The sequence below is a fragment of the Subtercola boreus genome (genome assembly GCF_003399625.1).
Lineage (GTDB): Bacteria > Actinomycetota > Actinomycetes > Actinomycetales > Microbacteriaceae > Subtercola > Subtercola boreus_C.
Genome location: NZ_NBXA01000007.1, coordinates 115,343 through 173,013 on the forward strand (window position 1 = coordinate 115,343; position 57,671 = coordinate 173,013).

50 protein-coding genes (2 of these 50 running past the window's edge) are annotated in these 57,671 nt (G+C 69.0%); 25 read left to right on the forward strand and 25 right to left on the reverse strand.

Going from position 1 to position 57,671, the window contains the following annotated elements:
- The 4 genes from B7R21_RS04155 to B7R21_RS04170 all read left to right on the forward strand — a co-directional run.
- On the forward strand, positions 1-928 hold the 3' portion of the coding sequence (locus B7R21_RS04155) for a class I SAM-dependent RNA methyltransferase (protein WP_116281991.1). Its footprint begins 338 nt before the window's first position; the window shows 928 of its 1,266 coding nt (coding positions 339-1,266); its start codon lies off the left edge, out of view; the stop codon is at positions 926-928.
- 91 nt (positions 929-1,019) lie between these two features.
- Positions 1,020-1,691, forward strand: a complete 672-nt coding sequence (locus tag B7R21_RS04160) for a response regulator (RefSeq protein WP_116281992.1) — start codon at positions 1,020-1,022, stop codon at positions 1,689-1,691.
- Positions 1,678-2,916 carry a sensor histidine kinase gene (locus tag B7R21_RS04165; RefSeq protein WP_116281993.1) on the forward strand — a complete coding sequence of 413 codons (1,239 nt, stop codon included), beginning with the start codon at positions 1,678-1,680 and terminating at the stop codon, positions 2,914-2,916. The genes B7R21_RS04160 and B7R21_RS04165 overlap by 14 nt, the downstream gene beginning before the upstream one ends.
- The gene (locus tag B7R21_RS04170; protein WP_253259624.1) at positions 2,898-3,941 is read left to right on the forward strand and encodes a hypothetical protein; all 1,044 of its coding nucleotides are present in this window, start codon (positions 2,898-2,900) and stop codon (positions 3,939-3,941) included. Before B7R21_RS04165 ends, B7R21_RS04170 begins: the two co-directional genes overlap by 19 nt.
- A gap of 310 nt (positions 3,942-4,251) precedes the next feature.
- Here B7R21_RS04170 and B7R21_RS04175 read toward each other — a convergent pair whose 3' ends face one another.
- On the reverse strand, positions 4,252-4,512 hold the full coding sequence (locus B7R21_RS04175; protein ID WP_253259625.1) for an acyl-CoA carboxylase subunit epsilon: 261 nt from the start codon (positions 4,510-4,512) through the stop codon (positions 4,252-4,254).
- Positions 4,509-5,669: a 5-(carboxyamino)imidazole ribonucleotide synthase gene (locus B7R21_RS04180; protein WP_253259626.1), complete on the reverse strand. Its 1,161-nt coding sequence runs from the start codon at positions 5,667-5,669 to the stop codon at positions 4,509-4,511. Before B7R21_RS04180 ends, B7R21_RS04175 begins: the two co-directional genes overlap by 4 nt.
- A 164-nt stretch (positions 5,670-5,833) precedes the next feature.
- On the opposite strand from B7R21_RS04180, the gene B7R21_RS04185 reads away from it, so the two are divergent.
- The gene (locus B7R21_RS04185) at positions 5,834-6,361 is read left to right on the forward strand and encodes a GtrA family protein (RefSeq protein WP_172592046.1); all 528 of its coding nucleotides are present in this window, start codon (positions 5,834-5,836) and stop codon (positions 6,359-6,361) included.
- A 32-nt stretch (positions 6,362-6,393) separates the two neighbouring features.
- Here the strand turns inward: B7R21_RS04185 and B7R21_RS04190 are convergent, their stop codons facing one another.
- Both B7R21_RS04190 and B7R21_RS04195 read right to left on the reverse strand, forming a co-directional pair.
- Positions 6,394-6,894: a PH domain-containing protein gene (locus tag B7R21_RS04190; protein WP_116281995.1), complete on the reverse strand. Its 501-nt coding sequence runs from the start codon at positions 6,892-6,894 to the stop codon at positions 6,394-6,396.
- A 127-nt stretch (positions 6,895-7,021) separates the two neighbouring features.
- A complete protein-coding gene (locus tag B7R21_RS04195) occupies positions 7,022-7,885 on the reverse strand; it encodes a biotin--[acetyl-CoA-carboxylase] ligase (RefSeq protein ID WP_116281996.1) in 864 nt (287 codons plus the stop codon).
- A gap of 139 nt (positions 7,886-8,024) precedes the next feature.
- Here B7R21_RS04195 and B7R21_RS04200 point away from each other — a divergent pair, with 139 nt between their 5' ends.
- The gene (locus B7R21_RS04200) at positions 8,025-9,596 is read left to right on the forward strand and encodes an acyl-CoA carboxylase subunit beta (RefSeq protein WP_116281997.1); all 1,572 of its coding nucleotides are present in this window, start codon (positions 8,025-8,027) and stop codon (positions 9,594-9,596) included.
- A gap of 244 nt (positions 9,597-9,840) precedes the next feature.
- A complete protein-coding gene (gene purE, locus B7R21_RS04205; RefSeq protein WP_116281998.1) occupies positions 9,841-10,362 on the forward strand; it encodes a 5-(carboxyamino)imidazole ribonucleotide mutase in 522 nt (173 codons plus the stop codon).
- Positions 10,363-10,557: 195 nt separating this feature from the next.
- Here the strand turns inward: purE and B7R21_RS04210 are convergent, their stop codons facing one another.
- Genes B7R21_RS04210 through rfbB form a run of 3 tightly spaced genes read right to left on the reverse strand, consistent with a single transcriptional unit; the run spans position 10,558 to position 13,609 of the window.
- Complete coding sequence (locus tag B7R21_RS04210; protein ID WP_116281999.1) at positions 10,558-11,697, reverse strand: glycosyltransferase family 4 protein; 1,140 nt, start codon at positions 11,695-11,697, stop codon at positions 10,558-10,560.
- Complete coding sequence (gene rfbD / locus B7R21_RS04215; RefSeq protein WP_116282000.1) at positions 11,661-12,623, reverse strand: dTDP-4-dehydrorhamnose reductase; 963 nt, start codon at positions 12,621-12,623, stop codon at positions 11,661-11,663. The genes B7R21_RS04210 and rfbD overlap by 37 nt, the downstream gene beginning before the upstream one ends.
- Entirely contained in the window at positions 12,620-13,609 is a 990-nt protein-coding gene (rfbB, locus tag B7R21_RS04220; protein WP_116282001.1) for a dTDP-glucose 4,6-dehydratase, read from the reverse strand. Before rfbB ends, rfbD begins: the two co-directional genes overlap by 4 nt.
- 41 nt (positions 13,610-13,650) lie before the next feature.
- Here rfbB and B7R21_RS04225 point away from each other — a divergent pair, with 41 nt between their 5' ends.
- On the forward strand, positions 13,651-14,262 hold the full coding sequence (locus B7R21_RS04225; RefSeq protein WP_116282002.1) for a dTDP-4-dehydrorhamnose 3,5-epimerase family protein: 612 nt from the start codon (positions 13,651-13,653) through the stop codon (positions 14,260-14,262).
- A complete protein-coding gene (rfbA, locus tag B7R21_RS04230; protein WP_116282003.1) occupies positions 14,262-15,125 on the forward strand; it encodes a glucose-1-phosphate thymidylyltransferase RfbA in 864 nt (287 codons plus the stop codon). The genes B7R21_RS04225 and rfbA overlap by 1 nt, the downstream gene beginning before the upstream one ends.
- 62 nt (positions 15,126-15,187) lie before the next feature.
- Here rfbA and B7R21_RS04235 read toward each other — a convergent pair whose 3' ends face one another.
- The gene (locus tag B7R21_RS04235) at positions 15,188-15,892 is read right to left on the reverse strand and encodes a glycosyltransferase family 2 protein (protein WP_216364102.1); all 705 of its coding nucleotides are present in this window, start codon (positions 15,890-15,892) and stop codon (positions 15,188-15,190) included.
- A 14-nt stretch (positions 15,893-15,906) separates the two neighbouring features.
- The gene (locus B7R21_RS04240; protein ID WP_116282005.1) at positions 15,907-16,851 is read right to left on the reverse strand and encodes an NAD-dependent epimerase/dehydratase family protein; all 945 of its coding nucleotides are present in this window, start codon (positions 16,849-16,851) and stop codon (positions 15,907-15,909) included.
- Positions 16,852-16,926: 75 nt separating this feature from the next.
- Here B7R21_RS04240 and B7R21_RS04245 point away from each other — a divergent pair, with 75 nt between their 5' ends.
- Entirely contained in the window at positions 16,927-18,225 is a 1,299-nt protein-coding gene (locus B7R21_RS04245; RefSeq protein WP_116282006.1) for a hypothetical protein, read from the forward strand.
- Positions 18,226-18,291: 66 nt separating this feature from the next.
- Here B7R21_RS04245 and B7R21_RS04250 read toward each other — a convergent pair whose 3' ends face one another.
- Genes B7R21_RS04250 through B7R21_RS04265 form a run of 4 tightly spaced genes read right to left on the reverse strand, consistent with a single transcriptional unit; the run spans position 18,292 to position 23,434 of the window.
- Positions 18,292-19,254, reverse strand: a complete 963-nt coding sequence (locus tag B7R21_RS04250) for an NAD-dependent epimerase/dehydratase family protein (protein ID WP_116282007.1) — start codon at positions 19,252-19,254, stop codon at positions 18,292-18,294.
- The gene (locus B7R21_RS04255; protein ID WP_253259627.1) at positions 19,251-20,300 is read right to left on the reverse strand and encodes a glycosyltransferase; all 1,050 of its coding nucleotides are present in this window, start codon (positions 20,298-20,300) and stop codon (positions 19,251-19,253) included. Before B7R21_RS04255 ends, B7R21_RS04250 begins: the two co-directional genes overlap by 4 nt.
- Before the next feature lie 28 nt (positions 20,301-20,328).
- The gene (locus B7R21_RS04260) at positions 20,329-22,599 is read right to left on the reverse strand and encodes a hypothetical protein (protein WP_116282008.1); all 2,271 of its coding nucleotides are present in this window, start codon (positions 22,597-22,599) and stop codon (positions 20,329-20,331) included.
- A complete protein-coding gene (locus B7R21_RS04265) occupies positions 22,592-23,434 on the reverse strand; it encodes a glycosyltransferase family 2 protein (protein WP_116282009.1) in 843 nt (280 codons plus the stop codon). Before B7R21_RS04265 ends, B7R21_RS04260 begins: the two co-directional genes overlap by 8 nt.
- 122 nt (positions 23,435-23,556) lie before the next feature.
- Here B7R21_RS04265 and B7R21_RS19965 point away from each other — a divergent pair, with 122 nt between their 5' ends.
- Genes B7R21_RS19965 through B7R21_RS04285 form a run of 3 tightly spaced genes read left to right on the forward strand, consistent with a single transcriptional unit; the run spans position 23,557 to position 28,210 of the window.
- Entirely contained in the window at positions 23,557-24,186 is a 630-nt protein-coding gene (locus B7R21_RS19965) for a hypothetical protein (RefSeq protein WP_172592039.1), read from the forward strand.
- On the forward strand, positions 24,183-26,351 hold the full coding sequence (locus B7R21_RS04280; protein ID WP_116282012.1) for a carbohydrate binding domain-containing protein: 2,169 nt from the start codon (positions 24,183-24,185) through the stop codon (positions 26,349-26,351). The genes B7R21_RS19965 and B7R21_RS04280 overlap by 4 nt, the downstream gene beginning before the upstream one ends.
- 2 nt (positions 26,352-26,353) lie before the next feature.
- Positions 26,354-28,210: a DUF3488 domain-containing protein gene (locus tag B7R21_RS04285; RefSeq protein ID WP_116282013.1), complete on the forward strand. Its 1,857-nt coding sequence runs from the start codon at positions 26,354-26,356 to the stop codon at positions 28,208-28,210.
- A 16-nt stretch (positions 28,211-28,226) separates the two neighbouring features.
- Here B7R21_RS04285 and B7R21_RS04290 read toward each other — a convergent pair whose 3' ends face one another.
- Genes B7R21_RS04290 through B7R21_RS04320 form a run of 7 tightly spaced genes read right to left on the reverse strand, consistent with a single transcriptional unit; the run spans position 28,227 to position 37,066 of the window.
- Positions 28,227-29,687 carry a glycosyltransferase family 4 protein gene (locus tag B7R21_RS04290; RefSeq protein ID WP_116282014.1) on the reverse strand — a complete coding sequence of 487 codons (1,461 nt, stop codon included), beginning with the start codon at positions 29,685-29,687 and terminating at the stop codon, positions 28,227-28,229.
- On the reverse strand, positions 29,684-31,474 hold the full coding sequence (locus B7R21_RS04295; RefSeq protein ID WP_116282015.1) for a glycosyltransferase: 1,791 nt from the start codon (positions 31,472-31,474) through the stop codon (positions 29,684-29,686). The genes B7R21_RS04290 and B7R21_RS04295 overlap by 4 nt, the downstream gene beginning before the upstream one ends.
- A gap of 60 nt (positions 31,475-31,534) precedes the next feature.
- Entirely contained in the window at positions 31,535-33,049 is a 1,515-nt protein-coding gene (locus B7R21_RS04300; RefSeq protein ID WP_116282016.1) for an ArnT family glycosyltransferase, read from the reverse strand.
- Positions 33,046-33,942: a glycosyltransferase family 2 protein gene (locus B7R21_RS04305; protein WP_116282017.1), complete on the reverse strand. Its 897-nt coding sequence runs from the start codon at positions 33,940-33,942 to the stop codon at positions 33,046-33,048. Before B7R21_RS04305 ends, B7R21_RS04300 begins: the two co-directional genes overlap by 4 nt.
- Positions 33,939-35,108, reverse strand: a complete 1,170-nt coding sequence (locus B7R21_RS04310) for a glycosyltransferase family 4 protein (protein ID WP_253259628.1) — start codon at positions 35,106-35,108, stop codon at positions 33,939-33,941. The genes B7R21_RS04305 and B7R21_RS04310 overlap by 4 nt, the downstream gene beginning before the upstream one ends.
- The gene (locus B7R21_RS04315) at positions 35,105-36,073 is read right to left on the reverse strand and encodes a GDP-mannose 4,6-dehydratase (protein ID WP_116282018.1); all 969 of its coding nucleotides are present in this window, start codon (positions 36,071-36,073) and stop codon (positions 35,105-35,107) included. Before B7R21_RS04315 ends, B7R21_RS04310 begins: the two co-directional genes overlap by 4 nt.
- Before the next feature lie 6 nt (positions 36,074-36,079).
- The gene (locus B7R21_RS04320; RefSeq protein WP_116282019.1) at positions 36,080-37,066 is read right to left on the reverse strand and encodes a GDP-mannose 4,6-dehydratase; all 987 of its coding nucleotides are present in this window, start codon (positions 37,064-37,066) and stop codon (positions 36,080-36,082) included.
- Between the two features lie 74 nt (positions 37,067-37,140).
- Here B7R21_RS04320 and B7R21_RS04325 point away from each other — a divergent pair, with 74 nt between their 5' ends.
- From B7R21_RS04325 to B7R21_RS04350, 6 genes are all read left to right on the forward strand, one after another.
- Positions 37,141-39,069, forward strand: coding sequence for a glycosyltransferase (locus B7R21_RS04325; RefSeq protein WP_147305798.1), 1,929 nt, complete (start codon positions 37,141-37,143; stop codon positions 39,067-39,069).
- 197 nt (positions 39,070-39,266) lie between these two features.
- Entirely contained in the window at positions 39,267-41,030 is a 1,764-nt protein-coding gene (locus B7R21_RS04330; protein ID WP_172592047.1) for a DUF4012 domain-containing protein, read from the forward strand.
- A 9-nt stretch (positions 41,031-41,039) separates the two neighbouring features.
- Positions 41,040-41,633, forward strand: coding sequence for a GtrA family protein (locus B7R21_RS04335; protein WP_253259629.1), 594 nt, complete (start codon positions 41,040-41,042; stop codon positions 41,631-41,633).
- Entirely contained in the window at positions 41,630-43,075 is a 1,446-nt protein-coding gene (locus B7R21_RS04340; protein WP_116282022.1) for a glycosyltransferase, read from the forward strand. The genes B7R21_RS04335 and B7R21_RS04340 overlap by 4 nt, the downstream gene beginning before the upstream one ends.
- Positions 43,076-43,169: 94 nt before the next feature.
- Positions 43,170-44,114 (forward strand): ABC transporter permease, encoded by a 945-nt coding sequence (locus tag B7R21_RS04345; protein ID WP_116282023.1) that lies wholly within the window; start codon positions 43,170-43,172, stop codon positions 44,112-44,114.
- The gene (locus B7R21_RS04350) at positions 44,114-44,881 is read left to right on the forward strand and encodes an ABC transporter ATP-binding protein (RefSeq protein ID WP_116282024.1); all 768 of its coding nucleotides are present in this window, start codon (positions 44,114-44,116) and stop codon (positions 44,879-44,881) included. The genes B7R21_RS04345 and B7R21_RS04350 overlap by 1 nt, the downstream gene beginning before the upstream one ends.
- A 48-nt stretch (positions 44,882-44,929) precedes the next feature.
- On the opposite strand, the gene B7R21_RS19970 is transcribed toward B7R21_RS04350, so the two are convergent.
- The 3 genes from B7R21_RS19970 to B7R21_RS04360 form a co-directional block, all read right to left on the reverse strand.
- Positions 44,930-45,877: an FkbM family methyltransferase gene (locus B7R21_RS19970; protein ID WP_172592048.1), complete on the reverse strand. Its 948-nt coding sequence runs from the start codon at positions 45,875-45,877 to the stop codon at positions 44,930-44,932.
- 68 nt (positions 45,878-45,945) lie between these two features.
- Complete coding sequence (locus B7R21_RS19975; RefSeq protein WP_172592049.1) at positions 45,946-47,331, reverse strand: O-antigen ligase family protein; 1,386 nt, start codon at positions 47,329-47,331, stop codon at positions 45,946-45,948.
- Positions 47,332-47,426: 95 nt separating this feature from the next.
- Positions 47,427-48,611, reverse strand: coding sequence for an acyl-CoA dehydrogenase family protein (locus tag B7R21_RS04360; RefSeq protein ID WP_116282227.1), 1,185 nt, complete (start codon positions 48,609-48,611; stop codon positions 47,427-47,429).
- 134 nt (positions 48,612-48,745) lie between these two features.
- On the opposite strand from B7R21_RS04360, the gene manA reads away from it, so the two are divergent.
- Positions 48,746-50,017, forward strand: a complete 1,272-nt coding sequence (gene manA, locus B7R21_RS04365; protein ID WP_116282025.1) for a mannose-6-phosphate isomerase, class I — start codon at positions 48,746-48,748, stop codon at positions 50,015-50,017.
- A gap of 70 nt (positions 50,018-50,087) precedes the next feature.
- Here the strand turns inward: manA and B7R21_RS04370 are convergent, their stop codons facing one another.
- Positions 50,088-51,050, reverse strand: coding sequence for a GlxA family transcriptional regulator (locus tag B7R21_RS04370; RefSeq protein ID WP_116282026.1), 963 nt, complete (start codon positions 51,048-51,050; stop codon positions 50,088-50,090).
- Between the two features lie 226 nt (positions 51,051-51,276).
- Here B7R21_RS04370 and B7R21_RS19980 point away from each other — a divergent pair, with 226 nt between their 5' ends.
- The 3 genes from B7R21_RS19980 (at position 51,277) to B7R21_RS04385 (ending at position 56,366) form a co-directional block, all read left to right on the forward strand.
- Positions 51,277-51,693 (forward strand): WhiB family transcriptional regulator, encoded by a 417-nt coding sequence (locus B7R21_RS19980; protein WP_116282027.1) that lies wholly within the window; start codon positions 51,277-51,279, stop codon positions 51,691-51,693.
- 133 nt (positions 51,694-51,826) lie between these two features.
- Positions 51,827-54,943 carry a glycosyltransferase family 2 protein gene (locus B7R21_RS04380; RefSeq protein ID WP_116282028.1) on the forward strand — a complete coding sequence of 1,039 codons (3,117 nt, stop codon included), beginning with the start codon at positions 51,827-51,829 and terminating at the stop codon, positions 54,941-54,943.
- Positions 54,933-56,366: a DUF5719 family protein gene (locus B7R21_RS04385; RefSeq protein WP_116282029.1), complete on the forward strand. Its 1,434-nt coding sequence runs from the start codon at positions 54,933-54,935 to the stop codon at positions 56,364-56,366. The genes B7R21_RS04380 and B7R21_RS04385 overlap by 11 nt, the downstream gene beginning before the upstream one ends.
- Before the next feature lie 29 nt (positions 56,367-56,395).
- Here B7R21_RS04385 and B7R21_RS04390 read toward each other — a convergent pair whose 3' ends face one another.
- Positions 56,396-56,836, reverse strand: a complete 441-nt coding sequence (locus B7R21_RS04390; RefSeq protein ID WP_116282030.1) for a metallopeptidase family protein — start codon at positions 56,834-56,836, stop codon at positions 56,396-56,398.
- Positions 56,837-56,897: 61 nt separating this feature from the next.
- On the opposite strand from B7R21_RS04390, the gene B7R21_RS04395 reads away from it, so the two are divergent.
- Positions 56,898-57,110, forward strand: coding sequence for a DUF3499 family protein (locus B7R21_RS04395; protein ID WP_116282031.1), 213 nt, complete (start codon positions 56,898-56,900; stop codon positions 57,108-57,110).
- A gap of 62 nt (positions 57,111-57,172) precedes the next feature.
- A protein-coding gene (gene ahcY / locus B7R21_RS04400; RefSeq protein WP_116282032.1) for an adenosylhomocysteinase crosses the window boundary here: on the forward strand, positions 57,173-57,671 show its 5' portion. It continues 1,019 nt past the right edge of the window; only the first 499 of its 1,518 coding nucleotides appear in the window; it begins with the start codon at positions 57,173-57,175; its stop codon lies off the right edge, out of view.

The window sequence follows — 57,671 nt, forward strand, 5'->3', positions numbered from 1 at the left end:
TCGCTTCGGCAAGCTCGCCGACGACCACCCGGCGCGCGGCGTCGACGTGGAAGCGGTCGACGGCGACGACGCGGCGAACGGCCTCGGCTGGCGCACCCGCGTGAGCCTGCACGTCGATGAAGACGGCATCGTCGGTCCCTATGCCGCGCGCTCCCACCGGGTCGTCGCGGTCGACACCCTGCCCCTGGCCACCGCTGCCGTGGAGTACGCCTCGCCACTGGATGAGCGGCTGCTCGGTGCCGAGCGCGTCGACGTGATCAGCGACGGGCGCCGCGGCGCGCGGGTCGTCGTGCGGGCGGAGGGCCGCACCGCGGGGGAGGGAACCCCGATCACCGAGCGGGTCGGCGACCGGGAGTTCCGGCTGGAGGAGCTCGGCTTCTGGCAGGTGCACCATGGGGCTGCCCAGACGCTCAGCGCGGGAGTCCGCGCCCAGCTGTTCGAGGAGCTCTTCGATGCCGACGCCCCGAACCTCGACCTCTACGGCGGGGTGGGGCTGTTGGCGGCCGCTCTGGCACACCGGTCGGGAACCTCCACCCGGGTGGAGACGGTCGAGAGCGACCGCCGTGCCACCGCGAACGCCGAATTCAACCTGCGGGACCTGCCGAAGGCGACGGCTGTCACCGCGCGCGTCGAGCGTTACCTCACGGATCGGCTGAAGAATGCCTCCTCTGCCGACCGGGCGGGCTTCAGCCGGGCCTCCGTGGTGCTCGACCCCCCACGGGCCGGCGCCGGCAAGGCGGTCGTGCAGAGCCTGCTGCAGCTACGGCCGGCCCAGCTGGTCTACGTGGCCTGCGACCCTGTCGCCTTCTCTCGGGATCTCGCGCAGCTCACGACGGGCGGGTACGAGCTCCGCAGTCTTCGGGCGTTCGACCTGTTCCCGCACACGCACCACGTCGAGGCGCTCGCCGTGCTGACGCCAGCGTCATGAGCGGTGGGGCGGGGGGCGCCACCGATACCGGGTTCCCCTACGATGGCAGGAAACACGGGCAGCAGACGATGGCGACGAGGGGTGGCACACGGTGAGTGATCCGACGGCGCCCGTTCTGGTCGGGATCGTCGACGATCACGAGTCGGTGCTGCTCGGCATCCGGGCCGCCTGCCTCGACGAGGGTTACGAGGTCGTGGGCTCCGGCGCGACGATGGATGCCCTCCTCGGCAGCCTCGCCGGAACACGGGTGAACGTGGTCGTGATGGACCTGAGCCTCGGCGACGGCTCCAGCGTCACCGACAATGTACTGCGCGCACGGGCCGCCGGGGCCGCCGTGCTGGTGCACAGCATCGCCGACCGCACGGGGAGCATCCGTGAAGCGCTCGCCGCCGGTGCGGCAGGCGTGATCCCGAAGACCAGCGCGACCAGGATCGTGATGGCCGCCATCGCGAGCGTCGCGCGGGGCGAGGTTCTGAACAACCTGGAGTGGGCGAGCGCCATCGATGCCGATCGCGAGTTCGCCAAGGCGCAGCTCGGCCCGAGGGAGCAGCACGTGCTGCACCTCTACGCGTCGGGGCTGCCGCTCAAGGCCGTTGCCGCGCAACTCGGCATCGCCCCGTCGACCGCCCGGGAGTACCTCGACAGGGTGCGGGCGAAGTACGTCGAGGTCGGGCGTCCGGCACCGACGAAGGTCGACCTCCTGAGGCGGGCGGTCGAAGACGGGATCCTCGCCATCGACGATGTGAGCAATGTCGGTCGTTAGGCAGGCGCCCGCCGCGCCGAAGGCCCCGGTTCTCCTTCGCGGTGCGATCAGCCGCGCGCGGGTCGAGTCCATCCTGGCCCGGGCGGCAGCGGTCTTCGCGCTGCTGTTCGCGGTGCAGACGCTTCCCGCCGTCGGCGTGTCGTCGCAGTACCTGAGCCTGCCCTTCGCGATCAGCATCGCCGTCGTGCTCTTCGGCCTTCTTCTCGTCATCCTCGTCACCGCAGCGGTGAATGGGGCGAAGACGAAGCCGACCCACATCGCCATGGGCATCTTCACGGTCGTCTACACGATCGTGCTCGCCCTATGGCCGGTCGGCCTGCTGCGGGGAGGCTCCGAGCTCGCCGACCAGCCCTGGCTCTGGTACCTGATCACGATCGCGATGATCTTCGCCGACATCGTCTTCGCACCGCGCTGGGCCGCCCTCTTCATGGTGGATGTCACTGCGGTGTACGTCTTCATCCGCACCCAGCCGGCCGGCGGATCGGCTCCCGTCGCCCTGGCGCTGCTCGACGGTTTCTACGTCGTTCTGATCGGCGCGTTCGCGCTGGCGACGATCACGGCGATCCGCGCTGCGGCCGACCGGGTCGATGCCGCCCAGGGGACCGCGATGGAGCAGTACACCCGCGCCGCCCGCAACCATGCGGCCGAGCTCGAACGGGCGAAGGTGGATGCACTGGTGCACGACACGGTGCTGAGCACCCTCATCGAGGCGGCGCGCGCGGAGACCCCCGACCAGCGGCGTGCGGCCGTGCAGATGAGCCAGGCCGCCCTGAAGACTCTGCAGTCCGCGCCCGTCGCGTTCGATGTGAGCGTCGACGTGCCGGTTGCCCAGCTCGCCGACCGGCTTGCCGACGCGGCGCGACTGCTGAGCCCACGGATCGACTTCCAGGTCATGCGCGTCGATGACGCCCGCGTGCCGGGTGCGGTGGCCGAAGCGGTCTTCACCGCAGCCCAGCAGGCCCTGATCAACAGCCTCCAGCATGCCGGAGACGACGCAGACGACGTCATCCGCACGGTCGTTCTCGACAGCGACGTCTCGTCGGGCCTGACCGTGCAGATCTCGGACACCGGCCGCGGTTTCGACGGCTCCCTGGTGCCGGCCGCCCGCCTCGGGCTCCGCGTCTCCATCCGCGAGAGGATGCACGCCGTGGGGGGACGGGTGCGCGTTGTCTCGGTGCCGGGCGGGGGAACCTCCATCGTGATCGAGTGGGAGCCGTCGACGTGATCCCTCCCGCCCGTATCATCGTGCTCTGGCTGGCCGCCCTCTTCTCCGCGTACCACCTGGTGCTGGCCGCGTACTCGATCGGCACGCCCGCGTCACCGTGGCCTGTCGTGGCTGCGATGGTGCTCTACGCCGGCGTCACCGCGCTCAGTCTCTGGCCGACGGGCGCAGCTGTGATGCCGAGGTGGATGGCGGTGCTCTGCCTGGTCGCCGGCATCCTGATCACGGTGCTGGTGCTCTCCCAGCTCGACGGCCAGGTCACCAACGGCTATGCGACCTGGTCCGTCGCGGCCGTGGGAACTCTGATGACCATCGTCACCGTCCGCGGCCGTGCCCTGTTCGGCTGGATCGGGATCGTGGTGCTCGGCGTCTCGATCCTCGCGTGGTCGGATCCCCTGCGGCTGACGACCACCGGGTGGATCGGGAGCGCTGTCTGGGTCGGTGTCGCCCATGCTCTCACGCACGCGCTGAGCCGGGCATCCCGTGACACGACCCTGTTCGCCCGGGCCGAACTCGACGCTGCTGCCTGGCACGCGACACAGGAGGCCCAACTGACGGAAGGCCGCCACCGCCTCGACAACATGAACCGCGTGGCGGGCCCCATGCTCCACCACATCGTCGACCTCGACGGCGTCATCAGTGCCGAAGACCGCCGGGAGTGCCTCCACCTCGAGGGTGCGATCCGTGACGAGATCCGGGGTCGGCACCTGCTGAACGAGGATGTGCGAACGGAGGTGCTCGCGGCGAGGCGACGCGGCATCGAGGTGACGCTGCTCGACGACGGGGGGCTCGAAGATCTCTCGGCGCGGGCGAGGGAACGCATCCACTCCCGCCTCGCCAGCCAGATCTCCCGTTCGCGGGCAGACCGGCTCATTGTGCGAACCGGTGTCGACAGCACAACGGCGGCAGTGACGATCGTGGGGCTCCGGGTGGGCGACGATCCGGTTGCCGCAGTGCTCGGCAGCGAGGGTGACGGCGATGAGGTGGCGGAGTGGCTGGAGATCCCCAAGGACGGGCGAGAGAGGTGATGGGAAGGGACGCTCCGACGTCCCGCCATCCAACCATGCGCCCCCCGGCGCCGGACAGGAATACTGGGGGCCGGCGAAACGCCAACCCCCAGCAGATTCCGAACCGCTGTCGTAACCCGAATACAACACCGGCTCGCCCCCAGACACTCGCCTACTTACCCTGAACAGCGAGCGCTGGCGGTGAAACTCGTAAGAGAAACACCAAGCACTTGTAATAGTGCCGCGGCGGCGTCCTCCTGCCTAGTCGGCACTTTGGGGGACAAGCATGGGGGACAACGGGTGGACGGCCGGTGAACGACCGGGGAGCGGCTCAGCCGTTCCAGCGACCGGGCCCCGGTTGCAACGGGCTGCGGAGCGCACGCTGGCTCCGCTGCCAGGCCGTCGTGCCGGCGGGTTCCGACTCGCGGCGTGCCTCACCCTCCTCGGCGAGGAGCCCGCTCACCACGGCCGAAACGGCCGCGATCTCGGCTGGGGTGGCGTTGCCGGTCGTCACGACGACGGGTGGGTTGCCGGCGGACTCCGGGTTGATTCCGGAGCCGTAGACCTCGCCAGTCGGCTGCGGGTCGCTCACGAGTGGATCCCGTCGCCGAGGTCGGCACCCAGCAGAGCCGCTGCCGCCCTGGCCTGGAACACGGCCGTGTCGAGGTCGTCGCCCGTCACGGTGACATGGCCGACCTTCCGGCCGGGCCTCGGCTCCTTGCCGTAGTTGTGGATCTTCGCCGACGGCTGGTCGGCGAGGGCGTGCGGGTACGCGTCTTCGAGCGTGCCGGTGACCGGTCCGCCGAGCACGTTCACCATGACGGTGACAGGTGCCCGGGTGCTCGTGTCGCCGAGTGGCAGGTCGAGCACCGCGCGGAGGTGCTGCTCGAACTGGCTGGTGACGCTTCCGTCGATCGACCAGTGCCCGCTGTTGTGGGGGCGCATCGCGAGTTCGTTCACCAGCAGCCGGTCATCCGTTGTCTCGAACAGTTCGACGGCGAGCACGCCGGTCACTCCGAGCTCGGTGGCGATGAGGGTGGCGATGGATGCGGCAAGCTCTGCCACACGCGCACTCGCAGCCGGTGCCGGGGCGAACACTTCGCTGCAGACACCGCGGCGCTGCACCGTCTCGACGACGGGCCAGAGGGCGGTCTGGCCCGACGGGCGGCGGGCGACGAGCTGGGCGAGTTCGCGGCGGAAGTCGACGCGTTCCTCGGCGAGGAGCGCCCCGCCGCGACCGTCTTCGCTCAGCGCGGTGAACCAGTCGGCGGCCTCGGCTGCATCAGTGACGAGGCGCACGCCCTTGCCGTCGTATCCGCCGCGCGCCGTCTTGATGACGGCCTCGCCACCGTGGTCGGCGATGAACTGGGCGAGTTCCTCCTCGTTCTGCACCTCTGCCCAGTCGGGCATGGGCACGCCGAGTTCACCGAGTCGCCTGCGCATCTGGAGTTTGTCCTGCGCGAAGCGCAGTGCATCCGGGCCGGGCTGCACGGAATGGCCCGCAGCGACGAGTTGTCTGAGAATCTGCTCAGGAACGTGCTCATGGTCGAACGTGACCACGTCGACCGTCTCTGCGAACCGCAGAACGGTCGCCGCATCGCGGTAGTCGCCCACCTCCGTGGCCGCCAACCGGGCCGACGAGCCCTCTGTTTCCGCGAGAACGTCGAGTTCGAGGCCGAGGTTCACCGCCGCCGGGATCATCATTCTGGCCAGCTGGCCCCCACCGATCACTCCTACGCGCACAGTCACCCGTCCACTGTACTGAAGCTGTGCACGTGGCGGGAGGTGCCACAGAGTACCGGGTTTGGGAGAGGGCATCACCTATAGTCGTTAGCCAGAGACAATCATCGAAAAACAGCGGGCCATTCGCATTCCTGACAGGGCGCCGCGGGAGAGCACACGGTTTGAACGGGTTGAAAAGACTGGCTGAGCGCGCCTGGAGCGGCTTCCTCACCTACGCCGTCAAGTTCGGCGTCGTCGGTTTCGCCGGCTTCCTCATCGACGTCGGGCTCTTCAACCTGCTGTTCCTCGGGGCGTTCGGCACCGGCCACTTCTTCGCGACCGCAATCGGTGCGAAGCTCATCAGCACCTCTGTGGCCATCGTCTTCAACTGGATCGGCAACCGCTACTGGACCTTCCGCGAGAACCGTCGTAAGAACGTCGGACTCGAGCTCGTCGAGTACGCCCTCGTCTCGATCGGCGGCCTGATCATCGCCGAAGCGTGCATCTGGTTCACCCACCATGTGCTCGGCCAGACGAGCGTGCTGGCCACCAACATCGCGGCGAACGTCGTGGGCCTGGCCCTCGGCACCGCCTTCCGCTTCGTGCTGTACCGCTACTGGGTGTACGGCGAGAAGCGCAGCGACGGCATGCAGAACCTCGCGGCTGCGGCCGCCGCTGCCGCTGCTGCCGAGCAGGAGAAGACCCTCGTCAACAGCTGAGCTGTCGTAGCCCGGCCGTCGCAGCCCCGCCGTCAGAGCCCGGCCTCGACCGTTCGGCCTTGCCCGTGGGCGTCGTCGCCGAGTTCTGTGAGCGCTCGGGCGACCAGGGCGGCGTCGGGCAGGTCGAGTGCGACCAGCGGATGTTCGGACCCGGAGTGGATCGTCACATCCCCCGACCGGAACAGAACCTGCAGGCCGTGCCGACGCACCGTGACGTCGTGCCCACGGAGCAGCGAGACCTCCTGCCGTTCGCGCGCCAGGAGCCCGTGCACGCTGATCACCCGCCGGGTGGTGACGATCGTGCGCCCGGTCAGCCAGCGAAGGGTCGGTAGCAGCCAGAGGAGCAGCGCCAACAGGATCGCGGCTCCGAGCGCTCCGAGGTTCTGCCACTCCTCGGGGAAACGGCCGAGGAAGTAGCCGCACGCCCCCGCGAGGGCGAGGAGGGCCAGCGACGGCCAGAACAGCGCCCTGCCGTGCCTGCGATACCTCGCCACGACCCGTTCGGGCGGGAGTTCAGGGCGGAGCACCGCCATGAAGTCGGCCGGGGGTGCCGCCGTGAAGTCGGCCGGGGGCGCCGCCGGCCATGGGTTTTCCGGCCAGGACGGCTGTGGGGGTTCCTGCCCTGCTGAGCCCGGCGGTTCCTTCCGGCGGCGCACGGGGTCAGTACCTCAGGTGGGTCACGTCGCCGGCTGAGACGACGAGGTCGCCGGATCCGCCGTCGCGCTTCACGATGAGGCGTCCGTCGGTGTCGAGGCCGGTGGCGAGACCGGTCACGAAGACGTCGCCCGGGAGCTCGACACGCACGGGCTGGCCGAGGGTGCCGCAGCGCGAGGCGACCACTGCGGCGACACCGCTGCCCGCAGCATCCCCGTCGGCCGCTGTGAGGGAACGGTACAGACGGATCAGCTCCGCGAGATAGGCCGACAGCAGGTCGTCGCCCGTGAAGGCCGTCGTCGGGGTCCCGGCACCGGCTCCCGCAGCGAGAGCGATCGAGGTCGCGGTGGGCACGGGCAGTTGCTCTTCAGTGAGAAAGAGGTTGACCCCCGCGCCGACCACCACGCCCGCGGCCCCCGGCAGCAGCTCCGACAGCACACCGCACACCTTGAGGCCGTCGATGAGCACGTCGTTCGGCCACTTGACGACCGCGCGCGGGCCGTCCACCACCGCGGCTCCCGCGCCGGCGCTCACAGCCGCGCGCGCCAGCACGAGGTTCACGGCCCGGGCCATGGCGGCGCCGCCGAGCAGCGGGATCCAGCCGAGCGATGACGGAGGCAGTGCACCCCCGGAGGCCAGCTCGGGGCGGAGCAGCACCGAGATCGCGAGTGAGGTGCCGGGCGGGGCCGTCCAGACGCGGCCGAGCCGCCCGCGACCCTCGGTCTGGTTGTCGGTGACGACCACCGAGAGGTCGGGCCAGGATGCGGCATCCGCACCGCCCGCAGCGGCGACCAGCACCGAATTGGTCGAACCGGCCTCGGCCAGCCAGTCGAGGCGGGGGACCAGCGCGCGGCTGAGGGGAGCATCCATACTCCGACCCTAGGGCGCTCGGGGCAGGGAAACCTCTGGCAACACCGGGAGAATATGGAGGAATTCGTCAACGGCTCGCCCAAAGCGTTGGCCGGTAGAGTGAACTCCTGTGAGCGATGAAACAACTTCAGGGCCCGACATGTACACCACTGCCGGCAAACTGGTCGACCTCAAGAACCGCTACCACGAGGCCGTGACGCAGTCCGGCGAGGCCGCCATTGCGAAGCAGCACGCCAAGGGCAAGAAGACGGCGCGCGAGCGGATCGAACAGCTGCTCGACCACGGTTCGTTCGTCGAGCTCGACGAGTTCGTGCGCCACCGCACGCACGCCTTCGGCATGGAGAAGAAGCGCCCCTACGGTGATGCGGTCGTCACCGGCACCGGCACGATCCACGGCCGGCAGGTCGCCGTCTACGCGCAGGACTTCACCATCTTCGGCGGCTCGCTCGGCGAGGTCGCCGGCGAGAAGATCATCAAGGTGATGGATCTTGCGCTGAAGACCGGTGTGCCGATCATCGGGATGCTCGACTCGGGTGGTGCGCGCATCCAGGAGGGTGTCGTGGCGCTCGGCAAGTACGGCGAGATCTTCCGTCGCAACACCCAGGCCTCGGGCGTCATCCCGCAGATCTCGATCATCATGGGCCCGGCCGCGGGCGGCGCCGTGTACTCGCCCGCTCTCACCGACTTCGTGATCATGGTCGACAAGACCAGCCAGATGTTCGTCACCGGCCCCGACGTGATCAAGACCGTCACCGGCGAGGATGTCGGCATGGAGGAGCTCGGCGGCGCCCTGACCCACAACACCGTCTCGGGCGTCTCGCACTACCTCGCAAGCGACGAGGACGACGCGCTCGACTACGTGCGCACGCTGCTCGGCTTCCTGCCCGACAACAACCTGGCCGAGCTGCCGGTGTACGAGCACCTGGCAGAGCTCGAGATCACGGATGCCGACCACAAGCTGAACACGATCATCCCCGACAGCCCGAACCAGCCCTACGACATGCACACGATCATCGAGCACATCGTCGACAACGCGGACTTCCTCGAGGTGCAGCCGCTGTATGCCCCGAACATCCTGATCGGGTTCGCCCGGGTCGAGGGGCGCTCGGTCGGCATCATCGCGAACCAGCCGAACGCGATGGCGGGCACGCTGAACATCGAGGCGGGGGAGAAGGCGGCCCGGTTCGTGCGCTTCTGCGATGCGTTCTCGATCCCGATCGTGACGCTGGTGGATGTTCCCGGGTACCTCCCCGGAACCGACCAGGAATGGACGGGCGTCATCCGCCGCGGCGCGAAGCTGCTCTACGCCTACGCCGAGGCCACCGTTCCGCTGATCACCGTGATCGTGCGGAAGGCCTACGGCGGGGCCTACATCGTGATGGGCTCGAAGCAGCTCGGCGCCGACCTCAACCTCGCCTGGCCCACGGCCGAGATCGCGGTGATGGGCGGGCAGGGTGCGGTGAACATCCTGTACCGCGGCGAGATCAAACGGGCCGAGGATGCGGGCGAGGATGTCGCGGCGGTGCGCACCAAGCTCGCGAACGAGTACACCTACAACGTGGCGTCGCCGTTCCTGGCGGCGGAGCGCGGCGAACTCGACGGCGTGATCGAGCCGGCGGCCACCAGGGTCGCGATCGTGAAGGGGCTGCGGGCCCTCCGCACGAAGCGGGCGTCGCTGCCGGCGAAGAAGCACGGCAACATCCCGCTGTGATCGTGCGGTGATCGTGCTGTGATCTCCGGCGGCGTTCCACGCGGCGTGCATCTCCCGCCCGGGAGGAGCTGAGCGGAACCGAGGTCGTATGCGCCGAGGATCGCCTGGGCTCCTCCCGGGTGGGAGGGTTCGCGCTGGTCACCGCTGCGGGCGGGGCTCGGCGCGGGGCATCGGGGCGCTGGAGCGCTGGGGCGCTGGAGCGGTGGGGCGTTGCCGACGCGGCGGGGCTCGGTAGGCTGGGCGCATGAGCAGTGAACAGCCCGTCATTGGCGTCGTCATGGGGTCGGACTCCGACTTCTCGGTCATGGAAGGCGCCGTCGCCGTGCTGAAGGAGTTCGGCATCGCGCACGAGGTGCAGGTCGTGTCGGCCCATCGCACGCCGGAGAAGATGATCGACTACGGCCGCACAGCGCGTGCGCGCGGGCTGCAGGTGATCATCGCGGGCGCCGGAGGTGCGGCGCACCTGCCCGGCATGCTGGCCGCTGTCACGACGCTGCCCGTGATCGGCGTGCCGGTTCCGCTCGCCCGACTCGACGGCATGGACTCGCTGCTCTCCATCGTGCAGATGCCTGCCGGCATCCCCGTCGCCACGGTGTCGATCGGCGGGGCCACGAACGCCGGCCTGCTGGCCGTGCAGATCCTCGCGGCAGTGCCGGCGAGCGCGTCCGGCGGAGCCGCCGCCCTCGCCGAGCGTCTCGACGCCTACCGCGCCACCCTCACGGCCACCGTCGAGCAGAAGAACGCCGCCCTCCAGTCCCGCCTGTAGCAGCGCCGGTCGCCTCCGCAGCGCCTCCGCCCTCCCTCCGCAGCGCCTCCGCTCACATTTGTCGCTTCCGCGCGTGCGCGCGCAGGCGCGGAAGCGACAATCGTCAGCGGAAGCGACAGCCCCACCACGGAACCGCTGCCCCCCGGTCGATGACGTGAACGGGACCGGGCGGAGCCGGGCGCGAGGAGGAGCCGGTCAGAGGTCGGCGTGCAGCTGCCAGACCTTCTCGGCGGAGTCGCGCCAGCTGTAGGCGCGGGCGCGGTCGAGTCCGACGATCCGGAGCCGCCGGGCGAGGGCGTCGTCGGTCACCACGCGGCTGATTGCCTCGGCGAGGCGCGCAGGGAGACCCGCCGCGTCGTCCCGCGGCACGACGATGCTCGCGTCATCGGCAACCTCGAGCAGGGCGGGCACGTCGGTGTGGATGACCGGGGTGCCGAAGTGCAGCGCCTCGATGATCGGCAGGCCGAAGCCCTCTGCCATGCTCGGATACACGAAGACCGTGGCGCGCGAGATCACGAGCGCCAGGTCTTCGTCGCTCACGAAGCCGAGGATGTGCAGTCGGTTCGCGGCCAGCCCCACCGAGGCGGCGACGGCTTCGACATCGAGGTCGCCCCAGCCCTTCGGCCCCGCGATCACGAGCGGGAGATCCGGGGCGTCGTCCCTGGCGAGGGCGGCGATGAGTGAGGCGAGGCCCTTGCGGGGCTCGAGGGTGCCGACCGCCAGCACGTACGAGTCGGGCAGTCCGAGGGCTGCAGCGTGGGCATCCGCGTCGGCCGGCAGGCGCAGGGACGAGCTCACGGCCCCGCCGATGACCCGCACGCGCTCGCCGAAGTTCACGTAGCGGGCGAGCTCCTGGGCGACAGCGTGGGTGGGCACCACGACAGCGTCAGCGTACTTCCGCGCACGCTTCGCCATGGCCTTATGCCAGGCCACGCCGTGGGAGGTGAGGGTCTGCGGATGCGTCCACGGAACCACATCGTGGATCGTGACGGCGATCTGGTCGCCGGGCTGGTGAAGCTGATCGTGCTTGGTGAGGGGGGCGAGCAGGGAGGTTGCATGAACCATGCCGCGACTCTGGCCGGTGAGCATGCCGTGCTGCCAGGCCGCGGAGAGCTCGCGACGGCCGAGAGGGGTGCGCGTGACACCGGTGAGGCCGGGCAGGCGGGCCTTCAGATCGGCGATCGAGGCGGGCGGATGCGCGGCCACAATGGCCTCGACGAAGCAGTCCCTCGGTGCCGTCGTGATGAGTTCCCGGGTGAGCTCTTCGGTGTAGCGACCGATGCCGCCGGGAACGGGGCTCAGGATCTGGTCGACGACGACCCGAAGCGTTGCCATGTATCTCCAAAAGTTCCCGAAACCGCTGCAGCGTGCAGCGCCTCACCCCAACGTCGCATGGGCTCGATCCCCGCTCGGGACCACGCGTCATGCCCGAGTACGGAATACGCGGGCCGCGGGGCGGGGCGAACAAACTGCGAACTGTCTGTCGGCTGCACCTTATCAGGGTCAATTCCGAGTTCCCCGAACAGTGCCTGTGTGAAGGCGAACCACGAGGTGTCGCCGGAGTTCGTGGCGTGGTAGATGCCCGGTTCGGCATGCGAGTCCGCGAGGCGAAGCAGCTGGGCTGCGACATCCACCGTCCAGGTCGGCTGGCCGAACTGGTCTGTCACCACACTCACTGTGTCGCGCCCGGCGATCAACTTCAGCATCGTCTTCGGGAAGTTCGAGCCATTGCTGCCGTAGAGCCACGCCGTGCGCACGACGAAGGCGCCCGACGGATGCTCGTGGAGCACCCTCCGCTCACCTTCGGCCTTGGTGCGCCCGTACGCCGACAGCGGGCTGTAGGGCGCGTCTTCGGGGTAGGGCGAGGTGGCCGAGCCGTCGAACACGTAGTCGGTCGACACGTGGATGATCGTGGCTCCGCTCTCGCGGGCCGCTGACGCGACGTTGCCGGCGCCGATCGCGTTGACATCGAACGCCTCGTGCTCGAATTCCTCCGCGTCGTCGACCCTGGTGTACGCAGCGAGGTTGAAGACGACATCGTGGCCGGCCACCGCGCGAAGCACGGCGTCTGCGTCGGTCACGTCGAGATCGCTGCGGCCGAGAGCGGTCACGTCGGCCCCGCGAGCGGCGAGCGCGGCCTGCAGGTCGAGGCCCAGCATCCCGCTCGCCCCGGTGATGAGGTAGCGCGGCCCAGCGGCTGCCGGTGAGGGTGCCTGTGCCGGTTGGGTCGCGGGTGCGGCTTCGGCCGCGGTTCCGCTCATCGTGCGAGCGCGGCGCGGGCCTTCAGCGATTCCCACCAGGCGCGGTTGTTGCGGTACCAGGCGACGACATCGCCGAGCCCCTGCTCGAAGGGGATCAGGGGCTCGTAACCGAGCTCCCGCGAGATCTTGGAGCAGTCCACCGAGTAGCGGAGGTCGTGGCCCTTGCGGTCCTCGACATGGTCGACATACGACCAGTCGGTGCCGGTCGCCTCGAGCAGCAGGTTCGTCAGCTCGACATTCGAGAGCTCCGTGCCGCCGCCGATGTTGTAGATCTCACCGGGACGCCCGCCGACGAGAACGAGGGCGATGGCGCGGGTGTGGTCGTCGACGTGCAGCCAGTCCCTGATGTTCTCACCGGTGCCGTAGAGCGGAACGTGGTTGCCGTCGATGAGGTTCGTGACGAAGAGCGGGATGACCTTCTCGGGAAAGTGGAAGGGCCCGTAGTTGTTGGAGCAGCGTGTGATCGACACGTTCATGCCGTGCGTGCGGTAGTACGACCGCACGAGCAGGTCGCTGCCGGCCTTCGAGGCCGAGTACGGGGAGTTCGGTTCGAGGATGTTCGTCTCGGGCCAGGAGCCCTCGGGGATGGTGCCGTAGACCTCGTCGGTGGAGACGTGCACGAAACGCGCCAGGCCGCTGCGGAGCCCGGCATCCAGGAGCTGCTGCGTGCCGAGCACGTTGGTCTCCACGAAGATCGAGGCGTCGTCGACGGAGCGGTCGACGTGCGACTCCGCAGCGAAGTGCACCACGGCGTCGATGCCCGGGAACAGCCGGTCGAGGAGAGCGCCGTCGCGGATGTCGCCCTCGACGAACGTGTAGCGCGGCGAGTCGCTCACCGACGCCAGGTTCTCGAGGTTGCCCGAGTACGTCAGGGCGTCGAGAACGACGACCTCCGCACCCTCCAACCCCGGATAGCTGTCTTGGAGGACGCGTCGAACGAAGTTCGAGCCGATGAATCCAGCACCGCCGGTTACGAGTATCTTCACGTCGGCATTCTATGGCAGCTGCCCGCCGATAGAATTCCAAGGTGCAGATTCGAGAGCTCAGCATCCCCGATTCCTACGAGATCACCCCCGTGCAACACGCCGACGACCGCGGGCTGTTCTTCGAGTGGTACCGCTTCGACCGCCTGGAGGAGACCATCGGGCACCCGCTCACCCTCCGGCAGGCGAATGTGTCCGTCTCACGGAAGGGCGTGGTGCGCGGCATCCACTTCGCCGACGTGCCGCTCGGCCAGGCCAAGTTCGTCACGGCGACCCACGGCGCGGTGCTCGACTACGTGATCGACCTGCGGGTGGGTTCGCCGACGTTCGGGCGCTGGGATGCGGTGCTGCTCGATTCCGAGCACCACCGTTCGGTCTACATCGCCGAAGGGCTCGGGCATGCCTTCGTCGCGCTGACGGATGACGCCACGGTGAGCTACCTCGTGACCGACACGTTCGACGCCCTGAAGGAGCACGCGATCAACCCCCTCGACCCCGAGATCGCCCTGGCGTTCCCGCCTGAGGCCGGAGCGCCGGTGCTGTCGCCGAAAGACCTGGAGGCGCCGTCGCTGGCCGAGGCGCTGGCCGCGGGACTCCTGACGACCCACGACGATGCGAAGGCGCACTATGCGTCGCTCGCGGTGAAGGGCGCCTGATGCGCGGCATCATCCTGGCGGGCGGATCGGGTACCCGGCTGTGGCCCATCACCCGCGGCATCAGCAAGCAGCTGATGCCGATCTACGACAAGCCGATGATCTACTACCCCCTCTCGACGCTGATGCTGGCTGGCATCCGCGAGATCCTGATCATCACGACGCCGGAGTACTCCGACCAGTTCCGGTCGCTGCTCGGCGACGGGTCAGAGCTCGGTATCCGCCTCGAATACGCCGTGCAGGAATCGCCCGACGGGCTCGCGCAGGCGTTCCTCATCGGTGAGGAGTTCATCGGCGACGAGAGCGTGGCGCTCGTGCTCGGCGACAACATCTTCCACGGGCAGGGGTTCGGCGAGTCGATGCGCGAGCACACCGACGTCGACGGTGCCCTCGTCTTCGCGGCCCACGTGTCGAACCCCCGGGCGTACGGTGTGGTCGAGTTCGACGACGACAACGTCGCGGTGTCGATCGAGGAGAAGCCCGAGCATCCGAAGTCCGACTTCGCTGTTCCCGGGCTGTACTTCTACGACAACACCATCGTGGAGGTCGCGCGCTCGATTCGTCCGAGCGCCCGCGGCGAGCTCGAGATCACGGCTGTCAACGCCCACTACCTCGACGCGGGGACCCTCCGCGTGCAGGTGCTCGACCGCGGAACGGCGTGGCTCGACACCGGCACGTTCGAGTCGATGCTGCAGGCCACCGAGTTCGTGCGGGTCGTCGAGGACCGGCAGGGCTACAAGATCGGTTGTATCGAGGAGGTCGCCTGGAATTCGGGCTGGATCACCGACGACGACCTGGCGCGCCTCGCCCAGCCGCTGGTGAAGAGCGGGTACGGCGTGTACCTGCAGAACCTTCTGAAGCCGTAGGCCCGTCCGGCGGGAAGCCGGGCAGCAGCCGGACGGGTGGCGGGGCCGATGCCCCGCCACCCTCAGGGCAGGGTCACCGGCGGCTGCCGGCGAGAGCCTTCCCTCAGGCGGATCTTCAGCAGGATCCAGAGCGCTTCGACGCCGTCCCAGGCGGTGATCTTCTTGCCCTCGGCGCGGGTGCGGGCCTTGTACGAGATCGGCACCTCGTAGGGGCGGTAGCCGCGCGCCAGGAGCTTGCCGGTGATCTCGGCCTCCATGCCGAAACCGTTCGACGTGATCTTCAGCGACCGGTAGAGCTCGGTCGGCATGAGCTTGTAGCAGGTCTCCACGTCGCTGACGTAGGCGTTGAAGATCACGTTCGTGAACAGGTTCACGCCGCGGTTGCCGATGACGTACCAGTACGAGTAGGAGGTGTGGCTGCCGAAGGTGCGGGTGCCGTAGACGATCTTCGCGTCACCGTCGAGGATGGGCTGGAGGAGCCCGGGGATCTCGGAGGGCCTGTACTCTTCGTCGGCATCGCAGATGATGAGGTGATCACCGGTCGCGAGCGAGGCGGCTTTCCGGATCGCCGCGCCCTTGCCCTGGTTCCGCGGCTGGTGGAAGACCGTCACGCGCTTGTCGTCGATGGCGTCGAGGATCGTCGCGGTCAGGTCGACGCTGCCGTCGTTCACGATGACGAACTCGACCTCGACCTCGGCCTGCCATTCGATGGCGAGCACCTTGTCGAGCACCTTCTGGAGGGTCGCCTGCTCGTTGTAGACAGGCATGAGCACAGAGAGTTTCACTTGGTGTTCCCGTGGGTTCTGAACCAGTCGATGGTTCGGGTGAGGCCCTCCACGACATCGACCCGCGGGTTCCAGGACAGGAGTTCCTGGGCCTTGGTGATGTCGGGTTGCCGACGCTCCGGGTCGTCGACAGGGCGTGGGTGGAATTCGATGGTGGAGGAGCTGCCGGTGAGCTGGATGACCAGCTCGGCGATCTCGAGCAGGCTCTGCTCGTGCGGGTTGCCGATGTTGATCGGCCCCGTCTCGTGGCTCGCAGCCAGGGCCAGGATGCCGTCGACCTGGTCGTCGATGAAGCAGAGCGAGCGCGTCTGGAGGCCGTCTCCGTGCAGCGGAATGGGAGCATCGGCGAGCGCGGCCTTCACGAAGGCGGGAACGGCGCGGCCGTCATCGGGATCCATGCGCGGGCCGTAGGTGTTGAACAGCCGCACCACGCCGATGTCGACGCCGTGCGTGCGGTGGAAGGCGAAGGAGATCGCCTCGGCGTAGCGCTTCGCCTCGTCGTAGACGCTCCGGGGCCCTGTCGAGGAGACGTTTCCCCAGTACTCCTCGGTCTGCGGGTGCACCGACGGGTCGCCGTACACCTCGGAGGTGGAGGAGAGGATGAAACGGGCTCCGTCGCGCTCCGCGATGCGGAGCAGCGCCTCTGTGACGATCGACCCGGCGTGCATGGTCTCGATCGGATGCGCGAGGTAGCGCGGCGGCGAGGCGGGAGAGGCGAAGTGCAGCACGAGGTCGAACGTCTCGTCGATGGATCCGGCGTCTTCGGCGTTCATGTGCAGGAAGGTCAGGCGGGGGTGCTCCGCCAGGTGCGCGAGGTTGCTGTCGAAACCGGTGATGAGGTTGTCGACGACGGTCACTTCCCAGCCCTCGTCGAGCAACCTGTCGGTCAGGTGGGAGCCGACGAATCCGGCTCCGCCCGCTATCAGGGCTTTGGAAAGCATGGGGCAGGGCCCTTTCTCGAAGACAAATGACGGTAACGTGTCTACGGTTCCGCCAACCACCTAGAGGACTCTACCGTGCCGCCTGCCCCCTCGCGCGCTGCGCTGACGCGTACGGCGATCGTGGGCCTCGCCGCGGTGATGTCCGGAATCGGCAGCTATGTGCTGCTGGTGCTGCTCCGCGACGCGAGTGACGCCGAGTATGCGAACTTCGCAGTCTTCTGGTCGATGACCGTCACGATCGGCCTGGGATTCTTCTATCCGGTGGAGCAGGAGACCTCCCGTTCGATCGCGGGGGCCACGCACGGCACGCGCGGCGGGATGGTGCGGCTGGTCTTCCTGGTGGGCGGCGGAGTCGCAGTGTTCACCTCCCTGGCCGCCCTCGCCCTCTTCAGCCCGGCGGGCCTGGCGTACATCGGCAGCCCATGGCTCGTACTGGCCCTTGTCGCGTCGTTCCTCGCCTACGCCGTGCAGTTCCCCGCGCGCGGCCTCCTCTCCGGCAGCCATCTCACGACGCGGTACTCGGCGATCATCGCCGTCGAGGGTGTGCTTCGGGTCGGCCTGCCCGTTCTCATCGTCTGGCTCGGGATGGCCGGGGCGGTCTCCTTCGCCTTCGTCGTACCCATTGCCACCCTCGTCTCGGTGCTGCCCGCCTTCGTGCGTCGGCGCCACTCGTGGAAGGGCCTTGACCGGCTTCCGGTCGGCCAGTTCCTCGGCCGGCTGGCGCGGCTGATCGGCGCGGCCCTGTCGATCCAGCTGATCCTGAACAGCGGGCCGCTGATCGCGAAGCTGGTCGGCGGCACCGACGCGATCGCCCTGACCGGCGAGATACTCGTCTGCCTGTCGATCGCGCGCATCCCGGTCTTCGCCTACCAGGTGCTGCAGATCCTCTATCTGCCGCGGGTCGCCAGCGCCTGGCGGAACGGTGACACCCGGCAGGCCAGCCGCACGGTGCTGGTCGCGGTGGGTGCTGCTGTGGCGGCGGCGGTCGTGCTGGTGCTCGGGATGCTGCTGCTCGGCCCGTTCATCCTGAACCTGTTCTTCGCGGGCAAGGTGCTCTCCTCGTTCGGCATCATCCTCGTCTCGGGTGGAGTGGGGATCTTCCTGATCGCGCTCGTCGTGTCCGACGGGTCGCTCGCGCTCGGCCGGCACACGCTCGTCATCCGCTCGTGGGTGATCGGTGCGGTCGCTGCCGTGGTTCCGGTGCTCCTCCTCAGCGATCCGCTCCTCCGCGTGACGAGCCCGCTCATCGTGGGGTCGTTCGTGGCCGCGGTGCAGCTCGGGATCGGCCTGGCCCGCACTGTGCGCCCGAGCAGGACCGATGGCCCACCGGCCGTCCCGGCTGCGGCAGACGACCCGGTCGAACGCGTCGTCTGAGGCGTCAGCCCCCGCCGGATGCTCCTGTTCTGGGGCTCAGCCCCGCCGGATGCTCCTGTCTGGGGCTCAGCCCCTCTGGATGCTCCCCAGGATGTCGAGCATCGTCGCGTGGATTCCCGCCGGAAGCGGGGTGAGCTCCCGCTCGTCGAGGTCGGACCACACCACGGAGCGGAGCCGCAGGTCGAGGGCCTGCATCGAGACGGTGGGGGAGCTGCCCAGCATGATGTGGGGCTTTCGCCGGGTGAGCGACTGGAAGTGACCGATCAGGGCGCCCACGGTGACCGCCTCACCGCTGGCGAGGATCTTGGTGATGTTCGGCTCGCCCAGTGAGACGAGCCGTTCGAGGGCATCGAGGATCAGCTCGGCGCAGTCGTCGACGTAGATGTAGTCGCGCACGGTGTCGAGGGGGACGAAGATCGACGCGGGGGTGGGCGAGAACTGCGCCTTGGCGAGAACGGAGATCAGTCCCTGCATCTTGCTGAGCTTCTGGCCCGGGCCGTAGAGGTTGGCGATCCGGCCCTTCAGCACGGCCGTGCCGGTGCGCTCGTGGAAGGCGTCGAGGGAGCGTTCCATGGCCAGCTTGGTCTCGCCATAGGGCGACAACGGCACGGGCAGCGTTTGTTCGGTGTAGGGAGGCGTTGCCGAGCCACCGTACAGACCGCCGGCGGACGATGCGAGGAACACCGACCCGCGGGACGCGACGCCGTGCACGGCCGCCGCTGAGGAGACCAGGTCGAGTACCGCGTCGAACTGGGCCAGTTCCGCTCCGAACTGCTCGCGCGAGGTTCCGATGACGCCGGCGCCGGCCGCCCAGATGAGGCACCAGCCGTCCGTGTTGCCGCGGTCGTCGGCCAGAGCGCCGAACCACGAGTCCAGCAGCGCGGCGCTGGTCTCGCTCACGCCCTGCCGATCCGACCAGTCGAGCGGCGGCGACGGCACGATCTGCCAGTCGGCGCGCGCCCCGGCAGCAGCGGTGAGGGCCCGGCCGAGGAGGCCCCCCGAGCCGACGATCCAGGTGGTGAGGGTCATTCCGTGAGACGCACGCGGCCCAGCGGCTCCGAGGCGGGTGCCCGGTGGGCCCGGCCCAGCGGGCCGAGCGCGGGATCCGTCGTGATGAGGTACGGCGGCTTTCCCATGGCCATGTTCACGTTGATGCCGATGTACTCCGCGATCACCCCGAGCGAGAACAGGATCGCCCCGGTGCCGAGGAGCACGACGACGATCGTCGAGGCCCAGCCATCGGGAACCGTGGACGTCGTCAGCCGGGCGAGCAGGATGTAGACGGCCACGAAGATGCCGACGACCGCGAACAGCACCCCGAGGAAGCTCACGATCCGAAGACCACGGGTGCCGCTGGTCAGCACCATGCGCCAGAAGTGGCCGAAGAGCCGGCGTGCGGAGTAGCCGGAGGGGCGGTCGCCCTCGGCCCGCAGGGTGACCGGGGCTGTGCTGACCTTGCCGGCGATCCAGCTCATGGCGATGTCGAGGTAGACGCCCGAGCCCGAGTAGGCCGCAACGCTCCGCGCGACACTGCCGAGGATGAGCCGGTAGCTCTGGAAGCTGCTGGCGTTGCCGCCCCCGGCGAGCCGGCTGAGCACGATCTTCGCCCCCACGGAGGCCGTGTTCCGAAGCCAGCCGTGAGGCGGCGGGTTGACCGGCTTGGCGTAGACGACCGACGCCTGCTCGGTGAGGGCGGTGTCGAGCAGCACGGGGATGTCGGCGGGGTCGTGCTGCCCGTCTTCGTCGAGGGTCACGATCCACTCACTGCCGGCCGACGCCATTCCTGCGAGGGTGGCGGCGTGCTGGCCGGAGTTCTTGCTGAGCCAGACGGCGCGGACGAACGGATGCTCGACGGTGAGGTCGCGGATGACCGCGGCCGAGTCATCCGGACCGTTGTCGAAGACGAGGAGGGTCTCCCGCACGACCCACGGGTAGCCGGCGGGGGAGACCTGCACGCGCGTGAGCGGGGCGATCTCGGCCATCAGCGCGGCGAGCGTGCGCTCACCCTGGTAGACGGGGACGACGATCGAGATCTCGTGTGGCTTCTGGTCGCCTGAATCCGTCTCGTGTCTCACGGTGGATGACTTTATCACCGTTGCGCTCTCAGTCGCCGAGCAACGCCCCGACCGCCGTCTCCCGGACGCGGAGCTCCGAGAGGCGCACGACGGGAGGCGCTGCCGCCGAGCCGGCGGCGACCGTCACCTCCACGGGCTGGTCTCCGGGCTGCACGGTGAGCGACTGCGTGACGTCGACGGCGCCGTCCGGCCCCGCGACGACCGACTGCGAGCTTCCGTCGGGGAAGGTGACGACGGCGGTCGCGCCGGGCGCTGTGGGCAGTGTCAGCATGAACGAGACGGTCACTGCCCGGGCATCCGGCCGATCGTTCAGCAGCGTGAAGCGCGGGGACACCGTGTCGGCCTCGCCCGCGGTCAGGTCGGAGTTCGACGTGGGGCGGAAGCCCGGCAGCAGGCTGAGGTCGACGGGGTCGGTCACGCGGGCTTCGATCTCGGCCAGCTGGTCGGGTGTGTACTGGGCGGCCAGCGCCTCGCGTTCGGCACGCAGGTCGAAGAACTGCCAGTGGCCGTCGGAACTGGTCGACTCGGGGGCTCCCAGGGTCGCCGACAGCTCGGCCGACAGTGCGGCGCCCTTGTCGTCGAAGGCCCAGGTGTCGATGAGGATGCCCGACATGCCGGAGGCGGCGGCGAGCTTCACCAGCTGGGGCCCGGGCTGCTCGGAGACGGCGTACGGCCAGTCCGACTGAGGCCGGCCCTTGATGCCGCCTGCGCTCCAGTTGAGCGTCGTCGTGTGCAAAAACGGGATGATCTCGTCGCTGGTGACCAGCCCGTTGCTCGCGAGGTTCTCGGGGAACGGGATGTAGGGCAGCTGGAACACGTCCGAACCGGCCGGCAGCTCCTGCTGGAGGGCGGAGAAGAAGGCCTCGTCCGCGGTGTAGCTCGCTGTGATGCCGGGGTAGTCGGAGGCCACGGCAGGCGTCTGGTCGTAGTAGCCGACGCCGAGAACCCCGACGGAGACGACCCCGACGGTGACGAATGCGACGATCTTCGGGAACTTCAGTTTTCGGAAGGCCCAGGTGAGCAGGAGCTGGAGCGCCAACCCGAAGGCCACGAGGCACAGGGCGGCGATGACGATCGACATCCGGTTCCAGCCGCGGAGCGCGGTGGTGAAGAACGAGATCAGTGTCGACAGGCCGCCGATGGTCGAGAAGAGGAACGCGACCAGGGTGAGAAGTGAGACGTAGCGGATGGTCTCGACGTGGCCGGCGGCGATCGCGGCAGGCCCGGTGGGCTCGTCGGCGGTGCGGCGGCGGTGTGCGACGACCATATAGGCCACGACGAGCAGCGCGATGACGAGACCGAGAGCCCCGATGAGCCCCAGTGCGGGCTGTTCGGACGGCAGCGGGAACGTGCGGTCGTAGAACGCCCGCAGGTCGCTGAGCGCGGTGATGCGGTTGCCGGCCCAGGGCAGCAGCAGCTGGGAGAGCTTCAGGGCGTAGACCTCGGAGTCGTCGGCGTTCCGGAAGAAACCGCCGGGGTTCGGGCCGTTGACCCAGCCGAAGATCACATCGGGGGCCATGTTGATGAGCATGACGACCACGGTCACCACGCCGATGCCGGCCGCGCCCGCGAACCGGCGCCAGTTGCGGTCCCGCACGAGCACGAAGGCGGCGGTGAAGACGAGCAGGATGATGAAGAAGACGCCGTAGTAGGTCGACGAGGTGGCCAGCAGCGCGACGGCCACCACCGCGAAGGCCCCCCGGCCGGTGAGGATGCCGAGGATGCGGTACCGGGAGGGCCGGGCCGTCCAGAGCGATTCGCCGCGGAGGAGGAAGACCAGCAGTCCGAGCCCCAGCGGCACGCAGTAGTACGACGCCAGGAACAGGTGCGATTCGCCGCGGATGAAGTGGTACGGGGCGAGCGCGTACAGCACCGACAGCGCCACGGAGAGCGGTGGCCAGATGCGGCAGACGCGGAAGAACCAGTAGGCGGCGAGGGCGGCGAGGATGAAGCCGAGGAAGTAGTACATGTTCAGCACGACGGGCCAGTGGCCGGAGAACAGGCCGAGAACCTTCGCAGCGATCATATGCAGGTTGTCGGCCACCGGGAAGTCGTTGTAGTTCTGGCCCCACGGAGCCCCGAGGTTCGGGTTGTGCTCGTACCAGCCCTGCTCGAGCGTGGTCTTGAAGTGGTCGGCGGTGGCCAGGGCGTCACCGGTGTAGAGCCACGGCACCCCGAGCTTCGCGCGGTTGAGGTCGAGCGCGAAATAGGTGAAGAAGGCCGTGACGCCGGCGGTCAGCAGGTACCACGGCACAGCCGACTTCGAGAGCCACGCCCGCACGGTGTTCTGTCTACTCATCGGTCGTGTTCATCCTTCGGCGTAGCCACAGGTAGGCGAAGCGCCGGATGCGCGCCATCAGCCAGGCGCGGGCGTTGCCCACCGTGACGTCGAAGGCGGAGACGACCGACGGATGCTCCGCCCGGAGCCAGCGGTGGAATCCCGCCGCCTGCGCGGACTGCTCCTGCACGAGTCGAACGCTCCACTGCGAGTCGCTGATGCGGAACGCCGCCAGTGGCTCGATCACGGCGCGGAAGTCGCCCTCGAGCAGCACACGGGCGTAGGTGGTCTCGTCGATCAGGTAGGGGAACTGCGAATCCCAGAGCCCGACCTTCACGAGTGTCTCGCGGCGGAGCAGCACGCAGGCCGGCTCGCCGAAGATGTTGCTTCCCACGACCACGGTGCGACGCACGGCCTTCGCCCCGGGAACGGTTCCGGTGATGCCCGCGAGGCCGCGGCGCGGAACCACGACGACGCCCCGGGCATCCACGATGTCCCTCGTCGACGCGACGAGGGTGACCTCCGGGTGCTCCTCGATGGCAGCGACCTGCACCTCGAGAGAGCGCGGGTAGAGGATGTCGTCACCGCAGACGAGCTTCAGGTATTCCCCGCTCGCCGCCTCGGTGACGCGGTTCCAGTTGCGGAGGGCCCCGCCGCCCGCCTCGGTGTCGAGCACCGTGATGCGGGAATCGGAGCTGTACTTCTCGATGATGGCCTTGGTGCCGTCTGTCGACGAGTGATCGGCGATGATCAGTTCGAAGTCGGTGAACGTCTGGGCGAGGATCGATTCGATCGTCGCCGCGATGTAGTCCTCGTTGTTGTAGGCCGGCACGACCACGGATACTTTTGGTGACATTGGCTTCCACTATACGAGTGATCGTCGAGTCAGCCTGTGAACTCCAAGCGGCGCGGTGAGTCGGCCCGGCCGAACCCCCCGAGTGGGGCTACTCTCGACCCTGACCTGCAGGGCCGGGGGCGATGTTCGCTGCCCGGCGTGAGACGAGGGGACCGATCGGTATCGCTAACGGTGAACGTCGTTCGACGTGGTGGATCTGGGTCGTCGTGGCGATCGTCGTTCTGGCGGCCCTCGGCGGAACGGCCTGGCTGCTCGTCGCCCGGGGCGGAACGGATGTAGCGGGCCCGACCACCTCGGCAACCCCGACGGTGACGCCCACGCCCACAGCCGCTCCCACCCGCACCGCGCTCCCCACGCCGACGCCGACTCCCACGTCGACGCCCAGCGCGACGCCGAGCCCCACCCCGACCCCCACTCCCACGGTCACGACGCCTCCCGCGCCGCCGGCGCCGCCCGCGGCCACCCCGTTCATCTCCTTCGCCGCCTGGGACGTGCAGCAGAACGGGATCTCGGTGAGTGCCACCGTGCCGGGCCTCGTGGAAACGGGCGGAACGTGCACCATCACCGCCACGTTCCAGTCGAAGAGCGTCTCGCAGAGTTTCCCCGCCAGTGCGTCGGCCGATTCGACCGAGTGCGGGTCGAACATCCTGACCTCTCCGCAGTTCAGCACCGGCGCCTGGACCGTCGTCGTCGTGTACACGTCAGCGGAATCGGGCGGCACCTCACCCGGCCAGGAGGTCGACGTTCCGTGAGTGACTTCCCGCGCATCCACCGCCGCAACCACCTCAGCCGGGCGATCGGCGCCCTCGCCACGGTGGTCGTGCTCGCCGCGGGCCTGACCGCCGTGGGGCAGACCCTGCAGCCGCAGTCGGCCTCGGCCCTCAGCGGATCGTCGTTCGACCCCGGCAACATCATCAGCGACGCGACCTTCTTCGATTCGACCACGATGAGCGAGAGTGCGGTGCAGGGCTTCCTCGCCGACCACGGATCGAGCTGCACCACGTCGGGCGGGTCGACGTGCCTGAAGGACTTCTCGAGCGCCACGAACTCGCGGGCCGCCTCCGCCTACTGCTCGGCCTACACCGGGCGTGACTCCGAGACAGCCGCGCAGATCATCGTGCGCGTGGGTGCCGCGTGCAACATCAATCCGCAGGTGATCCTCGTGATGCTCCAGAAGGAGCAGGGGCTCGTCGACGCCCGGTCGACGACGGCCGGCCAGTACCGGTCGGCGCTCGGTTACGGCTGCCCCGACACGGCGGCCTGCGACTCCACCTACTACGGTTTCTTCAACCAGGTCTACTCGGCGGCCAGCCAGTTCCAGCGCTACGCGAAGAACAGCACCTCGTGGAGCTACCAGCCGGGCCGCACCAACAACATCCTCTACAACCCGAACGCCTCGTGCGGATCGGCGCCCGTGTTCATCCAGAACCAGGCGACGGCGAACCTGTACATCTACACGCCGTACCAGCCGAACGCCGCTGCCCTGGCGAATCTCGGCGGAACGGGCGACTCCTGTTCGGCCTACGGCAACCGCAACTTCTGGGTCTACTTCAACAACTGGTTCGGCGATCCGACGGGCGGCGGCCTCCGCTCGCCGTCGTTCGAGGGCGGCTCTGCCGGCTGGGGCCCCGGCAACGGCGCTGTGAACCAGGCCACCTACAAGGATCCCTCCATCGCCCAGAACGGATCCTGGTTCTTCGCTTCGAACACGACCGTGCCGGGCCGCTCGATCGCCCAGAACGTGCAGCGCACGGTCGAGGTGGGTGGCCAGGCCACCGCCACCATCTGGCTGCGGTCGGCGACGGGCGCGGCGGCCACGGGCCGGGTGGCGCTCTGGGGGATCGGGGGGACGACGGAGGGCGGCTCCACGTCGTACTCTGTCGGGAACACCTGGCAGCAGGTGACGGTGAAGCTCCCCGTTCGCCAGTCCGCCCACCAGACGGTGCGCCTCGAGATCTACATGGACTCCACGTCGACGACCCTCTACCTGGACAACGCGACCCTGGTCTTCGGCCAGGCCCCGCCCCTCAAGGAGTTGCTCACAGCACCCGGTTTCGAGAATTCCCTCGGCGGCTGGGTGAAGGGCAACGGCGAGATGAACCAGGCGATCTACAACGATCCGTCCGCCAGTCACTCGGGATCGTGGTTCGGGGCCGTGAACACAGGAACACCGGGCCGTTCCATCGCCCAGCAGGTTCCCGTCACCACCTCCGCAGGCGGGCGCTACACCTTCTCGATCTGGGTACGCGCTGCCCTTCCCGGGTCGACGTACTCCGGTCGCCTCGCGCTCTGGGGCCTCGGCGGATCGGCGCCCGTCGTCTCGACCCGGGACTTCACGGCGAGCTCGAAGTGGACGAGGGTGTCGGTGACCACCGACATCCCCCCGAACTCCGTCACCACCCTGAAGCCCGAGGTCTACCTGCAGCAGACCTCCAACACGCTCTACCTCGACGACGGATCGCTCAGCCGCAACGTCCTGACCGCCGGGTCGTTCGAGGACGGCTCGTTCGCCGGCTGGGGCGTGGGCAACGGTTCGATCAACACCGCGGTCTACCGCTCGGCGGCGTCGGGTGTCGCAGCCCAGAACGGCTCGTACTTCCTCGCGACCAACACCGGCACGGCTGGCAGCTCGCTGAAGCAGGATGTCATGCGGAACACCATCGTCGGCGACTCCTACACGGCCCAGGTCTGGGTGCGCCCGGCCGACCCCACGAAGACGTTCAGCGGCACACTGGCGCTCTGGGGGCTCGGTGGCCAGACGGAGGTCCAGGCAGCCCCCTTCACCGCCAGCGGCTCGGGCTGGACCCACGTCTACGTGACGCTGCCGCTCGCTGCGGAACACCAGAGCCTCCGCTTCGAGCTCTACGAGACCACGACAGGTGAAACCCTGTGGGTCGACGGAGCACTACTCTACTGACGATGACGATTCCCCTCCCCGCCCTGCCCGCTGGCCCCGTCTCCGGTCGACCCCTCCTCCGTCGCACTGCGGCAGCGCTGGCGATCGTGGGCGGCGTGGGCCTTCACATCTGGCTGCAGTGGTCGTACCTCTTCGCGCAGGCCGACTTCGCCTGGAGCTCCTTCCGCAACTATTTCCCGGGCGACCAGCTCTCATACATGTCGATGGTCACGAACGCCGCCGACGGCCGGCTCGCCGACGTGGAGCCGTTCACCAACTCGGGCACCAACACCTACCCGCACCTCTACTACAACGTCATCGGCACCCTCGCGCGCCTGGTGGGGCTGAACCCGTTGCAGGCCTGGTCCATCGGCGGTTTCCTGGTGCAGGCCATCCTGATCGCCGCAATCGGTACGGCGATCTACCTGGTGAGTCGCCGCTGGTGGCTTCCGCTGATCGCGCCGGTGCCGTTCGTGCTCGGCACCTTCGCGAACGCGATCTCGGCCGGCGGCTGGTACACGAACATGGCCTCCCACGCAGTGCTCTGGGGGCCCTTCGGCGTCTTCTACACCCTGAACGGCGAGACGGTCGCGCTCTCGCTCGGGGCCATCGGAATCCTCACTGCCCTCGTCACGTTCCTGCGGGTGCGTTCGCGCGTCGGCAGCGTGGTGCTCTACTCGGTGGCGGCCGCCTTCGTGGGGCTCACCGCGAACGTGCAGACCTACGGATTCCTCGCCAGCGCCTACCTCGCCCTGTTCGCCGTCGCGGCCTACGTGCTGGCCACACGCCGGCGGCTCTGGATGATCGCCCTCTCGCTGGCACTCATCGTTCTGGTGTTCGCGGCGGGCCCCTCGATCGCATCGACGTTCGGGCCCCTGGCGACGCTCGCCTTCGGTGCGGTCCCCGCGCTGCCCGCGCTCGTCTCGCTCGTGCTTCAGTTCCGGTTCAGAGCACTCGTGCCACTGCTCGCGCTCGCCGCCGCAGCCTCTCCCCAGATCATCGCCACGATGCTCGGGATCGTCTCCAAAGACCCGTTCCTGACCTACCGGGTCGCTTCGTCGGTCGACCTGGGCGTGGATGCCCGGGGCATCCTCGGGGCGGGCGCGCTGCTACTGCCGCTGCTGGGCATCCTGGCGGCGGGCATCCACCGGCGGAACGCGCTCTGGATCGCCTTTCCGGTGGCCTCGATCGCGGCGTGGGCGCTCACCTCGACCAACGACATCTGGGGGGCGAACCAGGAGCCCTACCGCTTCTGGCTCGACACGTTCTGCCTGGTCTCGTTCGTGACGGTGCCGATGGCCGCGATGGTGGGTGTCTCGTACCTGCGGTTGCCGAGACGGGCTGCCGCGGCCACCGGGCCACGGGCCCCGCGTTCCGCGCTCTCCGTCGCGGTCGCCGGAGTCGTCGTCATCGTCTGCGTCGTCGCCGCGGGCGTCTCCGCCGTCGACTTCCGCACCTTCCGGAACCTTGCGGGCCTGCACACGTTCATCGACTACAACACCCCGAGGTATCGCGCAATCGGCGAGCTGGGGCAGGAGGTGCCGAAGTCGGGCGCCGGCCTCGTGAATCCCGACGCCTGCATCGACGTGGAGGGTCTCAAGATCGTGTCCGACGGCGCCCCGGTCGCCACCTTCAACGAGGGCATGGCCTGGCCGACCGACTACGCGGCGGTGCGGAACGTGAACGCCGATCGGGTGAACGGATTCCAGATCGCCACCGGCGCCACGGCTGCCGACGTGAAGTGGGTGCTGACCGACAGTGCCTGCACCCCGTTCGACTGGGGCACGTACTACGCGAAGGAGCTGACGTTCGTCGACTCCCGCAGTTACCCCACGGCGGCCGGCGACGCCACGATCACGCTCTGGGCCTTCACGCCCTGAGCGACGTCGCCGGGGTTCAGGCGGTGAAGTACTCCCACACCTCGTCGGCGTACGACTTCCACGACCGGTAGTCGTTGCCCGCGAGGTCGCGCTTCTTGCCCTCGAGTACCCGGGGGTCGGTCAGCACCGAGTGCAGGGCGGCCTCGAGCGCTTCGTCGGAGTGCGGGTCGACACCGATGACGCCGCCGTAGTGCGCCGCGATCTCGGCCATGCTGCCGAGGTCGGAAGCGATGACGGGGGTTCCCGCCCGCAGCGACTCCACGATGGGGAGCCCGAAGCCCTCGTGGAACGAGGTGAAGATCGACACCGCCGCCAGGCGATAGCTCGCTCCGAGGATGTGATCCGACGCGTTCGAGAGAACGGTCAGCGGCCAGCCCTCGTCCTGCAGGTGCTGGCTGAGCTGGTCGAAGGGCGCGCTGTTCCACGAGCCCGCACCGATCATCACGAGCTGGAACTGCTCGCCGCGGGTCCAGAGGGCGCGGGCCGCCTGCAGCACGGAGAGGTGGTTCTTGCGGGGTTCGTGGCTGCCGACCACGAGCACGACCGGCAGGTCGCTGAGTTCGAGTTCCGCTTTGACGGCGGCGAGGTCCACGTCGGAGGGGGCGGCGGAGTCGCCTCCCAGAAAGACGGTGCGAACATCCGGACCTGTGCGACCAGACGACGGGAGCATCTTCTTCCACGCGTCGAATTCGTCCGCCGTGGACTGGGAGATCGCAGCCACCCGATCGGCGTAGGCGACGGCATCGAGATAGAGCGGGAAGTGGGCGGCCATGGCACCCGCGGCCGTCTCGCCCGAGGTGAGCGGAACGCAGTCGTAGCCGATGAAGGCCAGCTTCGAGGAGGCGAACTCGCCGAGGGCGAGGAAACGCTCAGCGCGCTCGGAGTCGGCGGAGAGCTCGGGGACGAACACCCTGCCCCCGTTCGGAATGACGATGCGCTCACGGGCGGGCGCGAGCGACACGATCGCCTCTTCGTCGTCTCCCCTCATGCGGGCCTCCTCGCGCGGGGTGAGGCGGCGGAGGCCCTTCCGGCTCTCCGTCCACGCCACGAGGACGACCTCGTGCTCGTGGGCCCACAGCCCCACGGTCTCCCGAACGACCCGCTGGATGCCCGACATGACGCGGGTGCTGCTCGTGTTGTGAACGTCGATGACGATGGCGTCGGTGAGGATCTCGACCTCGGCGCTCAACCCGAAGATGCTCGAGTCGGCGCGCTCGCCGAGGCCGCGGAGTGCTTCGCCCGCGCCGTTCAGCGTGGCGTTCCGCTGGAAGACGACAAGCTCCTCCTCGGTGGGGAGTTCACCGCGGAGGGTACTCCAGACGAGCCACAGGTCGTCCCAGCGGCCGCCGGCGTCGATGGCTGCCTGGAGGGAGGCCGCGAGAGCGTCCTGCACTTCGCCAGCGCTCGCCTCGGCCGGAGCGGGGGTGCCGAGAGCCTCGAGCAGTGCGCGGAGGTTCGACGATTCGGAGAGTTTCACTTCTGTGTTCCTGTCGGCTTCTGGGCTGCGCCGGCCTGTGATGCGGGGGCCGAGACGACCTTCCAGACGTCTGCCGAATACGCTTCCCACGTGCTGTCGTCCCGTGCCTCGATCTCGCCGTGCAGGCGTTCGAGCAGGGCATCGTCGGTGAGGAGCGCGCGCATGCCGTCGACGATCGACCGGTCGTCGCGGGGGTCAGCGGTGACGCATCCACCGCCCGCTGCGATCTCCGCCGTGCTGCCGTACTCGGTGGCGAGGGCGGGTGTGCCGACCGCCAGGGATTCGGCGATGGGCAGGCCGTAGCCCTCCTGCAGCGAGATGAAGACACTGAACCGCGCGCGGCGATAGGCGGCGGCGAGCGCGTGCTCGTCGACATCTCGGCGGAGCTCGATCTGCCTCCCCTGGTCGCGGAGCGCGGCGACCGCGTCGGGGATGTCGGTGTAGAGCCTGTCGCCCCGACCGCCGAGCAGCACGAGCGAGAACTCCAGTCCTTCGCGCCAGAGGATCTCGCTGGCGAAGATCACGGCGAGCTGGTTCTTTCTCGGCTCGTTGCTGCCGACAGAGAGCACGACGGGCAGCGAGGCCTCGGCGGGTGGTTCACCGTCGTCGGCCGGGATGTGCTCGATCGGCAGGTGCAGGGTTTCGACCCCGAAACCGGGCAGCCCCTGCGTGGCGAGGGCCTCACTGAAGCCGATGAACTCCGACGCGGTCGCGTTCGAGATCGCGAGGATCTCGTCGACGTACTTGATCGTCGAGAGATAGGAGACGAAGAGCCCGCTGAGCCCACGGTGCACGAGATGCCCGCTCGAGACGGGGATGGTGTCGTAGCCGATGGCGACAGTGCGGTTCGGGGAGAACCGGGTGAGCGCGGCGAGCGAGTCCGTTCCCCGGCCGACCGGCACTTCGGGGAAGAAGACCGTCGTCTGCCAGGGGACGACGAGCTCGGCGGCGGTCTCGTCGGGTTCTGCCTTCTCGTCGTCGCGGTGACGGTCGTCGTCACCCTGCCAGTCGAGCACGCGTGCCGACTCCTCGGACGACAGGGTGCGGAGGGCCGCGCCGTCATCGGTCAGGGCGGCGAGCTGGAAGCGTTCGCGGCCGGCCCAGCGCGACACGGTCTGCCGGGTCACCCGCTGGATTCCCGAGTTGAAGCCGAACTTCGCCGTCTGGTCGGTGAAGACGACCGGTTCGGTGCTGACCAGCCTGATCGTTCGGAGCTGGGCGTGGTAGCGGAGCGTCCACACGGCGCTGTGGTTCAGGATGCGCTGGGCGGCAGAGGACCCGCTCACACCGACGATGTCGCGGGCGAGCCCGAAGAGCATCTGCTGGTCGGGGAAGCATCCACTGACCGCGATGACGAGGAGCCACAGCTCGGCCTTCGAACCGGAGCCCTGCACCTGCTGCACGAGTTCGCTCAGCACGCGCTCGAGCGGCAGGGCCCGGAGCTCGGCCGCGCTCGAGTGCGGCAGGAGCGCCGGGGCGACGGCCCGCACGCGCTGCTCGAAGGCCTGCCGGCCGTGGTCGACGCCCGACTTCACGCGCGCCTGCCGGGGGAAGAGGATTCTGCGCTGCTGGCGGAGGAGGGCAACCCGTTCCCTGGCCCGCACGGCCCGGATGGGCCGCGTCACACGCCAGCTGAAACTCGCCTGCAGTTCCTGGGCCGAGGGACCGTCGAGATCGCCGGCCGCATGCAGCCCCTGGATCCAGGCGTCGACCTGTGAGGCGGCGATGAGGTGTGCTCCGCTGAGAGCGGAGGGGGAGGTGGCACTGGCCTGGTCTGTACTCGGCATATCGCGCTCATCCTATTACAAGGCTCCGGCGCCAGACTGCGCGTTCCGGGAGGTCCCGGGTCAGAACAGCGACCACGGATAGTGCATCACGTCGAACGTGATCGGGAACGTGTAGATGGCGTACCCGGCATGCACCGCACGAGTGAAAGGCGGCAGGTCGGTGGCGACCTGCATCCGTGTGTCGTTCTCATTGTTCTCGAGCACGACCACCGTGATCTCGTCGCCCTGCAGGGCCCGTTGCTGGTAGGGCGGATACCGGTCGTTCGTCAGTCCGGCCGCCGTCACGCGTTCCTCGGTTGCCGCGGTCAGCGAGTAGGCGACCCAGTAGTCGGCATAGACCGCGCCGAGGTTCCGGTCTTCGAGGTACTGCCCGAGCGACCGGATGTCGCCGATGATGTAGCGGCTCTGGGTTCCGAAGGAGAGGTTCGGGAACAGGCTCTCGACCTGCACGACGGTGAGCGTCGCCGCGAGTACCATCGCGGTGATGCCTGCCACGATCCGGTACCGGATGCGCGTCACGAGCCACGCCACGGCCACAGCCAGCGACGGCAGCACGAAGACGGTGTAGCGGTAGTCGCTCGGGCCGAGGGTCGTGCCCGCGCCGATGACCACCACGACGACGGCCAGCACCGTTCCGGCCAGCAGAGCGGCTACCCAGGCATTCCGGCCGAGCACGGCCAGTACCGCCAGAAGGGCGAAGAGGGCGAGGCAGAGTGCGGCAGTGAGGTATCCGACGACGGTGCCCTGGGCGCTGAAGATACTCGGCATCGTGCTGGTGAACAGGGTGGCGAAGCTCCGGAGTCCCGGATGCGTGCCGTCGCTCTTCGGGGCGAGCGCATTGAGGGAGTTCGCGAACATCACCAGCCAGGGCAGGGCCCCGACGATCGCCGCGGCGATGCCGACCAGGATGCGGTACCAGTGCCGTCTGCTTCGGACCAGGAGGATGAGCACGCCGGGTATCGCGAGCGCCGCGCCCATCGGCGACTGCCAGAAGGCGAGGCCCGCGGCGAGCCCCACGAGCGCCCACTGCAGCAGGGGGCGGCGCACCGGCTGCCGGAGTGCCAGCGCCGTGGCGCCGAGCCCGAGCACCAGGCTCGGGCCGTAGAAGCCCGGTTCGCTGATCGAGATGCGCAGGGTGTAGAAACCTGAGAACCAGTACAGGATCGCGGCGACATTGCCCACGAGCGGGCCGAACGCCTTCGTGGCGATGAACCGCAGCACCAGCACGCCGCCGACGAAGAAGAGCATCGCGACCACGGAGAGCACTTCGATGTGCGCGCCGACAATGGCCATCACGCCGCCCGCGACGAGTTGCAGCAGCGTGCCGCCGTAGGTCTGGCCCCAGAAGAAGAAGGTCAGGTCCCCGTCGGAGATGTCCTTCGCCATCAGGGAGACGATGGCGTTGTCGGAGTCGACGTAGAAGGCGGGGGTGAAGACGAGAAGGAGGCGCAGCAGCAATCCGGCCGCCAGGAGCACCCAGAAGGCGATACCTGCGATCCGGAGGCCACGCTCGGCCACAGAGGATGCATTCCCCGTGGTGTCAGTCTCCGTCGATTCGGCCAGTCGGTCGCTCATCCTCGTATCCTTCCGGCAGCCGCGCGGGCACCGAGACCCGCCCGGAGCGCCACCCGGAGGGGTAACTGGTACCAGCGGTGGTACCGCTTCGCGAGATAGAGGTACGCGCTGTGGTGGTGCGCGCTCAGCATGGCAGCCGAGACCCGTTTCGTGCTGGTGCCCCCGGTGTGCTGGACGGTGGCGGTGGGAGCATAGAGCACCCGGCGCCCCGCGTTGCCGAGCCGCTCACCGAGGTCGACGTCTTCGAAGTACATGAAGAAGCGGTCGTCGAACCCGCCCACCTGTTCGAAGGCGTCACGCCGCACCAGCATGCAGGAGCCCGAGAGCCAGCCGGACTCGATCGGCTCTGTGCCGCTCGTCTTCGATTTGTCGGCGCGGAGGTACCGCTTCGACCAGGGGTTCTGGGGCCAGACCCGGTGGAACACCGCGTGGCCGGCGCCCGAGGTGAGCGAGGGTACGTCGCGGGCCGACGGGTAGATGCTGCCGTCGTCGTTCGTCACCCGGGGCCCGACGGCGCCGATCCTGTCATCGGCCCGGATCACGGCGAGCATCTCGTCGATGCTGCCCGGTTCGAAGACCACGTCGGGATTGGTGACGAGGATGAATCGTGCGTCGGTTCCCAGGCTCCGGGCGGCGAAGTTGACCGCGCCGCCGTAGCCCAGGTTCCTTCCCGGTGAGAGGATCCGCGCGCCGGAGGAAGCGGTCGCCGCCGTGAGATCGTCGCCCGGAGCGTTGTTCACCACGATCAGGTCGAGAGGCTCCGAGCTCGCGGAGGAGGTCGAGGCGAGGCAGGTGAGCACGTCGTCTCCCGAGAAGTAGCTCACGGTCACGAGGGCCACGAGAGCCGCGAGCGAGCCGGAAGGGGCGGCGGAGGGGCGATCCGATGTGTTCACGGGGCCACCGCCAACCGGTATGCCTCGACATGCCGAGAGGCGCACGCCGCCCAGGTGAATGCTGCAGCGCGAGCTGCTCCCGCGAGCGCCAGACGGGCGCGTTCCGCCGGGTCGGCGAGCAGGTCCCGGATGCCGCGGCCGATGCTCGCGGAGTCGACGTCTGTGTACTTCACGGCGTCACCGCCCACTTCGGGCAGGGAGAGACGGCGGGTGGTGAGCACGGCCGATCCGCTCGCCATCGCCTCGAGCACGGGCAGGCCGAACCCTTCGCCGAGGCTCGGGTAGGCCGTCAGGAGGGAGCCGCCGAGCAGGGCCCGGAGCTGTTCGAGGGGCAGGTAACCGAGCATCCGCACGTCGACTCCGGCTGCGACAGCATCCGAGACGGCGGCAGGAACGGAGTCGTCCCAGCCGCTGCCGCCCGCGAGCAGGAGTGCGGGGCGGGAGGAGGCCGGCGTGTCACGCACTGCCGCCGTGAACCCCTGCACCAGGGCCCGAACGTTCTTCCGGGGTTCGAGGGTGCCGAGGAAGGCGACCCAGCCGGCGGCGACCGGTGGAACGAGGCTCGCCTCGAAGGCCTGCCGTTCGGCGGCGGCCGGGGGGTGGAAGATCGTGCTGTCATAGCCGAGCGGCGCATCGACCACGCTCCGGGGCGAGGCATGGGTGACGCGCAGGTACTCGTCGGCTGTGGCGCGGCTCGGGGTGACGACGGTGGCGCCCGACAGGCGTGCCGCCCTGATCCAGCTACGGAAGAAGATCCGCTTGACGCGGCCGTGCACCTCCGGAGCTGTGAAGAAGGTGAGGTCGTGCACCGTCACCACTCGCTTCCGCCTCGTGAACAGGGGGAAGGTGTAGTGAGGGGAGTGGATGATCATCGCCCCCGCCCGGCGCGCGAGCCCCGGCAGCACCAGTTGCTCCCAGACGAGGCGGCCGGATGCCCGCGCACCCCAGCCCGCGATCTCCATCACCCGCGTGACCCCTGCGGCCTCGAAGGCCGACCTGTCCCGCGGCTGGCAGACGACAGCCAGGGGCACGCCCGCGCGCACCAGTTCGCCCACCACGTTCTCGACGTAACGGCCGACGCCCCCGCGATCGGCGGGGATGGCGGTGGCATCGAAGAGCACACGCAAGGAGGCGGCGCCCGGCGCGGAGGTCGTCACCGGGGTCACGCGTCGAGGAGCTCGAGGTCGTGCTCGACCATCCGCGCCACCAGGGTCTCGAAGTCGACCGACGGCGACCAGCCGAGGACGTCCCGGGCGCGGCTCGCGTCCCCCAGCTGCTCGGCGGGGTCGACGGGGCGAACGAACGCCGGGTTCACGCTGACGAGCGACGACCAGTCGTCGATGCCGACCCGGGCGAACGCGGCATCCAGGAAATCGGAGATGGTGTGCGAGACGCCGGTGGCGACGATGAAGTCGCCCGCCTCGGGTGCCCGGGCGGCGAGTCGCATGGCCTCGACGTAGTCGGGTGCCCAGCCCCAGTCGCGCCGGGCGTCGAGGTTGCCGAGTTCGAGGCCCGCCTGCAGGCCCCGGCTGATGCGTGCCACGCTCGCCGTGATCTTTCGTGTGACGAAGGCCTCGGGGCGCCGGGGCGACTCGTGGTTGTAGAGGATCGTGTTCGACGCATGCAGTCCCCGCCCGCGGAACACCCCCACCGAGAGGTGCGCGTAGGCCTTCGAGGCCCCGTAGGGAGAGGATGGCCGGATCGCGGTCGTCTCCCGTTGCGGTGTCTCGGCGACCTGCCCGAAGATCTCGGCACTCGATGCGTGCAGCACCCGCACCGGATGCCCGTGCTCCTCCTGCAGGCGGTGGGCGGCGTCGAGCAACCGCACGACGACCTGCCCGTTGATCGCACCGGTCATCACGGGGTCGTTCCACGACGCGGCCACCGAGGAGACCGCGGCGAGCGAGTAGAGCTCGTCGGGCCTCACGTCACGAAGGAGGGACTCCAGGGCATCCGGGGCCAGCAGGTCGACGGCGTGCAGCGTCAGCTTCGCGGGGGAGCCGAGCGCGGCGAGGTTCTCCTCTGTGCTGTTCCTGACGACGCCGTGGACCTCATACCCGTCGGCGAGCAGGGACTCGGCGAGGTAGGAGCCGTCCTGCCCTGAGATTCCGGTGACGAGTGCGACGGGCACTTCGGCCTACAGCCCGGCGAGGGCTTTTTGCTCGACGACGTCGTTCTCGACCATCATCGTGACGAGCTCCTCGAAGCCGACTTTGGGCTTCCAGCCGAGCTTCGACTCCGCCTTGGCGCTCGACCCGATGAGCAGGTCGACCTCCGCCGGGCGCATGAATTCGGGGTTCTGCACGACGTACTTCTCCCAGTCGGAGATGCCGACGACGCTGAAGGCCTTCTCGAGCAGCTCCTTGATGGAGTGCGTCTCGCCGGTGGAGATGACGTAGTCGTCGGCCTCCTCCTGCTGGAGCATCAGCCACATCGCCTCGACGTAGTCGCCGGCGAAGCCCCAGTCGCGACGCGCGTCGAGGTTGCCGAGGACGATGTTCTCCTGAAGGCCGAGCGAGATGCGGGCGACGGCCTGCGACACCTTGCGGGTGACGAACTCCGGGCCGCGACGGGGCGACTCGTGGTTGAACAGCACGCCGGAGGAGGCGTGCATGCCGTACGACTCGCGGTAGTTGATGGTCATGTAGTGGCCGAAGACCTTGGCGACGCCGTAGGGCGAGCGCGGCCAGAGGAGGGTGTCCTCATCCTGCGGCACCTGCTGCACCTTGCCGAACATCTCGCTGGAGGAGGCCTGGTAGAAGCGCACCTTGCGGGGATCGTCGCCCGAGTAGAGACGAACGGCCTCGAGCGCGTTCAGCACACCCTTCGCGGTGACCTCGGTGGTGAGAGAGGCGTTCTCCCACGAGTACGCGACGAACGAGATGGCGCCGAGGTTGTAGAACTCGTCGGGCTTCGACGCCTCGAGGGCACGGATCAGGCTCGACAGGTCGGTGAGGTCACCGGTGAGCACCTTGATGCCGGGCAGCGTCGCCTCGACCAGGGCGCGCTTGGGGTTGTTCTGGCCCCGGATGAGGCCGTACACCTCGTACCCCTTCGACAGGAGGAGTTCTCCGAGGTAGAGGCCGTCCTGGCCGGTGATTCCGGTGATGAGAGCGCGGGGCATGTTTCCTCGTTGTTCGTTCGGGGGGCGTCTCGGACAGCTCATAGTAGCGTCGCCGAGTCATCGACTAGTATTCCATGGTGCACCCAGACCCCGAGGCAGGCAGGCCGCCCTCCGGCGGCAGATCGGTGCCTGTGGGCACCCAGACCGCGGCTGTGGATGCCCGGCTGCGGCAGATCGCACCGCACCTCGGCCTCTCCTCCGGCCCGGCCGATCCTCTGGCGGGCTGGACCCACCCGGCCGGCGAACTGGCCGCGGCGGTGGCCCGGGCCGTACGTATCTCTCTGAACGATGCCGATGTCTGGCTGGCGATCGTGGGGTTCACCGCGACCTTCCCGACGCTCGACGAGCACGCATCTGTGCGCCGGGCGCTGGCGCTGGCAGACCCCGGCGACGCCTTCGGGGTGCTCACCGCCCTGCTCGATGCGCTGGCACCGATCATCCGCCGCACCCTCCTGCCGGAGGCCGAGATCGAGATCGTCACCGACACGGTGATCGTCGATGCGAACTTCAGCGGGCGGAGCGATCACAACACCGGCGTGCAGCGGGTACTGCGGGAGACCGTCTCCCGGTGGTACCCCCGGCGCGAGCTGACTCTCGCCTGCTGGAACGAGCGCGGAACCGGGATGCGGCACCTCGTCGGCCACGAGATCGACCGTGTTCTCGACTGGGCCACCCACTCGAGCCTCTCCGCGGGGGAGCGGGCCGCCCTGCACGCCGCATCGGAGGCGTCGGCCGAGCACCGGGCCGCGCGCAGTGTCATCCTGGTTCCGCTGGGCTCGGTGATCGTCGAGATCGAGGTCTCCCAGCTCGAGACCGCCGCGCCGCTCGCGGCTCTCGCGGCCGTCTCGGGCAACAGGGTCGCGGTCGTCGGGCACGACGCGATCCCGATCGTGAGCGCCCAGAGCCAGCCCACGGGGGAGATCGAGCGCTTCGCCCGGTTCCTCACGGTGGTGAAGCACTCGAGTCGGGTGGCGGGCGTGAGCGCATCGGCGGCCACCGAGTACAGCGGCTTCGTCGATGCGGTTCGCGCGCAGGGTGTCGAGGGGCCGAGCGTCGTCGCCGTGCCGCTGGCGATGAACCCGCCCACCGCTGCCGCGCGGGCGGTGGCGCTCGAGCCTGCCGACGGCTCCGCGGCAGATCCCACCGAGCTGCCGCTGGTGCTCGTCGTCGGCAGCCAGGAGCCGCGCAAGAACCACAGTCCCATCGTGTTCGCGGCCGGGAGGCTGTGGGCCGAGGGCATCCGTTTCCGCATCCGGTTCATCGGTGGAGGCAGCGGGCCGGGCATCGCCAAGCTCGACCGTGAGGTTCGGGCGGTCGGTCAGCTCGGTCTCGGCGTCGAGGTGCTGAGGGATGCGAGCGATACTGTGCTGCTCGACTCCTACCGGGAGGCCCGCTTCACCGTGTTCCCCTCCCTCCACGAGGGGTTCGGTCTGCCCGTGGCCGAGTCCCTCGCCCTCGGCGTGCCGGTGATCACCTCGAACCACGGCAGCCTCGCGGAGATGGCGGAGGGCGGCGGCTGCCTCACGGTCGACCCCCGCGACGACGAGGCGATCGAGAATGCGATGAGGACGCTGCTCGTCGAGCAGGAGCTCTACGAGCGGTTGCGGCAGCAGGCGGTGTCGCGCACCTTCCGCACCTGGAACGAGTATGCCGCCGAGCTCTGGCGGCTCCTGGTCGAGCCGGTGCAGCAGCAGCTCACTGCCGCTGCGGCGGCTCTGGATGATGCAGTCGCTCTGGATGCGGGCGCCACCGCCTGGCAGCCAGAGACCGCCAACACCTCCGAGGCCTCACCGGCCGCGCTGCAGCTCGCCCTCGCGGGCTGGTTCCACGCGGTGCGGGCCGAACTCGCCGCCGAGAAGGCCCGGCAGAACTCCCCGGCTGCCAAGGTGCGGAAGGTGGGCGCGCTCGCGAAGTTCTTCGTGGCCCGCTCCCGCGAGATGGGTGTCGCACCCGCCACGCGCGCCGCGGTGAAGATCGTCAGGCGCCGTCTCATTCGAGGCTGATTCCCCGGTTCGGCTTGCTACAGTGGGGCATTCGCGGGGGGAGCCGGTGCACTGCGCCCGAATCCACGCCCGCTGTGACCCCGCCAGCCGAGCACCAGGAGTGACCCATCACCGCATCTCTCGCGCCCTCCGCGCCGGGTGAGCGCCGTTCCCGGCGTCGCCGGAAGTGGTCGACCCGCCGCCGTGTCGTGGCCGTCGTGCTCATCGTCCTGATCAGCCTCATCGTGGCGCTCGCCTGCATCGGCGGCTGGGTCGCCTACCAGGCCGTGCAGGCGAAGGACTCCCTCGAGCGGGCCCAGGGCACGGTCTCGACGCTACAGACGCAACTGACCTCCGTCGACGTGACGAAGCTGGATGTCTCGGCGCTGACCGCTTCGGCCGACTCCTTCGCCTCCGACGTGAGCGAGGCGCGCCAGCACACCAACGACCCGATGTTCAAGCTGGCCGAGAAGGTGCCGATGGTCGGGCCGAACCTCACTGCCGTGCGCCAGCTCACCGACTCGCTCGACCAGCTCAGCACCGACGCGCTGCTGCCGATCGTCGATTTCGGCAAGACCCTGACCCCCGCAGCGCTGAAGCCCGTCAACGGGGCGTTCAATGTCGAGCTGCTGAGAAACGGCGACACCGCCCTCGCCAATGCCGACACGGCGATCACCGCCGCCAGCGCGAGCCTTGCCTCCATCGACACGACCGACACCGTCGGCCAGATCGGTTCGGCCAAGACCACCCTCACCTCCGCGCTCGGCAAGGCGCAGGATCAGATCGTGAAGGCTCGCGGCACGCTGTCGACGGCTGAGGGCATCCTCGGCATGAACGGACCCCGGCACTATGTGCTGGCGTTTTTGAACAATGCCGAGTCGACCGGCCTCGGCGGTGGCCCCGCTTCGCTCTCCATGCTCACGGTCGACAACGGGGCGTTCGCGATCACCGACCAGGCCTCGAGCCGTGACTTCCCGCAGACCGACGGTCCGGTCATCCCGGTCGACGCCGGCCTCCGGGGAATCTACGGCCAGGGCATCAACGAGACGCTCAACTGGTCGACCAGCCGGCCGGACTTCCCGACCGCGGGCAACCTGATCAAGTCGTGGTGGGAGAAGTACCGGGGCGGAACCGTCGACGGCGTCGTCTCCATCGACCCGATCGCCCTCTCCGACATGCTCGCCGTGACGGGCCCGGTGAAACTGCAGTCCGGTGAGGAGATCAACGCGGACAATGCTGTCTCGCTCCTGTTGCACGACATCTACCTGCGTTTCGAACCCTCGGAGATCCAGTCGGGCACCGACGCCTTCTTCAAGGAGGCCGCGACGACCATCTTCAGCGGCATCACGTCGACCTCCGCCGCACCCGATGCGCTGATCACCGGGGTCAACAAGGCCATCGATGCCGGCGACCTGATGGCGTGGAGCGCGAACGCCGACGAGCAGAAGCTGCTCACGGGCACGAAGATCTCGGGCGTGATGCCCACGGACAACGCGAAGTCCACGCTGACCGGCACGTTCTTCCGGGACGTGACGGTGTCGAAGACCGACTACTGGCTCGAGACAGCCGTGAACCTGCAGACCGATGTGTGCACCAACCCGAACAACCCCACGTTCACCCAGACGGTCACGCTGCACTCGACGATCACCAAGCAGGAGGCCTCGACGATCGCTCCCTTCATCGTCGGCGACAACTTCGGCGGGCGGAAGTTCAGCACCGAGGTCTACGGCTACGGACCCGTCGGGGCCGCCATCACCGACACCCAGGTGGGCGACTCGAGCGTGGGTGGTTCCGCGAGATCCTCCTCCGAGGATCTCGGCCGACCGGTCGGGCGTGCCATCGTCGACCTGGCCCCGGGGGAGACGAACACGGTCACCTTCACCTACGCCGGCGCGGCAGGCTCCTATGGTGCACCTGCCCTCCAGACCACGCCCATGATCAACGCCACCGCGGCCACGATCGACGCGGCCGGTTGCAAGTAGGATGTGCGAGTGACTGAGCCCACTACGACCCAGACGGCTCCCCGGGGCAGGATCGCCCGCCTGGCCCATGCCTTCTGGGACAAACTGCTGCGCTACGCGCTGAAGTTCGGCGTCGTGGGCGGCATCGGCTTCGTCGTCGACTTCGCCATCTTCAACTGGTTGCGGGTCGGCGGTCTGGGCGCTGAGCACTTCCTCTCCGGCCCCATCGGCGCCAAAGTCGCGGCCGTCGCTGTGGCGACCATCGTCACCTGGTTCGGCAACCGCTACTGGACGTTCCGGGAGCACCGCCGCAAGAACTACGTGCGCGAACTGCTGGAGTTCGCCGTCGTGGCGGTCTCGGGCCTGCTGATCAACCTGCTCTGCCTGTGGGTCTCGCACTATGTGCTCGGCTTCACCTCGCTGCTCGCCGACAACATCTCGGGCAACTTCATCGGTACCGCTCTCGCGACGCTGTTCCGGTTCATGCTCTACCGCTACTGGGTGTTCGGGCACCACCGCTCCGGCACCGTCGTGGGCGCTGAGGAGCAGGCCCAGGCGGGAGCCTCGGCCCTCTTCGAGAGCGACGAGCTCGCAGCGGCCGACGCCCGCTCGAAGAAGCCGTGAGCACCGCCGCCCTCCTCGGTCGCCTCGATGCGCTCGCCGAAGCGATCGGCGCCACCGTGGCGGTCACAGGGGTCCCTGCCTACCTCGACGCGGTCTCCGAGGTCGTCGGTACCGATACCGAACTGCTCTGGCTGGCGCACACGGCGATCAGCGGGGAGTTCCCCGAGTCGCCCACCTTCGAGGACTTCCGCCGGGCTGCACGCCTCACGGGCACGCGCCAGGCCCTGGATGCCGTGGTGACCCGTGCCGGCCGGAGGCTGGCACCCCACCGCGGCATCGCCATCCGGATCGTGCAGCACGCGGTCGTCGTCGATGTGCACCACACCGCCCGGACGGGCCTCGCCACGGGCATCCAACGGGTGGTGCGCCAGACGATCGTGGAGTGGTCGAAGCAGCGCGAGATCGAGCTGGTGGGCTGGGATGCCCGCTACCTGGGCCTTCGCGCACTCACCGCCCCCGAGCGGCAGAACGCGCTGTACGGATCGGTTCCCGACATCCCGAAGTCCCGGGAGCGGGTGCTGACGATCCCGTTCCGGTGCACCTACATCCTTCCGGAGCTCGCGATCGAAGACGACCGCACCTCCCGCCTGTCGTGCTTCGCCGAGTTCTCGGGCAACACCACCAACGTCATCGGATTCGACTGCGTGCCGCTCACCTCGTCGGAGACGGTCGGCGGCGGAATGTCGGCCGCCTTCGCGAAGAATCTCGCGGCCATCGCGCACTTCGACCGCATCTCCACCATCTCGCGCGCTGCGGCGACGGAATACGGGGGCTGGCGGCGGATGCTCGCCGGGGCCGGACTCCGGGGGCCCGAGATCGAGCCCCTGCTGCTGCCGAGCGTCGCCGAGGAGGTCTCCCCGGCCGACTTCGAGCGCGCCCGCGCCGAGCTCTTCCGGGGCGACGCCCCCCTCGTGGTGTGCGTCGGCAGCCACGAACCGCGGAAGAACCACCTCGCCGTTCTCGCCGCCGCCGAGCGGCTCTGGCGGGACGGTGTGCGCTTCCAGCTGGTCTTCATCGGAGGCAACGGGTGGCACGGGGTGGAGTTCAAGGCCGTGCTGGCCCGGCTCGCCGCAGCCGGCCGGCCCGTCAGGGCGATCTCCGCCATCTCGGATCCGCTCCTCTGGAGCGCCTACCGGCTGGCGCGGGTGACCGTGTTCCCGTCGCTGAACGAAGGCTTCGGGCTGCCCGTCGGGGAGTCTCTCTCGGCAGGCACCCCGGTGGTCACGAGCGACTACGGAAGCATGAAGGAGATCGCCTCGGGCGGCGGCGCCATCTTCGTCGACCCCCGCGACGATGACGACGTCTGGCGCGGAATCAGGGCCGGACTCCTCGACGACGAGCTGCACGCACGCCTGGTCGCCGAGACGACGCACCTCTCCGGCCGCGGCTGGTCGGACTATGCCGACGAGCTCTGGGACTTCTTCGTACACACACCGGCCTGACCGGCCCTTTCCCCGGCCGGGCAACGCCCAGCCCCGAACGCGTAGTATTTACCGGTGGGATGCGCCTGACATCCTGCGGTACTCGAGGAGATGTATGGCAACCCAAGCCGAAGCGAGGGCTCTGCGGCTGTCTGAGCTGCCCTTCGAAACGTCGGTCAACGCCGGCCCCAAGTACGTCGGCGGGTTCTTCACGGCCATCAGGGAGATCGCCTCCCACCGGGAGCTGCTCGATCTCCTCATCCGGCGCGAGTTGAAGTCGCGGTACAAGGACTCCTCGCTCGGCTTCCTCTGGAGCCTGATCAAGCCGCTCGTGCAGCTGCTCATCTACTACGTGTTCATCGGCCAGGTGCTGGGCGCCGCCAAGGGCGTCGCCGACTTCGCCATCTTCGTCTTCGCGGGCCTCACTCTCTGGGGTCTCTACAGCGAGACCATCGCCACCGGCACGGCATCGATCGTCTCGAACGGCGGACTGATCAAGAAGGTCTACCTGCCGCGGGAGATCTTCCCCCTGGCCGCCACCGGGTCTGCCATCTTCAACTTCCTGGTGCAGATGGTGGTGCTGCTCGCGGCGATCGTGCTGCTCGGGCAGTTCCCGATCTCGCTCAACCTCCTCTACGTGCCTGCTGCCTTCGTGATCGTGCTCATCTGGGGCGTGGCGTTCGCCGTGCTGCTGTCGGCGCTGAACGTGTACCTCCGCGACATCCAGTACCTGGTCGAGGTGGTGATGCTGTTGCTCTTCTGGGCCTCGCCGATCGTCTACTCGTGGGGCTTCGTCGTCGCCGCAGTCAAGAACCACACCTGGTTGCTCGAGGTGTACCTGCTGAATCCGATCTCCCTGAGCATCCTCGCGTTCCAGCGCGGGCTCTGGCAGGCCGGCAGCCAGACGCGGGTGCTCGAAGGCAGAGAGGTTCCCCCGCAGGACTGGCCCGCCTACATGGACCTCCGTCTCGCCGCCGCCGCCGTCGTGGGCCTCATCGTTCTGTTCATCGCCCAGCGCATCTTCTCCCGCCTGCAGGGCAACTTCGCCCAGGAGATCTGATGCCGTCACAATCCGACCCCCGCGTGCTCGCCAAAGCCCCCACCGTCGTTCGGGCCACCGATGTCTCGAAGCGCTTCGTCATCCGCAAGGAGAAGTCGCTGAAGGAACGCATCGTCAACTTCGGCCGGTCGCAGAAGCACAAAGACGACTTCTGGGCCCTCCGCAACGTGTCCTTCGAGATCAAGGCCGGCACGACGATCGGCCTCGTCGGGGCCAATGGATCGGGTAAGAGCACGCTGCTGAAGGTGCTCGGTGGAATCATCCAGCCGAACGACGGCACCGTCGAACGCCGCGGCCGGCTCGCCGCGCTTTTGGAGCTCGGTGCGGGATTCCACCCCGACCTCACCGGCCGGGAGAACGTGTACCTGAACAGCTCGATCCTCGGGCTCAGCCGAAAGCAGACCGACGAGTACTTCCAGTCGATCGTCGACTTCAGCGAGATCGAGGAGTTCATCGACACGCAGGTGAAGTTCTACTCCTCGGGTATGTACGTGCGGCTGGCCTTCGCCATCGCGGTGCACGTCGACCCCGACATCCTCCTGGTCGACGAGGTGCTGGCGGTCGGTGACGAGCCGTTCCAGGCGAAGTGCATGAGCAAGATCCGCCAGTTCCAGGCCGAGGGCCGCACGATCATCCTGGTGAGCCACTCAGCGGGCCAGATCGAGGACCTCTGCGACCGTGTCGTTGTGCTCTCGCACGGCAACGTGGTGTTCGACGGAGATGCTGCCGGTGGGCTGCTGGCGCTTCGCGAGTCGTTCGAGCACTGAGCCCCGCCCGGCGCGACCGGCGCGACCGGGCTCTTCCGTGCGGGTGCGTCAGCTGCGATGCAGGCGGGAGCGCACCCCGCGGAGCGGCTTCGTGACCCGCCAGGAGAGCGTCTGCTGCAGGTCGGCGACCAGCTGGCCGAGTTCTGCCTCGTGCTGGCGGCTCTGGGCGAGCTCCGCCTCGACGGTTCCGACCCGGGCGGCGGCCGCTGCCCCGCGCGTCGCCTCGTCGTGCAGGCGTTCCGCCGTCGTCGCCAGCTCGGCGCGTGCCTCGGCGAGGTCGTTCTGCAGATCCAACTGCCGGATCGGCGTGTAGGCGTCGAGGATGCCCGCCGGGTACTCGAGATCGGCCTTCAGCTCCGCGGCACGCTCCGACGCCACGTAGAAGCGCGACAGCCCGTCGAAGAAGCAGAACTCGTAGCCGGCCTGCTCGACGATGCCGCTCCAGCCCTCATGCACCCGCTTGGTGCTCATCGGAGCCGTGGCCTCGATCACCAGCACCCAGGGGCGGAAACGGGTGAAGTCGAGGGAGGCGAGCACCTGGGCTTCGGCGCCCTCGGTGTCGATGCTCAGAAAGTGCAGGTCGCGCTCGGCCAGGCCGGCCTGCTCGATCGCGTGGTCGAGCGAGATGACGGGCACCTCGATGTCCCGCACCGAGAAGCCCGACTGCGCGTGGTCGGCGCTGATGCCGTCGATCAGTGTCGAGAGGCCCGTGCCCTCGATGAGGTGCAGCTGCATCGTCTCATCGGTGCTGTCGCTGGCGACGGCCTCGAAGACGGTGTCCCGCGGGCGTTCCGCCCGGAAGGCCGCCGCATACGTAGGATTCGGCTCGACCGCGATGCCCGACCAGCCCGCGTCGTAGAACTTCCGCGTGACCGAGTCGTCGGTCGGATCGTTCGCGCCGACATCGAGGTACACGCCCCCCTCGATGTGCCCGAGGGCCCTCCACAGCACGATGTCCTCGCCGTTCTGGGCGAATGACACGTTGAGATCTGGCACGGGAGTCCTTTCCGACGGCGGGCAACACTGAACGCCGCCATCCGACCCTAGCGGTTTGCGCCTCGGTGTCAGCGGAGCGCGCGCGGGGAAGGCCCGAGAGGCAGCGGGTCGAGTTTGACCTTCGTGGCCAGCAGCACGAGCAGCAGGAAGTTGCCCTCGATGAGCAGCCGGCTCTCGGTGAGGCTCTGGATCACCAGCGCCGTGAGCAGCAACAGCGGCAGCAGGGAGATGGCCTGGAACGGTGTCGGTGCTCCGACCACGGGCGGCGGGGGGTCGACGGCCATCCACCAGGAACGCACCGTCGTGGCGGCGATCAGGCAGCCGAACACGAACAGGCCGACGACGCCGAGTTGCAGGAAGATGTCGATCCACGCGTTGTGCGCCTGCAGGTACACCGTGCCGTCCTGCACGATCAGGTTCTTGAAGGGCTCGACCCAGGGCGCCCAATAGCTGATCCAGCCCCAGCCGCCCCAGGGATGCTGCCACGCGAGATCGATGACCGTGTCCCAGATCGCGAGCCGGCCGGTGAGGTTGTCGCTCCGGCCGATGAGGGGGAAGAAGGCGTCGGCCAGACGGATGCTCAGAACGGCGAGGATCAGCACCCCGGCGATGCCGAACGGGTAGACGATCAACCGCCTCTGAATCGGCACGCGGCGGATGAGGAGGGCAACCACCAGCACGAAACCGACAGCGATCGTCGCCATCAGCACGGTCGCCGACCGGGTCAGCCCGTGTTCGAGCAGGGCAAGCGCGATCCAGACGGCCGAGGACACCGGTCGCCTGGTCTTCTCCACCCACTCGATCGCGAAGACGATCAGGGCGAGCAGAACGAGGAAGGCGAGCAGATTGCGGTTGCCCACGATGCCCTGGATCGGGCCGCCCACCAGCAGCGAGGAGGTGCTCCACTGGTAGTCGTCGGGCACACCCCTGCCGCCGGAGAACAGCCAGAGGGCCCGCAGATCGCCCTGCACGAAGAGCGCGGTGAAGAGCTCGAAGACGATCGAGAGGCCGAGCAGCCACCGGAGGGCCGTGCCGAGCGCCCGGAGGATCTCGAACCACGAGAGCGTGATGGCGACGAACACCCCCGCCACGGCCGTCATGAGCTCCGCCGTTGCGCCCAGGGCGGTCGCGCCGGTGTACTGCGACCAGGCGATGCTGGCCGCAGAGAGCACGAGGAGGGCGGCGAGCGGCTTGGAGTACCGCATCCACGGAACCGCCCGGGCACGGACCGTCCGCACCAGCACGACACCGCTCGCCACGGAGAGCGCGGTGACGAGCACGATGAACGCCGGCCAGCCGAGCAGGCTCTGCCAGGCATCCGCTCCCAGCGCGGTGAAGAGCACGAACCCGGCGAGTCGGATGCGGCCGACCGGCGAGGGTGCCGGGTCGCCGACGACCGGCACCCGGTGGGCGGGTACTCCCTGCAGGGGATCGGTTCGGGGCGTCGAGGTCATCAGGCCCCAAGGTTAGCCAGCGGCCTCCCGGCAAACTCCTGAGAAAGAGGCCGTCCGGCCTCAATCGTTACCAGGCCGTCACCTGAACCCGGCCGTCACACGAAGGCGGCGAACCCGGTGATCTTCCGGCCGACGATCAGCGTGTTCATCTCGCGCGTGCCCTCGTAGGAGTAGAGCGCCTCCGCGTCGGCGAAGTGCCGGGCCACGTCGTACTCGAGCACGATCCCGTTGCCGCCGAGGGCCTCGCGGCACCACGCCACCGTCTCGCGCATGCGCGACGTCGCATAGGCCTTGGCGAGGGCCGAGTGCTCGTCGCGCTGGGTGTCGGCATCCAGCATCTTCGACACCTGCACGACCATGCCGAGGCTCGCCGTGATGTTGCCGAGGCTCTTCACGAGAAGGTCCTGCACGAGTTGGTGCGATCCGATCGGCTTGCCGAACTGCACCCGCTGCTTCGTGTAGCGCACGGCAGCGTCGTAGGCGCCGATCGAGTTGCCGACCGCGGCCCAGGCCACCTCTGCGCGGGTCAGGCGCAGCACGGCCGCCGTGTCGCGGAAGCTGTTGCCGTTCTGCAGGCGCATCGACTCGGGCACCCGCACGTTCTCCAGGGTGATGTCGGCGTTCTGCACGATGCGGAGCGACTGCTTGCCCTCGATCTTCGTGGCGGTGTAGCCGGGGGTGTCGGTCTTCACGATGAAGCCCTTGACCTGGCCGTCCTCGGCCGACTTCGCCCAGATGATCGTGATGTCGCTGAAGGTGGCGTTGCCGATCCAGCGCTTCGAGCCGTTCAGGATCCAGTCGCCCGTGGATTCGTCGCGCGTCGCGACCGTTCGGAGCCCCTGGGCCGAGTCGGATCCCGAGTCGGGCTCGGTCAGCCCGAATGCCCCGACGATGTCGCCCTTCGCCATCTGCGGCAGCCACTCGGCCTTCTGCTCCTCGGAGCCGGCGACGCTGATCGACCCCATGGCGAGTCCGTTGTGCACACCCACGTGGGTGGCAACCGACGCGTCGATGCGCGCCAACTCGAGGGCGACGAAACCGCGGAAGACGGCAGAGTTCTCGAACGTTCTCGTCTCCTTCCACGCGAATTCGTAGAGTCCGAGCTCGGCGAGCCGCTTGATGACCTGGTGCGGGAACTCCGCCTTCTCCCAGAGGTCGTTCACGATCGGCTTGACCTCGGCCTCGAGATACTCGCGGAGGGCCGCGAGGCGCTCCTTCTCCTCGTCGCTCAGGGCGTCGGAGTAGCCGAAGAAGTCGCTGGCCAGAGGCTCGAAAGTCATCGTGTGATCATCCATTCGTGTTCATCGTGCAGAGTCCACTTCACCGTGGAATCAGCCGCCAGCCTACGTCGGAGCATGGCGCCGGCAAACCCAGTTGGTAGTTTGGTCCAACACCTGAGTCGGAAGGCCACGCCATGTTCGTCCCCATCTCCAACACCCCCCGCGACTATGCCTGGGGTTCGGCGAGTGCGATCAGCGACCTCCTGGGCACGAAGCCGACGGGCCGACCCGAGGCCGAGCTCTGGCTCGGCGCGCATCCGTCGTCGCCGAGCGTGATCGACGAGCCCGCCCTGGCCGACGGGGCCACGAACCTCGCAGAGTGGATCGCGGACGACCCGCACGGGTCCTCCGGAGCCCACGGCCAGCTGCCCTACCTGCTGAAGATCCTCGCCGCCGGTGGGCCGCTCTCGCTGCAGGCGCACCCGACGCTCGGGCGCGCCAAGGAGGGTTTCGCCCGCGAGAATGCTGCTGGAGTGCCCCTCGACGCGCCGAACCGCAACTACAAGGACCCGCTGCACAAGCCCGAGGTCATCTATGCGCTGAGTGACACGTTCGAGGCGCTCTGCGGCTTTCGTCCGCTCGGGGAGATCCGCGCCATCGTCGCGGAGCTGCAGGCAGCCGATGCCGCGTCGGTCGTTCCCGAACCCGAACTCCTGGGCGCCCTCGTCTCGCGCCTCGGCGGTGACACGGCCGAGGCGCTCGAGACCAGTGTGGAGTGGCTGCTGTCGGGCAGCGGTGAGGTGGCGGCCCTCGTCGACCACGTGACCGCGCTGGCCGGGAGTCTTCGGAGTGAGGCGTTCGGCCCGGCGTTCTCGACGGTGCGGGAGCTCGCTTCGGACTACCCGGGCGACCCCGGGGTCGTGCTCTCTCTCCTGCTGAACCGCGTCACCCTGAGGCGCGGCGAGGCGCTGTTCCTGCCGGCCGGCAACATCCACGCCTACCTCAGGGGGCTCGGGGTGGAACTGATGGCGGCCTCGGACAACGTGCTCCGCGGCGGGCTGACGCCGAAGTACATCGACGTTCCCGAGCTGCTCGGAGTGCTGCAGTTCGAGTCGCTCCCGGTGCCCTATCTCCGGCCGGAGCATCCGTCGGCCGGGGTGGAGGAGTTCCAGCCCGACGTGACCGACTTCGTGCTCGTGCGGGTCGCGCTCGGCGACCAGGCCTCTGCCGTGAGCGCGGCGGACGGGGGAGACCCTGCTCCGGATGACCGTCCCGGGCTCTCCCGCTACCTGCCGCTCGGGCCGGCCATCGTGATCGCCACCGCCGGAAGCGTCACCGTGTCGTCGGCCGGGGGAAGCGTCGACGTCGCCCTGGGGGCGGCGTTCTACGTCACCCCCGACGAGGGCGAACTCACGTTCACCGGCTCGGGCGAGCTGTTCCTCGCGGCTCCCGGCGCCCGCGCCTAGCGGCTCGGCCGCCGCTGGCCGCAGGCGGTCCGACACGCAGGCAGCCGGCCGGCGGGCACCGGGTACGCGGTCAGGCGGGTTGGCGTGCGAGCTGCCCGAAGGTGCGCCGGTAGGCCGCGGGGGTGGTGCGCAGCACCTTCACGAAGTGGTGCCGCATGACGGCCGCCGACCCGAAACCGGTCTCGGCGGCGACCCGGTCGAGGCCGAGGTCCGACTCCTCGAGAAGCAGTTGGGCCCGGAGGAGCCGCTGCCGGTTCAGCCATGCCGCCGGTGTGGTGCCGAGGTCTGCCCGGAACCGCCTTGCGAAGGTGCGGGGTGACATGAGGGCCCGGCGCGCGAGCTCCTCCACCGGCAGCTCCTGGTCGAGGTTGTCGATCATCCACTCGGTCACGGCCGCGAAGGAGTCGCTCCGCACGGGCGGCACGGGCGCGGCGATGTACTGGGACTGCCCGCCGGAGCGCTGCGGGGGCACGACCATCCGCCGGGCGACGACATTGGCGCTCGCGGCGCCGAGCTCGGTGCGCACGAGATGCAGGCACGCGTCGATGCCCGCAGCGGTTCCGGCTCCCGTGATGACGCGGCGGTCCTCGACGAAGAGCACGTCGGGATCGACGGCGGTGCCGGGGTGTTCCCGCGCGAGGCGTTCGGCGTGCATCCAGTGCGTCGTCGCGGCCCGGCCCTCGAGGATGCCCGCCGCGGCCAGCACGAAGGCGCCGCTGCAGACGCTCAGGATCCACGCGCCACGCGCCTCGGCCTCCCGCAGCACCCTCACGACCCCGGGGTGCACCGGATCGCCGATCGCATGCGCTGCCACCGCGATCAGGTCGGCGTCGGCGCAGCACTCCAGCCCCTCGGAGATGACCATGTCGTAGCCCAGGCTGGTGGGAACGGGGCCGGGTTCGGGGGTCGCGATGTGGAAGTCGAAGCTCGGGCCACCCATATCGCTGCGGTCGATGCCGAACACCTCGCACACCACGCCGAACTCGAACGGGGCGACGTGCGGCAGCGCGAGCAGAACGATCTTCTGGAGCATGACGGCAGCTTATCGACACCCGAGCAGATCGTGCCACCCTGCCTGTCGAGGTTGTCGGCTGACGCCCGAAGTGGGGCCAGACACGCTGGGCGCGGCGAACCTTTAATCCAGAGTTGAGGGTTTACGATCTGCGACTTGACGTGAGCGAACTACACCGGTGTAATTATGGCTAGGGGTTTTCGGCAAGACTCGGCAGGTCGGGGTCTGTCAGAAAGGAGAGCGTGATATGTCGCAAGCAGAGTTCCGCTCAGAACAGACCAGCAGTGCGCCAGCGGGCAGCGCACCGGCCACCGGAGCCTCCGCGGCGTCGTTCGGCGCGCTGAGGCGGCCGAGCGGGGTGCCCGACGACTGGTTCGTCGACCCGGTCCTCCTCGGCGTTCCCGGCGTGCGGCAGGTCGACGGCAATCCTTACGTCGACGACAACCCCCTGGCCTGGCAGACCGATTCGCTCTGCGCGCAGACCGATCCCGAGGCCTTCTTTCCCGAGAAGGGCGGATCGACCAGGGATGCGAAGCGCATCTGCCAGACCTGCGAGGTCAAGTCCCAGTGCCTCGAGTACGCCCTGCAGAACGACGAACGCTTCGGCATCTGGGGCGGCCTCTCCGAGCGCGAGCGGCGTAAGCTCCGCAAGCAGGCCGGGTAGCGGCACAGCTGGCGCATGGCCCGCCGTGCGCCTCCCAGCCAACCAGCAGGGCCTGCACAGGCTCGAGGCCTATTTTCGGGGCGCGCCGGTCAGGCAACGGGCCAGAGTCACGCCCATCCCTAGTGTCTAAGGGATGCAAGCCCGAGTCACTGCCATTCTTGTCGCCCACAACGGGGCCGACCGGCTTCCGCGCACCCTGGATGCGCTGAGAGGCCAGACCCGGCAGCCCGATTCCCTGGTGGTCGTGGATGTCGCATCCAGCGACGACTCGGCAGCCCTCCTCACGGCGATGCAGCCGAACGGCTTCCTCTCCTCCTCCACCCGACTCTCTTTCGGCACCGCCATCTCGCACGCGCTCGGCGTGGTCAGCCCGCCGCAGTCCGAAGACGAGTGGCTCTGGCTGCTCGCACACGACAGTGCTCCCGCTCCGGATGCTCTCGCCGCCCTTCTGGGGGCGGTCGAGGTGAATCCCTCCGTGGCAGCGGCGGGCCCGAAGCAGATGGAGTGGGACAACCCTTCGTTCATTGCCGGGTTCGGGGAGTCCATCACCCGTTTCGGCGCCAGCGTGCAACTGGTCGAACGCGAACTCGACCAGGCCCAGCACGACCGGATGAGCGACGTTCTCGGCGTCGGAGCCGCCGGTCTGCTGGTGCGGCACAGCGTCTGGAACGAGCTCGGCGGGTTCGACCCCGCGCTGCCGACCGCCGACAACGCCCTCGACTTCTCGATCCGCGTGCGTCTTGCGGGGCACCGCGTGATCACGGTGCCCGACGCGCGGGTCTCGACGAGCGGCGACGGCTACAGCGGTCCCGGGACCTCCGCGAAGGGCGGCGAGCGCCGTCACCGCCAGGCCGTCCGCCGCGCGGCCCAGCTGCACCGCCGGCTCGTCTACGCGCCGACGTTCGCTGTGCTGTTCCACTGGCTGAGCCTCGTGCCGCTCGCCGTCGCCCGCACCTTCTTCCAGCTGCTCCGCAAACAGCCGGGTGCGGTCGCCGGCGAGTTCGCGGCAGCTTTCCGCACGGCATTCAGCGGCCGGGTGGGTGAAGCCCGGCGGAGGATCCGTTCCACCCGGAAAGTGGGCTGGAACGCCATCAACCCCCTGCGGATCGCCAGCGCTGAAGTGCGCCGTCGCAACGCGCTCCTCCGGGAACTCGCGCTCTCCCGCGCGCGCGGTGCCCGCGGCGCCCATGAGGAGCTCCAGTTCTTCACCGGCGGCGGCGCTGCGATCGTGGTCGTGGCCGCGGTTGTCAGCGCTGTGCTGTTCTTCCCGCTGTTCCGCGCGCAGGCGCTCGTCGGCGGGTCGTTCCTGCCGCTCTCCGGCACCCCCGGGGGCCTCTGGGCGAACATCGGCTACGGCTGGCGTGATCTCGGCCTCGGCTTCGTGGGGTCATCCGACCCCCTCACCTACCTGCTCTCGATCTTCGGGTCGATCACGTTCTGGTCGCCCTCGATCGCCCTCGTCGTGCTGTACCTCCTCGCACTGCCGCTGGCCGCCCTGGCGGCCTGGTTCTGCGCGGCGAAACTGACCACCCGTCAGGGCCTCCGGGTCTTCGCAGCGATCCTCTGGACCATCGCACCGCCGTTCCTCGCCTCGCTCGACTCCGGTGCGCTCGGTGCGATCCTCGCCCATCTGCTGCTGCCCTGGCTGATTCTGGCCGCCCTCTCGGCGGCGCGTTCCTGGTCGGCGTCGGCGATCGCCTCGCTCCTCTTCGCCGCGACCGTGGCCGCCGCGCCGTCGCTCTGGCCCGCGCTCCTCGTGCTCTGGCTCGGTGCGGTGCTGTTCTCGCGGCGCGCCGTCGCGAGGTACATCGGCATCCCTGTCCCGGCCCTCGTGCTCGTGCTTCCCCTGGCCGTCGAACAGTTCATGCGCGGCACGCCGCTCGCCTTCTTCGCGGACCCCGGCACCCCGGCGGCCCACGGGTCGGTGAGCCTTCTCGACCTGTTGATCGGCCTGCCGGAGTCGGGTATCGGTGGCTGGTCGGACATCGGATCGACCGTGGGCATCGATTCCCCGACTGTCGAACTCGTGGCCGCCATACTGCTGCTTCCGCTCGCACTCATCGCTCTCGTCGCTCTCTTCCTGCCGCGACCCGGGCGTGCGGTCGTCGGCGTGGCTGTCGCGATCGTCGGCTTCGCGACCGCGTTCGCGTCGACGCTTGTCACGGTGGCATCGAACGGCCAGGATTCCGTCTCGGTCTGGCCCGCTCCCGGGCAGAGCCTCTACTGGCTCGGAATCGTCGGCGCCGCCGTGGCCGGGCTCTCGACGTTCACGCGCCTCGCGAGCATCCCCTCCGTCATCGCCGCCCTGGCCATCGCGGTGCTCGCGGTGCCTCTCGCCACCTCGATGCTGTTCGGTACGAGTTCGGTGCGGGCCTCGACGGGCGACGCCCTGCCGGCCTTCGTGACGGCAGAGGCGGCGGGCAACCCCCGCGTGGGCACGCTCGTGCTCACGCCGCTCGCCTCGGGAGCCCTGGCCGCGGCTGTCGTGCACGGCAGCGGTTCGACGCTCGATGCACAGTCGACGCTCGACTCCACGCGCACCGGGCTGAGTGCCAGCGAAGCGCAGCTCGCCGATCTCGTCGGAAACCTCGCCTCGCGAAGCGGCACCGACGCCAGCGTCGAACTCGCCCGCCTCGGCGTCGAATTCGTCGTGCTGTCGCCAGCGACAGGCACCCTCTCCGCTGACGGTGCTGCGGCATCCCCGACCGCGGAGGCTGCGGCGGTCGTCGTGCGTGCCGCGAGCTCCTTCGACGCCAACGCGTCGCTCACCCCGATCGGGCAGACCTTCGCCGGTGAGCTCTGGCAGATCACCGGCACCCCCGGGTTCTCGGCGCTGCCGGCCCCGGAGCCGACGAATACCGGCACCTCCACAGGGCTCCTCATCCTGATCGTGCAGGCGATCGTCTTCGGCCTGGTGCTGCTGCTGGCACTGCCCGCGGGTCGCCTGGAGGCCCACGGCCCTCGCGCTGTCACGGCAGTCGACGATGTGCCCGAACCGGTGTTCATCGACGAAGAGGAGCTCGACCGGGTCGAAACCGAGCGTGTCGAAGCCGAGCGGGTCGAAACCGAGCGTGCCCGGCACGACGACGAGCTCGTGTTGGCGTCGGGACAGGCTGCGCAGGATGAGTCTGCCGCCGCATCATCCGCCGCATCTTCCGCATCCGCCACCCCGTCACCTTCCGCAGGATCGCCGTCGCCGACTCCGCCCCCCAGCCCCTCGACTTCCTCGGAGGTGAACCGTGGCGAGTAAGTCGTCCGTCTTCCGCACCGGTCTTCGCATCGTGACCAGCGTCGTCGTCGTCGCAGCCGGCGTCGCCGCCGTCACCGCTGCGGCAACCGTGCCCTGGCCCTCGGTGAGCACCGGGGTTCCGAGCGTCACCGTCACCCCCGTGGCATCCGACCAGACCCGCGCCTGCCCTGGCCCCTTCGTGACCGTGCCGACCGACGCCGGGGGCGGCTCGTCGAGCCTCGCGTCCCCGGGCGGCGGCTTCGCGATCTGGACCGGCAGTACCCCCTCCGGCACCTCCGTGACCACCACCGACCTGGCCGCGCCCGACTCACCCGGTTCCGACGCGAAGCCGCAGAAGCTGACCGCCCCGGGCGGCGACGGCATCCTCATCGCGGGCAGCCAGTCCGAGCAGCAGTTCACCGGCGGTGAGCTCATCGGGCTCGCCACCTCGGCCTGCGCGGAGCCGGTGGCCGACAGCTGGCTCGCCGCAGGATCCACGACCACGGGACGCTCGAGCGTGATCGTGCTCAGCAACCCCACGGATGTCGCGGCCACCGTGAACCTCGCGATCTTCAGCGAGGCGGGCGCCGTGCCCGCTCCCGGCGCGAGCGGCATCGTGGTTCCCGCGAACACGCAGAAGTCGCTCACGCTCGCAGGCCTCGCGCCCGATGCCCTCTCGCCGGTCATCCACGTGACCGCCACCGGCGGACAGGTCTACGCCACGCTGCAGCAGAGCATCGTGCGGAGCCTCGACCCGGGCGGCGTGGACCTCGCAGGCCCGACCGAGGCCCCATCGACCAGCCACACCATCGCCGGCATGCAGATCGTCAGCACGAGCGCCATCGCCGAGCGCGCGGCCGATCCGGCCTCGAGCGACCTGCCGGCGGCTCTCCGGGTCTACGTGCCCGGCTCCGCGGGCGCTGCCGTCGCGGTGACCTTCAAGAGCGAGACGCTCGGTGTTCCCGACGTGACGGCGAGCTACAGCGCCCTCGCCGGGGTCGTCACCGATTTTCCCTTCCCGTCGCTGCCCGACGACACCTACAGCGTCACCGTGACCAGTGACCAGCCGGTCGTGGTCGGGTCGCGTTCGTCGGTGGTCAGCGGCGGAACCGACTTCGCCTGGTACCCGGCGAGCCCGGCGATCGGCGGCACGTTCCTCTTCGCAACGACCGTGGGGCCGAACCCGATCCTCATGCTCGCGAACTCGCAGGGCACCGACGCCGCGGTGACCCTCACCCCCGCCGGCGGCGCTCCGGTCACCGCCACGGTGTCGGGCAACTCGGCCTCTGGCATCCCGCTCCAGACGTCGACCACCTACACGGTGACGACGAGCGTTCCGCTCTCGGCCGGGGTCGGCTACCTCGGTGACGGCCTGATCTCGGCCTACGCGATCAGCCCGCCGAGCCCGCTGGCGTCACCGATCACGGTGTACCCCGGCGGCTGAGCCGGTCGGCCGGGCGTACGGCCCGGGGGCTAGAAGTGCCGGTACCTGTCGGGTGCCAGGTCCCAGGGGTCTTTGCCGAGCAACTCGGCCACGGCCCGGAACACGCAGCTCTCGATCACCATCCGTTTGTGCAGCTCATCGTCGCGGTGCAGCTTCGACATGCGCTGGATCGGCAGGCGGAACAGGATGATGCGCCGCCCGATCACGCTCCACCGGGCCACGGGCGCGCCCTCGACGGGCATCCCGAGCGGAATCGCGCCGATCTCGAACCGCACGTCGGCGAGCTCGTCGGGCCAGACGCCCTTGAGGTAGTCGGCCGTGGAGGCGACCGTCATCTCGAACAGGTCGATGCGGGTGCGGAGCGGGGGAAGGTGCGGGCCGGTGACAGACGAGCGCAGGGTTCGGCCGTGGCGGTTGCGGAACCGTGCCGAGGAGGTCTTCGCTGAACCGGAGCGCCGTGAACGTGGCATGCACCAAGCTTACGGCGCGGCACCCGGGGGCCGGGGCATCCGGCGACGTACTCTGGCAGAGATGAACACCAGAACCTGCTCGCGTGCGGCCTGCGAGAGTGAACCCGTCTCGACCCTGACCTACGTCTATGCGGACTCGATGGCGGTGCTCGGCCCGCTGAGCCTCGAACACGAGCCGGGCAGCTACGACCTCTGCGTGCGGCACACCCGGTCCATGTCCGCGCCGAAGGGCTGGCAGGTCGTGCGGTACGTCTCGGTGGGCAACGAGTACTGAGCGTGTGACCCGCGTTGTCAAGTCATCGGGCTGCGTGCAGGTGCGCGCGCGATAATGGGAGCATGACTTCTGCTCCCACCATTGCGCCTGGTGCGCCCGTCGCCGCTTCGCCCGCCGTCACCGCGCTTCCGTTCAAGGTCCGCGACCTCACGCTCGCCGAGTCCGGCCGCCACCAGATCCGCCTCGCCGAGAACGAGATGCCCGGGCTGATGGCGCTCCGTTCGGAGTTCGCCGAATCCCAGCCACTGGCCGGCGCCCGCATCATGGGGTCGCTTCACATGACCGTGCAGACCGCTGTTCTGATCGAGACCCTCGTCGATCTGGGTGCGCAGGTGCGCTGGGTGAGCTGCAACATCTTCTCGACGCAGGATGAGGCGGCCGCCGCCATCGTCGTCGGCCGCACGGGCACGCCCGATGCACCCGCCGGCGTGCCGGTCTTCGCGTGGAAGGGCGAGACCCTCGAGGAGTACTGGTGGTGCACCGACCAGGCCTTCGACTGGAGCGCCGAGGCAGCCGCTCTCGGAGCTTCCTTCACCGGGCCCAACATGATCCTCGACGACG

Bases quoted from the DNA above. Each gene is read 5' to 3' on its own strand.
- B7R21_RS04345 (WP_116282023.1), top strand. From the start codon at position 43,170: ATGGCAACCCAAGCCGAAGCGAGGGCTCTGCGGCTGTCTGAGCTGCCC.
- B7R21_RS04250 (WP_116282007.1), bottom strand. From the start codon at position 19,254: ATGACCCTCACCACCTGGATCGTCGGCTCGGGGGGCCTCCTCGGCCGG.
- B7R21_RS04300 (WP_116282016.1), bottom strand. From the start codon at position 33,049: ATGAGCGACCGACTGGCCGAATCGACGGAGACTGACACCACGGGGAAT.
- B7R21_RS04295 (WP_116282015.1), bottom strand. From the start codon at position 31,474: ATGCCGAGTACAGACCAGGCCAGTGCCACCTCCCCCTCCGCTCTCAGC.
- B7R21_RS04325 (WP_147305798.1), top strand. From the start codon at position 37,141: ATGGTGCACCCAGACCCCGAGGCAGGCAGGCCGCCCTCCGGCGGCAGA.
- B7R21_RS04165 (WP_116281993.1), top strand. From the start codon at position 1,678: ATGTCGGTCGTTAGGCAGGCGCCCGCCGCGCCGAAGGCCCCGGTTCTC.
- B7R21_RS04200 (WP_116281997.1), top strand. From the start codon at position 8,025: ATGTACACCACTGCCGGCAAACTGGTCGACCTCAAGAACCGCTACCAC.
- B7R21_RS04360 (WP_116282227.1), bottom strand. From the start codon at position 48,611: ATGACTTTCGAGCCTCTGGCCAGCGACTTCTTCGGCTACTCCGACGCC.
- B7R21_RS04260 (WP_116282008.1), bottom strand. From the start codon at position 22,599: ATGAGTAGACAGAACACCGTGCGGGCGTGGCTCTCGAAGTCGGCTGTG.
- rfbA (WP_116282003.1), top strand. From the start codon at position 14,262: ATGCGCGGCATCATCCTGGCGGGCGGATCGGGTACCCGGCTGTGGCCC.
- purE (WP_116281998.1), top strand. From the start codon at position 9,841: ATGAGCAGTGAACAGCCCGTCATTGGCGTCGTCATGGGGTCGGACTCC.
- B7R21_RS04195 (WP_116281996.1), bottom strand. From the start codon at position 7,885: ATGGATGCTCCCCTCAGCCGCGCGCTGGTCCCCCGCCTCGACTGGCTG.
- B7R21_RS04380 (WP_116282028.1), top strand. From the start codon at position 51,827: ATGCAAGCCCGAGTCACTGCCATTCTTGTCGCCCACAACGGGGCCGAC.
- B7R21_RS04210 (WP_116281999.1), bottom strand. From the start codon at position 11,697: ATGGCAACGCTTCGGGTCGTCGTCGACCAGATCCTGAGCCCCGTTCCC.
- B7R21_RS04240 (WP_116282005.1), bottom strand. From the start codon at position 16,851: ATGCTTTCCAAAGCCCTGATAGCGGGCGGAGCCGGATTCGTCGGCTCC.
- B7R21_RS04285 (WP_116282013.1), top strand. From the start codon at position 26,354: ATGACGATTCCCCTCCCCGCCCTGCCCGCTGGCCCCGTCTCCGGTCGA.
- B7R21_RS04190 (WP_116281995.1), bottom strand. From the start codon at position 6,894: ATGGCGGTGCTCCGCCCTGAACTCCCGCCCGAACGGGTCGTGGCGAGG.
- B7R21_RS04390 (WP_116282030.1), bottom strand. From the start codon at position 56,836: ATGCCACGTTCACGGCGCTCCGGTTCAGCGAAGACCTCCTCGGCACGG.
- B7R21_RS04235 (WP_216364102.1), bottom strand. From the start codon at position 15,892: ATGCCTGTCTACAACGAGCAGGCGACCCTCCAGAAGGTGCTCGACAAG.
- B7R21_RS04370 (WP_116282026.1), bottom strand. From the start codon at position 51,050: ATGCTCCAGAAGATCGTTCTGCTCGCGCTGCCGCACGTCGCCCCGTTC.
- B7R21_RS04320 (WP_116282019.1), bottom strand. From the start codon at position 37,066: ATGCCCCGCGCTCTCATCACCGGAATCACCGGCCAGGACGGCCTCTAC.
- rfbD (WP_116282000.1), bottom strand. From the start codon at position 12,623: ATGAGCGGAACCGCGGCCGAAGCCGCACCCGCGACCCAACCGGCACAG.
- B7R21_RS04395 (WP_116282031.1), top strand. From the start codon at position 56,898: ATGAACACCAGAACCTGCTCGCGTGCGGCCTGCGAGAGTGAACCCGTC.
- B7R21_RS04350 (WP_116282024.1), top strand. From the start codon at position 44,114: ATGCCGTCACAATCCGACCCCCGCGTGCTCGCCAAAGCCCCCACCGTC.
- B7R21_RS04265 (WP_116282009.1), bottom strand. From the start codon at position 23,434: ATGTCACCAAAAGTATCCGTGGTCGTGCCGGCCTACAACAACGAGGAC.
- B7R21_RS19975 (WP_172592049.1), bottom strand. From the start codon at position 47,331: ATGACCTCGACGCCCCGAACCGATCCCCTGCAGGGAGTACCCGCCCAC.
- manA (WP_116282025.1), top strand. From the start codon at position 48,746: ATGTTCGTCCCCATCTCCAACACCCCCCGCGACTATGCCTGGGGTTCG.
- B7R21_RS19965 (WP_172592039.1), top strand. From the start codon at position 23,557: ATGTTCGCTGCCCGGCGTGAGACGAGGGGACCGATCGGTATCGCTAAC.
- B7R21_RS19980 (WP_116282027.1), top strand. From the start codon at position 51,277: ATGTCGCAAGCAGAGTTCCGCTCAGAACAGACCAGCAGTGCGCCAGCG.